The 57671-nt window shown below is 49.8% G+C and carries 46 protein-coding genes (2 of these 46 running past the window's edge); 21 read left to right on the plus strand and 25 right to left on the minus strand.

Translation table 11 applies throughout. The features are described from left to right. The 3 genes from IC617_RS01520 to IC617_RS19020 form a co-directional block, all read left to right on the plus strand. Nucleotides 1-28, plus strand: partial view of a Gfo/Idh/MocA family protein gene (locus IC617_RS01520; RefSeq protein WP_191143212.1) — the end only. Its footprint begins 869 nt before the window's first position; 28 of the gene's 897 nt are visible here — the last part of the coding sequence; its start codon lies beyond the left edge, outside the window; the stop codon is at nucleotides 26-28. A gap of 135 nt (nucleotides 29-163) precedes the next feature. After that, nucleotides 164-1195, plus strand: a complete 1032-nt coding sequence (locus IC617_RS01525; RefSeq protein ID WP_191143213.1) for a polyamine ABC transporter substrate-binding protein — start codon at nucleotides 164-166, stop codon at nucleotides 1193-1195. A gap of 4 nt (nucleotides 1196-1199) precedes the next feature. Next, nucleotides 1200-3581, plus strand: a complete 2382-nt coding sequence (locus IC617_RS19020; protein WP_191143214.1) for a putative bifunctional diguanylate cyclase/phosphodiesterase — start codon at nucleotides 1200-1202, stop codon at nucleotides 3579-3581. 58 nt (nucleotides 3582-3639) lie between these two features. Here the strand turns inward: IC617_RS19020 and IC617_RS01535 are convergent, their stop codons facing one another. Continuing rightward, nucleotides 3640-5334 carry a glycoside hydrolase family 30 protein gene (locus IC617_RS01535; protein ID WP_369410348.1) on the minus strand — a complete coding sequence of 565 codons (1695 nt, stop codon included), beginning with the start codon at nucleotides 5332-5334 and terminating at the stop codon, nucleotides 3640-3642. Between the two features lie 296 nt (nucleotides 5335-5630). After that, nucleotides 5631-6929: an MFS transporter gene (locus IC617_RS01540; protein ID WP_191143215.1), complete on the minus strand. Its 1299-nt coding sequence runs from the start codon at nucleotides 6927-6929 to the stop codon at nucleotides 5631-5633. Nucleotides 6930-7173: 244 nt separating this feature from the next. On the opposite strand from IC617_RS01540, the gene IC617_RS01545 reads away from it, so the two are divergent. Further along, complete coding sequence (locus IC617_RS01545) at nucleotides 7174-8343, plus strand: helix-turn-helix domain-containing protein (RefSeq protein WP_191143216.1); 1170 nt, start codon at nucleotides 7174-7176, stop codon at nucleotides 8341-8343. 143 nt (nucleotides 8344-8486) lie between these two features. Continuing rightward, on the plus strand, nucleotides 8487-9347 hold the full coding sequence (locus IC617_RS01550) for a glycoside hydrolase family 16 protein (protein ID WP_191143217.1): 861 nt from the start codon (nucleotides 8487-8489) through the stop codon (nucleotides 9345-9347). 988 nt (nucleotides 9348-10335) lie between these two features. On the opposite strand, the gene IC617_RS01555 is transcribed toward IC617_RS01550, so the two are convergent. Beyond that, entirely contained in the window at nucleotides 10336-10716 is a 381-nt protein-coding gene (locus IC617_RS01555) for a hypothetical protein (protein WP_191143218.1), read from the minus strand. A gap of 158 nt (nucleotides 10717-10874) precedes the next feature. On the opposite strand from IC617_RS01555, the gene IC617_RS01560 reads away from it, so the two are divergent. The 9 genes from IC617_RS01560 (at nucleotide 10875) to glmU (ending at nucleotide 22046) form a co-directional block, all read left to right on the plus strand. Continuing rightward, nucleotides 10875-12701 (plus strand): ABC transporter ATP-binding protein, encoded by a 1827-nt coding sequence (locus IC617_RS01560; protein WP_191143219.1) that lies wholly within the window; start codon nucleotides 10875-10877, stop codon nucleotides 12699-12701. Nucleotides 12702-13465: 764 nt separating this feature from the next. Further along, on the plus strand, nucleotides 13466-14749 hold the full coding sequence (locus IC617_RS01565) for a pepsin-like aspartic protease (protein ID WP_191143220.1): 1284 nt from the start codon (nucleotides 13466-13468) through the stop codon (nucleotides 14747-14749). Between the two features lie 128 nt (nucleotides 14750-14877). Further along, nucleotides 14878-15072 carry a hypothetical protein gene (locus IC617_RS01570; RefSeq protein ID WP_191143221.1) on the plus strand — a complete coding sequence of 65 codons (195 nt, stop codon included), beginning with the start codon at nucleotides 14878-14880 and terminating at the stop codon, nucleotides 15070-15072. 9 nt (nucleotides 15073-15081) lie between these two features. Then, nucleotides 15082-15636: a GNAT family N-acetyltransferase gene (locus tag IC617_RS01575; RefSeq protein ID WP_224745703.1), complete on the plus strand. Its 555-nt coding sequence runs from the start codon at nucleotides 15082-15084 to the stop codon at nucleotides 15634-15636. A 161-nt stretch (nucleotides 15637-15797) separates the two neighbouring features. Then, a complete protein-coding gene (locus IC617_RS01580) occupies nucleotides 15798-16595 on the plus strand; it encodes an SAM-dependent methyltransferase (RefSeq protein ID WP_191143223.1) in 798 nt (265 codons plus the stop codon). Nucleotides 16596-16609: 14 nt separating this feature from the next. Then, nucleotides 16610-16912: a hypothetical protein gene (locus tag IC617_RS01585; protein WP_191143224.1), complete on the plus strand. Its 303-nt coding sequence runs from the start codon at nucleotides 16610-16612 to the stop codon at nucleotides 16910-16912. Nucleotides 16913-16927: 15 nt separating this feature from the next. Further along, nucleotides 16928-18712, plus strand: a complete 1785-nt coding sequence (locus IC617_RS01590; protein WP_191143225.1) for a GGDEF domain-containing protein — start codon at nucleotides 16928-16930, stop codon at nucleotides 18710-18712. Between the two features lie 138 nt (nucleotides 18713-18850). Then, nucleotides 18851-20599: a tetratricopeptide repeat-containing diguanylate cyclase gene (locus tag IC617_RS01595; RefSeq protein WP_191143226.1), complete on the plus strand. Its 1749-nt coding sequence runs from the start codon at nucleotides 18851-18853 to the stop codon at nucleotides 20597-20599. Between the two features lie 82 nt (nucleotides 20600-20681). Next, nucleotides 20682-22046, plus strand: coding sequence for a bifunctional UDP-N-acetylglucosamine diphosphorylase/glucosamine-1-phosphate N-acetyltransferase GlmU (glmU, locus tag IC617_RS01600; protein ID WP_191143227.1), 1365 nt, complete (start codon nucleotides 20682-20684; stop codon nucleotides 22044-22046). Nucleotide 22047: 1 nt separating this feature from the next. On the opposite strand, the gene IC617_RS01605 is transcribed toward glmU, so the two are convergent. Further along, nucleotides 22048-23391, minus strand: a complete 1344-nt coding sequence (locus tag IC617_RS01605; protein WP_191143228.1) for a sensor domain-containing diguanylate cyclase — start codon at nucleotides 23389-23391, stop codon at nucleotides 22048-22050. A gap of 260 nt (nucleotides 23392-23651) precedes the next feature. On the opposite strand from IC617_RS01605, the gene IC617_RS01610 reads away from it, so the two are divergent. Both IC617_RS01610 and IC617_RS01615 read left to right on the plus strand, forming a co-directional pair. Next, nucleotides 23652-26039, plus strand: coding sequence for a M1 family metallopeptidase (locus IC617_RS01610; RefSeq protein WP_369410349.1), 2388 nt, complete (start codon nucleotides 23652-23654; stop codon nucleotides 26037-26039). Then, nucleotides 26039-26584: a DUF6702 family protein gene (locus IC617_RS01615; protein WP_191143229.1), complete on the plus strand. Its 546-nt coding sequence runs from the start codon at nucleotides 26039-26041 to the stop codon at nucleotides 26582-26584. Before IC617_RS01610 ends, IC617_RS01615 begins: the two co-directional genes overlap by 1 nt. Here the strand turns inward: IC617_RS01615 and IC617_RS01620 are convergent. Then, nucleotides 26581-30501: an EAL domain-containing protein gene (locus IC617_RS01620; protein WP_191143230.1), complete on the minus strand. Its 3921-nt coding sequence runs from the start codon at nucleotides 30499-30501 to the stop codon at nucleotides 26581-26583. The genes IC617_RS01615 and IC617_RS01620 overlap by 4 nt on opposite strands. Before the next feature lie 231 nt (nucleotides 30502-30732). Here IC617_RS01620 and IC617_RS01625 point away from each other — a divergent pair, with 231 nt between their 5' ends. Together IC617_RS01625 and IC617_RS01630 are read left to right on the plus strand one after the other, a co-directional pair. After that, nucleotides 30733-31632, plus strand: a complete 900-nt coding sequence (locus tag IC617_RS01625; RefSeq protein WP_191143231.1) for an SPFH domain-containing protein — start codon at nucleotides 30733-30735, stop codon at nucleotides 31630-31632. Between the two features lie 9 nt (nucleotides 31633-31641). Then, nucleotides 31642-32043: a cell envelope integrity TolA family protein gene (locus tag IC617_RS01630; RefSeq protein ID WP_191143232.1), complete on the plus strand. Its 402-nt coding sequence runs from the start codon at nucleotides 31642-31644 to the stop codon at nucleotides 32041-32043. Nucleotides 32044-32662: 619 nt separating this feature from the next. Here the strand turns inward: IC617_RS01630 and IC617_RS01635 are convergent. The 14 genes from IC617_RS01635 to mioC form a co-directional block, all read right to left on the minus strand. Further along, on the minus strand, nucleotides 32663-33085 hold the full coding sequence (locus IC617_RS01635) for a F0F1 ATP synthase subunit epsilon (protein WP_191143233.1): 423 nt from the start codon (nucleotides 33083-33085) through the stop codon (nucleotides 32663-32665). A 26-nt stretch (nucleotides 33086-33111) separates the two neighbouring features. Beyond that, nucleotides 33112-34509 carry a F0F1 ATP synthase subunit beta gene (gene atpD, locus IC617_RS01640; protein ID WP_191143234.1) on the minus strand — a complete coding sequence of 466 codons (1398 nt, stop codon included), beginning with the start codon at nucleotides 34507-34509 and terminating at the stop codon, nucleotides 33112-33114. A 33-nt stretch (nucleotides 34510-34542) separates the two neighbouring features. Further along, on the minus strand, nucleotides 34543-35403 hold the full coding sequence (atpG, locus tag IC617_RS01645) for a F0F1 ATP synthase subunit gamma (protein ID WP_087504337.1): 861 nt from the start codon (nucleotides 35401-35403) through the stop codon (nucleotides 34543-34545). A 42-nt stretch (nucleotides 35404-35445) separates the two neighbouring features. After that, nucleotides 35446-36987 (minus strand): F0F1 ATP synthase subunit alpha, encoded by a 1542-nt coding sequence (gene atpA, locus IC617_RS01650; RefSeq protein WP_191143235.1) that lies wholly within the window; start codon nucleotides 36985-36987, stop codon nucleotides 35446-35448. 15 nt (nucleotides 36988-37002) lie between these two features. Next, the gene (gene atpH / locus IC617_RS01655; protein ID WP_191143236.1) at nucleotides 37003-37536 is read right to left on the minus strand and encodes a F0F1 ATP synthase subunit delta; all 534 of its coding nucleotides are present in this window, start codon (nucleotides 37534-37536) and stop codon (nucleotides 37003-37005) included. 14 nt (nucleotides 37537-37550) lie between these two features. Next, nucleotides 37551-38021: a F0F1 ATP synthase subunit B gene (atpF, locus tag IC617_RS01660; RefSeq protein ID WP_191143237.1), complete on the minus strand. Its 471-nt coding sequence runs from the start codon at nucleotides 38019-38021 to the stop codon at nucleotides 37551-37553. 69 nt (nucleotides 38022-38090) lie between these two features. Then, the gene (atpE, locus tag IC617_RS01665; RefSeq protein WP_087504341.1) at nucleotides 38091-38324 is read right to left on the minus strand and encodes a F0F1 ATP synthase subunit C; all 234 of its coding nucleotides are present in this window, start codon (nucleotides 38322-38324) and stop codon (nucleotides 38091-38093) included. A 51-nt stretch (nucleotides 38325-38375) separates the two neighbouring features. Further along, nucleotides 38376-39218 (minus strand): F0F1 ATP synthase subunit A, encoded by an 843-nt coding sequence (gene atpB / locus IC617_RS01670; RefSeq protein ID WP_191143238.1) that lies wholly within the window; start codon nucleotides 39216-39218, stop codon nucleotides 38376-38378. Between the two features lie 16 nt (nucleotides 39219-39234). Next, a complete protein-coding gene (locus IC617_RS01675) occupies nucleotides 39235-39663 on the minus strand; it encodes an ATP synthase subunit I (RefSeq protein WP_191143239.1) in 429 nt (142 codons plus the stop codon). 146 nt (nucleotides 39664-39809) lie between these two features. After that, nucleotides 39810-40706 (minus strand): ParB/RepB/Spo0J family partition protein, encoded by an 897-nt coding sequence (locus IC617_RS01680; protein WP_191143240.1) that lies wholly within the window; start codon nucleotides 40704-40706, stop codon nucleotides 39810-39812. 20 nt (nucleotides 40707-40726) lie between these two features. Further along, complete coding sequence (locus IC617_RS01685; RefSeq protein WP_191143241.1) at nucleotides 40727-41524, minus strand: ParA family protein; 798 nt, start codon at nucleotides 41522-41524, stop codon at nucleotides 40727-40729. An 18-nt stretch (nucleotides 41525-41542) separates the two neighbouring features. After that, nucleotides 41543-42169, minus strand: a complete 627-nt coding sequence (gene rsmG / locus IC617_RS01690; protein WP_191143242.1) for a 16S rRNA (guanine(527)-N(7))-methyltransferase RsmG — start codon at nucleotides 42167-42169, stop codon at nucleotides 41543-41545. Nucleotide 42170: 1 nt separating this feature from the next. Then, nucleotides 42171-44060, minus strand: coding sequence for a tRNA uridine-5-carboxymethylaminomethyl(34) synthesis enzyme MnmG (gene mnmG / locus IC617_RS01695; protein ID WP_191143243.1), 1890 nt, complete (start codon nucleotides 44058-44060; stop codon nucleotides 42171-42173). A gap of 347 nt (nucleotides 44061-44407) precedes the next feature. Next, nucleotides 44408-44857, minus strand: coding sequence for an FMN-binding protein MioC (gene mioC, locus IC617_RS01700; RefSeq protein ID WP_191143244.1), 450 nt, complete (start codon nucleotides 44855-44857; stop codon nucleotides 44408-44410). A 212-nt stretch (nucleotides 44858-45069) separates the two neighbouring features. On the opposite strand from mioC, the gene IC617_RS01705 reads away from it, so the two are divergent. Continuing rightward, nucleotides 45070-45840 carry a DUF481 domain-containing protein gene (locus IC617_RS01705; RefSeq protein WP_191143245.1) on the plus strand — a complete coding sequence of 257 codons (771 nt, stop codon included), beginning with the start codon at nucleotides 45070-45072 and terminating at the stop codon, nucleotides 45838-45840. A gap of 64 nt (nucleotides 45841-45904) precedes the next feature. Here IC617_RS01705 and IC617_RS01710 read toward each other — a convergent pair whose 3' ends face one another. Then, nucleotides 45905-46831 (minus strand): cation diffusion facilitator family transporter, encoded by a 927-nt coding sequence (locus IC617_RS01710; RefSeq protein WP_191143246.1) that lies wholly within the window; start codon nucleotides 46829-46831, stop codon nucleotides 45905-45907. 245 nt (nucleotides 46832-47076) lie between these two features. On the opposite strand from IC617_RS01710, the gene IC617_RS01715 reads away from it, so the two are divergent. Together IC617_RS01715 and IC617_RS01720 are read left to right on the plus strand one after the other, a co-directional pair. Beyond that, nucleotides 47077-48786 (plus strand): sulfatase-like hydrolase/transferase, encoded by a 1710-nt coding sequence (locus IC617_RS01715; protein ID WP_224745704.1) that lies wholly within the window; start codon nucleotides 47077-47079, stop codon nucleotides 48784-48786. A gap of 117 nt (nucleotides 48787-48903) precedes the next feature. Further along, on the plus strand, nucleotides 48904-51273 hold the full coding sequence (locus IC617_RS01720) for a CRTAC1 family protein (RefSeq protein WP_224745705.1): 2370 nt from the start codon (nucleotides 48904-48906) through the stop codon (nucleotides 51271-51273). Nucleotides 51274-51321: 48 nt separating this feature from the next. Here IC617_RS01720 and IC617_RS01725 read toward each other — a convergent pair whose 3' ends face one another. The 5 genes from IC617_RS01725 to IC617_RS01745 form a co-directional block, all read right to left on the minus strand. Then, nucleotides 51322-52965, minus strand: a complete 1644-nt coding sequence (locus IC617_RS01725; protein WP_191143247.1) for a VWA domain-containing protein — start codon at nucleotides 52963-52965, stop codon at nucleotides 51322-51324. Between the two features lie 7 nt (nucleotides 52966-52972). Further along, nucleotides 52973-54940: an AAA family ATPase gene (locus IC617_RS01730; RefSeq protein WP_191143248.1), complete on the minus strand. Its 1968-nt coding sequence runs from the start codon at nucleotides 54938-54940 to the stop codon at nucleotides 52973-52975. 39 nt (nucleotides 54941-54979) lie between these two features. Further along, complete coding sequence (locus IC617_RS01735) at nucleotides 54980-55633, minus strand: HEPN domain-containing protein (RefSeq protein WP_191143249.1); 654 nt, start codon at nucleotides 55631-55633, stop codon at nucleotides 54980-54982. 144 nt (nucleotides 55634-55777) lie between these two features. Next, complete coding sequence (gene mnmE, locus IC617_RS01740; protein ID WP_191143250.1) at nucleotides 55778-57142, minus strand: tRNA uridine-5-carboxymethylaminomethyl(34) synthesis GTPase MnmE; 1365 nt, start codon at nucleotides 57140-57142, stop codon at nucleotides 55778-55780. Between the two features lie 43 nt (nucleotides 57143-57185). Next, a protein-coding gene (locus IC617_RS01745; protein WP_191143251.1) for a DUF2955 domain-containing protein crosses the window boundary here: on the minus strand, nucleotides 57186-57671 show its 3' portion. 561 nt of this gene lie beyond the right edge of the window; only the last 486 of its 1047 coding nucleotides appear in the window; its start codon lies off the right edge, out of view; the stop codon is at nucleotides 57186-57188.

Genomic DNA, 57671 nt, shown 5'->3' on the forward strand with positions numbered 1-57671 from the left:
GGCTATCGAAGGCTTATTTGAATCATAAGAGCGAAACCACCAACTAACACCAATGTAGGCTTTATCCTTTGATCAACAACGCATAACGACTCGCCGACCTTACTCAGCAAAGTGACTTAGCACTATACTTATCCAGACCAACAGCTTATTAGAGCGATCTAATATGAAGGTCTCACCCTATCTCGCCATGCTAGCCTGCGGCATCAACTTTTACGCTGCTGCAGCGACTGTCGAATTGTACATTTGGGAGGAATACTTAGCGCCCGAGGTCATCGAAGCTTTCACCGAAGAAAGCGGTCACACCGTTCATCAAACTTATTTTAATGATGAAGACGTACGCGACGGCGTCATTACCAGTGGTCGAGCGAAGGCCTATGATCTCATCATGATTAATGGTGCCAGTCTGCGCCAACTGGCCTCCCATAACTACCTAAAATCGCTCGCCACCACCACTGCAAACTACCAAGGTCATTATGACCAGCGCTGGCTTGAACTGTGCTCAACCCATGGCCTGCCATACAGCTGGGGCACGCTGGGCATTGTCTATCGGGAGTCGGTGTCTGCAACCCCAATTACCTCATGGCGGCAACTGTTTGAGCCACCGCCAGAGCACAGCGGCCATATCGCCATGTACATGGACACCATTGACACCGTCGGCAGCGCCTTGCTGGCACTGCAGCAAGATCCATTAACCGGCGATCAACAAGCGCTCAAACAGGCCTATGAGCTACTCATCGCCCAGCGGACCCACGTCAAAGCCTATCAATATGGCTATGACTACACCCTTCAACATAAACAAGACAGCGATATCACCATGTCGCTGGGCTATTCCGACGACCAGTACGTCATGGCAGAAGCAACAGGCCAGCAAGACTGGGTTTACACGGTTCCTAAAGAGGGCACTTTGTTATGGGCTGAGTGTCTCGCCGCGCCAGCTGAAAAACCGTTGAGTGAGGCAACCATCGCCTTTCTCGAATTTATATCGCGTCCGGATATAGCCGCGCTCAACGCCGAGTCCCTGTGGTTTTCAACGCCGAATAAAGCTGCGCTGGCGTTGACCTCTGCAGAGTACCAGCAGGATACCAATTTGTTTCCGGCCGCCGCCCTGATGAAAAACAGCCGAACTTACCGATCTCTGGAGCCAGACGCCATGAATACACGCTCGCGCATCATGGCATTTTTGGAGAACCAATAAGCTCGTGAAACTAATCCAACGGGTTAACGTCATTTTAGTGCCAATCATCCTCGGGCTATTAATGCTCGCAGGGGCGCTTGCCTACTTGTTGTTTATCCGTCACAGCGACACTTTCTTGCAAGAAGCGGTGAAGCAAGATCTGTTGTTTCTCGACGAAGAGATGGCACAAGCCAGCGAACAGCAACATGCCGCCGCCCGCGAGATCCTTAACAGTGCCGAGTTGCTGCGTTTTCTCAATGAGTCCAATCTTGATTTTCAGGCGTTTGCCCATGCCACAGCGGTGCGGCAAGTCCTTCAGCGCGTCACCAACGCCGCCCAATCTTCCATCGAAGTCCAGCTGGTCACCAACCAGTTGAGCATTTTAATCTCGCAAACAAGCAAGGATGACCCGTTTAGCGAGCCACAGTTGCTCAAGTTTCCGCAGCCGGCTTATCACGACTATTTACTCGAGTTACAACAACCAGAGCCTCGATTAAACGAGCGCCAATTTGTCTATCGGGATGACCAATCCACTATTTACCTCGGTTTGCTGATGCCGTTTTCCAGTCATTTATTACTCGAAGATTCAGTCAACATTCCTGCCGATCGGCATCATGTCCTGCTGTTGCAAACTAAACTGGTCGAATTTGACCGCTTACAACAGAAGCTAGCGCGCCGTTACCAGCTCGCAGCAACCGATGTTGTCATTGATCTTGCTCCGCATGCTGTTGCTGCCACACCGCTGGCACAACCTGTGTCATGGCGCCGCAACCAACAAGGCGGGTTTGAAGCAACCCTCCATCATCCGCAATTTAACCTGTCAGTCACGCTACCCAAGCGGGCCAGAGACGCCATCATGGGCGACATTTTGCTGGGCATCTGCGTGATGATTTTGGTGCTGACGTTGCTGGCATTTTTAGTCATTCGAGGGCTGATTAATCGGCAAATTATTAAGCCGATTAACAAACTGGTTGGCGAGATCCGGCTGTCACAACAAAACAACACCATGACGCTGGAGCACAAATTGGCGTGCGACGAGGTATCCGAGCTCAATAACGCGTATGTCCAGTTGTTAAATGACGTCCACCATCTGGCAACCAATGATTCGCTGACAGGCCTTGCCAACCGTTACAGTTTTCACTTGTGGCTTGAGCGGCAAGCGCAAAGGGCTGCCAAGACCGGCGAGAAAATGGCGCTGCTATTTATCGATTTGGATAATTTTAAGCGGGTTAATGACAATTATGGCCACGCCACCGGCGACCGGCTGCTGCAAACATTTAGCGCCAAATTGATCAGCTCCATTCGCCCCTCAGATGTCGCCGTATCGATGCGCCAGCACGCACTGGCGCGGTTAGCAGGGGATGAGTTTGCCGTGCTGTTGACTCAGGTCAATAACTCGCAAAGTGCTGAAATTGTTGCCAAACGGATTCTCAAGTTATTCGACAACGGGCTCGAAGTCGACGGTGTGAGCTACAATGTTCAAGCCAGCATCGGCATTGCCATGATGCCCGAAGATGGCACTCACTCCCAAGACATTCTGAAGCATGCCGACGCCGCCATGTACAAAGCCAAGGCGCTCGGCAAAAACCGCTATCAATTCTGCACCGAAGACATCGCCAGAGCACTGGATCTGCGCAATCAAATCGAACAAGCATTGGAGCAGGCGCTTGATCATAACGGCTTTCACTTGGTCTTCATGCCGATATATGACCTCACCATCATGCAGCCAACCGGCGCAGAAGTGCTCATTCGCTGCCCAGCGCTGGCCGAGATGGGTATTTCTCCAGAACAGTTTATTCCCATCGCCGAAGCCACCGGTCAAATCAAGCGAATTGATTTGTGGGTACTTGAGCGCGCTTTGCAAATACTACAAGAAATGAACGCGGTACCCGCTTTCGAACATTTTTATCTGGCCATCAACATTTCAGCCGTTGAACTTCACAACAAGCAGTTCACCCGCCAAGTCAGTGAGTTGCTCTCTAAATATCAAACAAACCCTGCTCAATTAGAGCTTGAGCTGACCGAAACCAGCCTAGCGAATGATGACCCCGATAGCCTCCACACCCTGACGCAACTCACCGAGTTAGGCTTAACCCTATCGTTGGACGATTTCGGCACCGGTTATACCGCGTTTACCCAGCTGGCTTCATATCCAGTGTCAGCCTTGAAAATTGACCGCTCGTTTACTGCGGTGATTGGCGATCGTTCCGCGACTAAACAACCCATGGTCGACATCATTCTGTCGCTCGCCAAGTTGTATCAACTCGATGTGGTCGCAGAAGGGGTGGAATCACAACAACAGTTAGATTACTTGCAACAGCGAGGCTGTCATCGAGCGCAAGGCTATTTCCTCTGCCAGCCGATTGACAAAGACGCGCTGCTGCAAACTCTGAGTACCACCGCATAAAAAAGCCCGACGGTTGGTTGCCGGGCAAAACTTACAGCGATACAAATTGGGGGCGCTGTTAAAGTTGCACTCGCACGGTCTGCACAGCATTGGCATCAATGGTGATGTTGGCCATCTGCTCGCCAATTTTTAACGCGTAATCAATTGGCTTTTTAGTGGTATTCAGCAACTGCACGCTCAGCAAGTTGTCGGCAGAGAGGGTCGCGCTGGTATGCAAGTCATCGTCACCCAACTGGCCACGGTCGATGCTGGTTTGAACCGCCACATCGCCCGGACGAATGGTGCGGCTAAACTGGCTTAACACATGGAACACTGGCGTGTAGTAAATCTCACCGGTGTTGGTGTCGATCATGATCGGTGCGCCACAGAAGTTGCCGACATGGTTCGGGCCACCGTTGTGGTCAAGCACAATGTTCCAGTCAACCCAGCCTTCCATCCAGTGATCGAGACTAACGATAATGTTGCGGGCATAGCGGTGGACCGGTGTGTAAATGGGGTGATCTTCAGCATTCGGCGCCCATTCAGCGGAATACGCCCAGTCAGTGGCGGTGTCGTTCCACCAGAATGCATCGTTGCCGAACCAGTCACTTTCTTGGAAGTTTTCCGGATCGGAGACACCACCCGGCGCAGGCTTGCCCAAGTCATCAATGGTCGCTTCGGTGTTGATGATGCCGTAGCCTGGGAATTTAGTCGCCACCCGCTCCAACGCATCTTCATAAACCTTGTAAGTGCTGCTGTACCAGTGAACGGCGGTGCCATAGACATATTGCGCGGTATCTGGATCGCCCAGAATGGTATCGGTCCAGTCTTCGAGGTGATCGCGGTTCTGGTCGTAAATCAACACATTGACATCTTTGTGGCTACTTGCCGCCAGTGTTGGGCCAAGGTGAGCTTTAATAAAGTCGCGCTGGGTTTCTGGGGTAAAGTGCATGCTTTCCCACTGGCCACTGTTGCCCGCCGGCTCATTCACTGGGGTGAGCGCCCAAATATCCACACCTTCGGCTTGGTATGCATCAAGATACTTCAGCAGGTAATCGGTATAGGTGCTGACGTACTCAGGCTTTAATTCGCCGCCTGTGCCTTGATAGCCATTTTCTGGCGTTGGCCGGATATACCAAGTATCGATGTCTTTCATCCACGAAGGTGCGGTCCAAGCCGAAGAAATGATCCGTAAATCGGAATCGTCCTGCTTGGCTTTAATCGCCAAAGCTTCATGGATCATCGGCAGCACATCAAAGCTTTCATCTTTGATGTTGGGATATTTGGCTTTGCTAAAGCCGTTTTTGTCCTCTTCGATGGAGAAGTGCTTGAGGCTGACATCGCCTGCAACATCGGCATAGGACCACTGACCTTCAACCGAGAAATCGGTGGCTCCGATTGGCGTTCGGGTCAGGCTAAAGTTAGCGCCCTCAGCGCCATAGACATTATTCATCACCTCGGCGCGAACTTCCGGCTCTAAGTGGGCCAGTATAAACGCCGATGACTCAGTAAACGAGGAGCCAATACCAACAATGGTTTGCTTTTTGATATCCGGGCTAATGGTGATCACGGCTTGCGCTTGTTGCGCCTGATCGACAAAAGCAACATTCGGTTTAAGCGCCTGCACATCACCGGCTTCATTGGTGACGATAATTTCACTGGTCTTGGTCAATGCATAATCATTGCTCGTCGTTTGACTGCAGGCACTGAGCAGACCAACAGTCAGAGCAGCAGAAATGGCAGCGACAAGCTTCTTGGGGGCAACTGTTTTCACAATTCGTCCTCTACATTGGGATAAGTCATGGGATTCGTTGCGGCCAATAGTGGCGACAACTGAAATAATGGTCGTCTGAGTACGAGTCGGGTAGCCAAATTGCGGGTTCGATTGTTTGTCGTACAGTCGAACACCCCTTATCTGACAAGGGCTACAGCAAGATTTGCTACTTTTTCAGTTCGTGATCTTGATCGCGAGCAGGGGGCAATATCATCACCGCAAAACAAGTTGGTTTGAGAGTAACGAAGGCGCCAGAACCAGCTTCTGGCGCCTTGAGATGAGTGAATTGAGGCGAGTTAGTTTTTCGGTTTCAGTGGCTCAATCTTCGGACACAGTAGCCATATCGCCAACAGCGCAGTGATCGCCAAACCTGCGCCAAAGATAAAGGCGGGGGCAAAGTTACCACCGGCGGTAATCGCCGGAATAATAAAGGTCACGCCCGCTGCGGCAAACTTAGCCGCCATGCCAGCAAAGCCCGCTAACGTACCCACGGTTTTGCCGCCAAACATATCGGCCGGCAAGGTTTGCACGCTGCTAATGGCAATCTGAAAGCCAAACAACACGCCCGCCATGATCAGCACCGCAACCAAAGGCGATGCTGGTTTTGCCAGTGCCAACAAACACGCCAGCATGATCAGACCGCCAAAGGTGATCACCAACTTGCGTACGGCATTGACGCTCCAATCGCGCTTCATCAAGCTTTGCGAGACAAAGCCGCCGAACAGGGCGCCAACCATAGCGCCAACAAATGGCACCCAGCCAAAGCGAGCAATTTCGCCAACATCCATACCAAAACTGGTGCTGAGGTAAATGGGGATCCACACTACAAACAGCCACCAAATGGGGTCAATCGCTGCCGAGGCAATGATCACGCCCCAGCTTTGTTTACGGCTAAGCAGCTCGGCAGTAGAAGGGTTGTAAGCATCAACCGGCTTATCTTGCGGATCACTGCTCGATAACTGGCCCGAGAGAATAAACTCACGCTCCTCTTTGGTGATCCACGGGTGTTTTTCCGGCGGCGCTTTGACCAAGACCAGCCAAGGCACCAGCCACAAAAAGCCAATCAGACCGACCACAATAAAGATCATTTGCCAGCTCATGACGAGCGCCAAATAACCAATAATAGGGATCGACACCAAGCCACCGAGCGACGCACCGGCATTAAAGATGCCCTGTGCCAATGCGCGCTGCTTGGCCGGAAACCACTCCGCATTGCCTTTTGCTGCGCCAGGCCAGTTACCGGCTTCGGCAACCCCGAGCACAACCCGCAGAATGCTGAATGAGGTGACGCCTTTGGCAAAGGCATGCAGGACAGTGGCTAACGACCAAAAACCAATGGATAAAGCAAAGCCGATACGGGTACCAACCCAATCGAGAATTTTGCCGAAAATCGCTTGGCCAAAGGCGTAAGCCAAAATGAAGATGGTGCTAATCAGACCATAGATCTCATTGCGCTCATCAATGCTTTTGTCGGGATACAAATCGGCAGCAATGGTTGGCCACAACACCGCCAACGTTTGCCTATCGATATAGTTGATGACAGCGGCTACGGCGATAAGGCCGACCACCCACCAGCGTAATCCTTTCATTTTCATTTATTTTCTCGCTTATATGTTTGATTTAATGCCATCCCAACAGCACATGGGTATGGCTCTCTCCAGTTTTATAATTTGCGAGTGATTTGGTTGTGGGGGAGCTTGGTTCGCTCTATGTCTTACTCAAGCCCGCCACCCTAAAATATACAAACAGCGGCGTTTACAACAGTTTTTTCTGCGGCGGATCGCGATTGCTTTTGAAAGCTTGGAATCGCCAATAAACATCAAGTACCATCTCCAGCCAATGGATAAAGTCCTTTTCAATTTACACGATCTGACCCTAGCGATGACGGCGCTGCTGTGCGCGGTATTGGCGGGTTTGTTTTATTTGGCACAACGCCAAAAACACCCCAGCACGCCCTTTCTGGTCGGTTTTTTGTTGGCTCATACGCTGATTGCTTGGCATGAACTGAGCTACTACGGCCTGCAGTTTCGCTACACCATTCTTGACGCTTCCAGCAATTTGTTTTTTATCGGTAGCTTTGGCTATTTAGTCGATGGTGTATTGCTGTTTTTGTTCGCCAAAACGCTGATCTATCGCGACTTCAATGTCGGTAAGGCGCAGCTGTTACACGCCTTGCCGTTGCTTGCTTACCTCATCTACATGATGGCGGTGTATTACGGCCAAAGCGCCGCCGCCAAGCAGACCATGATTCAACACTTTAGCCTGACCACGTCATGGCATTACGTGGTGCTCGATTTGCTGATCAAACTCGGCCGAGTCGCTTACGCCGTGGGCTGCTTGGTGCTGATCGCCCGCTACCGCGAGCAACAAAAAGAAACCAAGGCCGATTTAACGGCGGTCAATTTAACGTGGCTGCATACTCTGGTAGTTGGCTTTGTGGTGGTGTTTGCTGGCGATTCGGTGTTGGCGGCAGTGAAGATCTTCAACCTGTTTGAACCCATCGAAATTAGCGTGCTTAGCGACATTGGCGTGTCGATCTACCACCTGACTTTTGTCCTGCTATTGGCGCTGCTCACTTACACCATTGCGCGCGGCCCTTGGGTTGAACAAATTCAACTGCCAGAAACTGAGGCGGCGAGCCATCAGCCAGAAGTCGGCAATGAAAAGAGTGGCGAGGTGGAGCGGATCAAGCACTACATGCGCACCGAGCAACCTTACTTGGACTCAGAAATCACCATCGACAGTCTGGCAACGGCATTGGCGATTAGCCCGAAAGTGCTGTCAGTGACGTTGAATCACCACTTCCAAATGAATTTTTACGAGTTCATTAATCACTATCGCATTGAGGACGCTAAGCGCACCTTGGTTGAACAACCGAATAAGGCCATCACCGATATTTTTTATGAAGTTGGCTTTAACAGTAAGTCGGTGTTCTACAGCTTTTTCCGCAAAAGCGAGGGCATGACGCCATCGGCCTATCGCAAAAAGCAGTTGTCGGCCGATCGTTAAAATCGGCCAGATCAGCAGACCTAGCTCACAGTTTTCCTCAAGTTCGGCTTAAAAACCTGTAAACAGACGCCGAGAAACCGGCGAAAACCTAGTATTTGCGCAACTTTTCCCGGTAACAACGAAATCAACATCCTGGAGTTTGTATGAAGCAACTACTTTCTTTGGCGCTTATCCCCACCGCCATTTTCGCCGCCAATGTCTGTGCCGCTGAGGCCAGCCAAGCCACCAGCAGCGATCAGCAAGTCGAATGGAAAGTGGATTTTTTTGATGACTTTGACCGCTTTGATCCGGCCAACTGGCAGGACCAAATCCTCTGGGTTAACAATGAAGATCAGTGTTACGTTCGCGACGGCGCCCACAATACCCGCGAAGTGAGCAATGGCACGTTGAAGCTCCGCGTTGTCGATTTAGGCGTGAAACAGCCTTGCGACAATATGAGCAAAGATGGCAAACAGCACCCAGACACACAATATGTCGCGGGTCGCATTGCGTCGAAAAACCTGAAAGAGTTTGTTGGCGGCAAGTGGACTGCACGACTGCGGGTGCCAAACAGTGGCCAGAACGGTATGTTCCCAGCATGGTGGTTACTTGGCGCACAGAACAATGAGCCGCCGGTGCAAGAAGCTGACGAGACGGTGTGCTGGCCAATGGTTGGCTCTGGTGAGTTGGACATTTTTGAGCACCACAGCGACGGTGGCCCAAATCACTACGCGGCCCGCACCATCAAGAGCTTAGGTCACTGTGATGGTGGAGATTGGCAGGCTCAAATGTTGGTGCAAGAGTCGAATTTGGACGAGTTCCATGATTATTCGGTTGAGTGGCTTGGCGGCGATATTATCTTCCGTCTCGATGACGTGGAAGTGTATCGCCTCAAAGGTGAAGCCAGCGCTCTGCCGGAGCCGTTCTTTGCCATTCTTAATTTTGCCAAAATCAACGATGGCAAAATGAACGTGCCCTACTGGGAGATGGAAGTCGACTGGGTGAAGCACGAATACTTGCCGTAAGAGCGGCGAAACCAAACAGCCCACGGAGTTTCAAAGAGGTAGTAAGTTTCAGCGAAGTCGTGCTTCAACAAGCAGGGATGCTTGTTGCAGAGCGTTCCATGGATGGACTTGAGCGTCACTACTTCGCTGAAACTTGCTGCCGATTACATGCCGAAATAAAGAAAGTCAGGAGTCGGTAACGCAAGAGGAGCAATAGTTCCTTTAGCAAGACGCCGTAAAATCTTCCATGATGGCTCTACTGCCGCATCCCTGCGGCAGAAGCTTGCTGCAGAAACTATTACTCCCCTTACTTCAGTCCGGCGTTAACTCCGTACCTAGATTGGTGGAGCACTCAGTTTGAACGAAAACCTTCCGCAGCAGGGAAGCTGCGGCAGAGTCTACAGGGGACAACTTTATAAAGTTGTCGCGTAGGCAGGAAGCCGGAGCGGGGCTTTGCAAAGGGCAGGAGCCCGTCAGCAAAGTATTCACGACGTGTCTGAGTTTGAACTGAGCGCTTCACCAATCGGCAATGCTTCGCTGAAACTTGCTGCCGATTACATGCCGAAATAAAGAAAGTCAGGAGTCGGTAACGCAAGAGGAGCAATAGTTCCTTTAGCAAGACGCCGTAAAATCTTCCATGATGGCTCTACTGCCGCATCCCTGCGGCAGAAGCTTGCTGCAGAAACTATCGCACCTCTTACTTCAGTCCGGCGTTAACTCCATACCTAGATTGGTGGAGCACTCAGTTTGAACGAAGACCTTCCGCAGCAGGGAAGCTGCGGCAGAGTCTACAGGGGACAACTTTATAAAGTTGTCGCGTAGGCAGGAAGCCGGAGCGGGGCTTTGCAAAGGGCAGGAGCCCGTCAGCAAAGTATTCACGACGTGTCTGAGTTTGAACTGAGTGCTTCACCAATCGGCAATGCTTCACTGAAATTTGCTGCCGATTACATACCGAAGATAAAAAGCTAGAAGTTGATAACCCAACTTCTCCGGTGTTTCATGTGAAACATCAATCTTGCTGCAGCCAGGCCAAAGCGTCCTTGTCATCTCGGAAATAACCTCGCTGCACTCCCGGCACATGTTGCCAAAGCGGCTCCAAAACAAACTCACCATAAGCACAATGAGCCGCGCAGCAGTAAGCCGCCTTGCGCACCCCAATCGCCGCCATAGCAGAATGTAACTCTCGGATATCTTGATAAGCTTCAGGAATGGCAATGGCACTATCGCGAATGTCTGTCAGTGCCAATTGTGGCATTTCCGCACCACTGTTGATGGCGCGTTTTAACGCCTGTCGTAACTGCCGGATCCCCTCCTCATTAAAGGCATCCAGCAAAACTAATCGAATAAGCGGCCCATTGAGCTCAATATGCCACTGACCGTGCGCGCGCATGTTGTCCGTTCCTTTGTCAACGTCGCTATTACTGCTAGCAGCTTACTTATCACAAGTTTGCGCCGGTTGCTGCCGCCCAGTATTGATTTCCGCCAATTTTAATACCTTCTGGTATGATGAACGCCCCTTATTCGACAACCAGCCTCGAGTCACCCTGCATGTTTCGTTTTTTTGAGCGCCTGATTGAGCCATTTCCCAATCAGCCCGACACACCACCACCGACTGGGCTATGGCAGTTCTGCCGTTACTACACCCGCGGAGCAGGGCGCTTTTTACTCTTGATGTCGTTTTTCACCGCCATCATTGCCATTATCGAAGCCAGCTTATTTGGCCTCGTCGGCGTCCTTGTTGACTGGCTCACCACACTCGAACCAGACACCATTATTGAGCAACACGGCTGGTCGCTAGTCATTATTGGGGTGCTGGTGGCCATTGGAATACCGCTGCTTGAACTACTCGGCTCAACCATTAAGCACCAAACCCTGCTGGGTAACTACCCCATGCGGATCCGGTGGTTAGCGCATAACTTTTTGCTGCAACAAAGCATGGAATTTTACCAGAACGACTTGGCCGGCCGGTTATCGACCAAAGTCATGCAAACCGCATTGGCCGTACGTGAAACCGTCATGAAAGTGCTCGACGTGATGCTCTACGTCGGCGTGTATTTTTTCTCTATGGTCGGATTAGTCGCCGCTGCTGATCTGCGCTTGGCCGCGCCATTGCTGCTCTGGCTGCTGGCTTATATTCTAGTGTTACGTTACTTCCTGCCTCGGCTCAAACTGGTATCAGAGCAACAGGCCGATGCCCGCGCCACCATGACCGGCGCTGTGGTGGACAGCTATACCAACATCAACACCGTCAAACTGTTCTCCCACGCTCGCCGCGAATCGGACTATGCCAAAGGCACCATGAAAACCTTTCTCGGCACCGTCTACCCGCAAATGCGCTTGGTCACCAAGCTCGACTTTGCCGTGGCCCTGATTAACTACAGCTTGCTGGTGATGATTGCCGCTGTGGCCATTTACCTTTGGTCTAAAGGCGACATCACTACCGGCGCGATTGCTGTTGCGCTGGCTTTATCGCTGCGTTTGCAGGGCATGTCGGTGTGGATCATGTGGGAAGTGGCGTCACTGTTCGAGAACATCGGCACAGTGCAAGATGGCATGAATACTCTATCGCAGCCGGTGACGATTAAAGACCAAGCCAATGCTAAACGACTGACGGTGCCACAGGGCAAAATTGAGTTTCGTGATATCCATTTCAGCTATGGCGATAAAACAATTTTCAACAACTTAAACCTGACGATTAAGCCCGGCGAGAAAATCGGGTTAGTCGGTCGTTCTGGCGCAGGCAAGTCAACCTTGGTCAACTTGCTGCTGCGGTTTTATGACCCCAACTCGGGCCAAATACTGATTGACGATCAGGCTATTCAACAGGTTGAACAAGACAGTTTGCGCAGCAAAATTGGCATGGTGACGCAGGATACATCGCTGCTGCACCGCTCAGTGCGCGACAATATTTTGTTTGGTCGCCCAGATGCGAGTGATGCGGAACTGAAACAAGCCGCTCGCCGTGCCGAGGCCGATGAGTTTATTCAATCGCTGGAAGACAACAAGGGCCGCCACGGTTACGACGCCATGGTTGGAGAGCGCGGCGTAAAGCTATCCGGCGGCCAACGTCAACGCATTGCAATTGCTCGGGTATTACTCAAAGATGCGCCGATTTTGGTGCTTGATGAGGCAACGTCGGCGTTGGATTCGGAAGTGGAAATGGCGATTCAGCGGAGTTTGAATGAACTGATGGCTGGTAAGACGGTGATTGCAATTGCTCACCGGCTATCAACCATCGCCGCTTTGGATCGACTGATCGTGCTCGACGAGGGCCGCATCATCGAGCAGGGCAGCCACCAGCAACTGCTGGCTCAAAATGGCACTTACGCTCGTTTGTGGCAGCACCAATCCGGCGGCTTCTTGGGATTGGAGTAGTTGGCAACGTCAAGAGCAGGCTCCGCAAGGGAACCAATAGTTCCTTTAGCAAGACGCCGTAAAATCTTCCTTGATGGCTCTACTGCCGCATCCCTGCGGCAGAAGCTTGCTGCAGAAACTATCGCTCCCCTTACTTCAGTCCGGTGCTAGCGCCATACCTAGATTGGTGGAGCATTCAGTTTGAACGAAGACCTTCCGCAGCAGGGAAGCTGCGGCAGAGTCTACAGGGAAGTATTCACGACGTGTCTGAGTTTGAACTGAGTACTTCACCAATCGGCAATGCTTCGCTGAAACTTGCTGCCGATTATATGCCGAAGATAAAAAGCTTGAAGTTGATAACGCAAGGGAACCAATAGTTCCTTTAGCAAGACGCCGTAAAATCTTCCATGATGGCTCTACTGCCGCATCCCTGCGGCAGAAGCTTGCTGCAGAAACTATCGCACCCCATACTTCAGTCCGGTGCTAGCGCCATACCTAGATTGGTGTAGCCTTAGTTTGAACGAAGACCTTCCGAACTTTTCGAAAGATTCAGAGCAATCAAACAGCCCACAGAGCTTCGAAGAGGCAGCGAGTTGCAGCGAAGTCGTGCTTCAACAAGCAGGGATGCTTGTTGTAGAGCGCTCCATGGATGGACTTGAGCGTCACTACTTCGCTGTAACTTGCTGCCGATAACGCTCGGAGAGAGCAAGGAGTTTGTACTGCCAGCTCAGTCAAAGTAGGATGTTTCCCAGCCAGCGCCGAGTAGAGGACAAGGAAGCAACAACATGGCCCAGCCGAAAACCATCAAACTGCCGATCACCAATATTTACGCCTACGGCGACTACACCGCCACACTGCATATTGGCAGCGAACAAAGCCCCGTCAACCTGATCCTCGACAGCGGCAGCTCAACCTTAGTCATGAACCAAACTTGCTACCACGCCACCGGCGATACCCTGCTCGAACCAACCACATTAGCGCAAGAAATCACCTACGGCATCGGCGGCTGGGACGGCCCGGTCATCAATACTCAAGTCACCGTTGAGCATGCCCATGACGCCATCACCATGGACAATTGCCCCGTTGCGCTGATCTCCAATGAAAACCAAAACAAAACCTTCGGCAAAGCCAACGGCATTCTCGGTTTAGCGTATCGTCACCTCAACAAAAGTTATGATTTAGCCCACTACCTCGATCATCATAATATTGAGCCGCCACACACCTATCCGTGGCCATTTGGTACACCAGATTGTGTTGAAATGGGCAACGCACATTTTAATAGTGACGATCTCAAGCAGTTCAAAAAATTCCTCTGGCAACAACCAGAAAAAGACTTGCTGCCATATTTCACCCAAATGGAAGAACTCGGGCTAACCGCCAACAAATGGTCGTTTTACAGCAAGCGATCCAGCGTTCACGTTACCGATGCCAAAGCCGATGACGAAGCGCTGAAAGCCGATCCGCTCAACCAAGGTTACTTAATCCTTGGCGGCGGCGAAGAGCATACCGAACTGTATCAGGGTGAGTTTCAAACCATCGACGTTAAGCATGATTGCTACTACAACGTGGTGCTGAATAAGTTTCAGGTGGGTAGCGGAGCACCGGTGGCGGCTGCGCCAATCGATCAAGCTCATGAACACAATTACTTTACCAATGCCATTGTCGACACCGGCTGTTCGGTGCTGGCACTGACCCATGATTTGTTTGAGCACATGAAGCAAGGGTTTACCGCCATTTCGCAAGAATTTAATGCCTTAATCGAACCATTTAAAGACACCAATTTTATGGCAACCGGCATTGATGCCAGCAAAATCAATCTTAATGATTGGCCCGATTTACACTTTCATTTTGATAGTGAAACCGGCGAGCAAGTCTTAACCTGCAAACCCAGCGATTACTGGCAATTTAACAGCCCCGCGCCCGGTAAAGCAGTGTTTAAAATCATTAGCCAGCTACCGAATTGGCCAAACCAAAGTCTAATAGGCCTGCCGCTACTCAATGATTACTATGTGGTATTCGACCGAGCCGAGCATGAATTAGGTGTGATTCGTTTTGCACCCGCCAGTTAGCGCTTACTTTGAGCAAGAGCAATAAACAATCGCAATCAGCACTTGATAAATTTTTGTTAATCACTAACATGAAACGCTCACTTTTTGACCACCACTAACACAATTTAGTAAGTAGTAAGGGAAGTATTATGTCTAGTTGGGTAGCCACTCTTGAACAACTCGGTGCAAACGCATCAAACCAAAACGCAGAAACTCTGGCAGCAATGAAAGAACAATTCATGGCCACTTGTCAGAACCTTGTTAAGCCAATGAACATGATTATTTTAGCGCCAGATGAAGATGGCACTGGCGAGACGGGTATTAGCCAAACCGAAACATTTTAAAAAAACGGTATGACTGCCAGCTGCAACCAGCAACAGCCATTAGCCGAGAAAGAAGTGCCCCAGCAGGCTCTCTTTCCTCGGCTAACTACCCAGCGCTTAGAGTTGGCCCCACTTACTGAGCATGAGCGATGGCTTTATCAGCGCTTATACACAGACCCCAAAATAATGCGCAATACCGCCCCACCTTTCTCAAAGGAGAAAGTGGATGCTATGTTCGAGCACACACTAAAAGTTATAGCGTCTCCGCCACCCAAAGCTCTGGTTTGGGTTATCAAACAACAAATCGATGGGCTACCCATTGGGATCATCTGCTTTTACGAAATAGAAGCAGATTTAAGTAATGCCAAAATTGGCATCATGTTGCTGACAGAAGCCAATGGCAAACTATTCCCAGAAGAAGCCATGCAAGTAGTCATGGACTTTGGTATTCAACAATGGGGATTAAAACGAATCACCGCTGAGTTTATGTCTCGGAATTTAGCGACGGCGAGATTTGTGAAAAAACTTGGTTTCGAGTTTTTACCATCGGATTCCGATACCCAAATTTGTTGCTACACACCATAGCGACGGTTGACATAGGTTTGAAACCAAACAGAGCGGCACCATCGTGAATCAGCGTTTAGGCCAAAATAATTGCCAACTACCAGCATATTGGTGTGATCTAAAGGTTCCAACATTGCTCAATTATTGTTAGTTTTGTGTTTTTGCTAAAGGGAGTCAAAAAAATGTCAGGGAGTCTTGTTTGTGTCGGCACGGGAATGATGCTGGGCGCTCATATCTGCCCCCTTAGCCGCAGTTATATTGAACAAGCTGACAAAGTCTTTGTACTAGTCTCTAACAGTCTGGTCGAAGCTTGGATTGGTGAAATGAACGCCAATTGCCAAAGTCTCCAACCCTTCTACTCAGAAGGTAAAAACCGTAATAAAACTTACAATGAAATGGCCGAAGCCATGATGGCTGAAGTACGCGCCGGCAACAAAGTGGTGGGTGCTTTTTATGGTCACCCCGGCGTTTTTGCCTTGGTACCCCACAAAGCCATTGATTGGGCCAGAAAAGAAGGTTTTGAAGCCCGCATGTTACCCGGTATTTCGGCCGAAGACTGTTTAGTGGCGGACCTTGGCTTAGACCCAGGTAAAACCGGCTGCATTCAATATGAAACCAGCCAGTTTATGTTTTATAAACGCCAGCTCGATCCAGCGGCGCTACTTATACTCTGGCAGGTGGGTCTTACCGGTGATCGCAGCCTCAGTAAATTCTCAACCGATAGCGGCAAACTTCAAATTCTGGTGGACATGCTGGCACAGTACTACCCGCTTGATCATGAAGTGATTCTTTACGAAGCGCCGGTATTACCTATTGATGATACCCGCATTGACCGAATTCCATTACGCGACTTGCCGCAGGCCGAGTTATCTCAGCACACCACCATGGTAGTGCCCGCCTGTCAGCCAATGCAGCGTAATGAACCCATTTTGGCCAAGCTGGCCAAATTAGAAGAAGAAACTCAATTAAACCCAGCATAATAAGGATTAAATTTATGCCGTCTATTATCGATATGTTAGAAAAACTGGGGCAAGACGCTAGTTTGCAAACGCCAAAAGCTATGCAGTCAGCAAAAGCAGATTTGGCTGAGCAGGTCCGTATTCAAAATCAACCAATGAATGTCGTTGTTGTCGTTGCAGATGAAGACAACGACGATCTTACCCAAGCATCCTTGGAAAAAGCGGCGGGTATGAAAGTTGGAGTGCCAACCAATGTAATTATCTTGCCGGCAGATGATGATGAAGGTGGAGATGAAAAAGAATCAGATGATACTCCATCTAACTCGAAAGCTGCTTAATAGAGATATAAGCAAGTGAGCAATTGGAAGCACATATTTGTTTATGCATGGGCGTTATGTGCTTTCTTTTCCCCTTTTTGCTTTTCAGAAAACAAATTTGAAAACACAATAAATAATCTTTATGAAATAAAAAGCACCAACCAAATTGAGTATAACCATGGAATTGCATTACTTGAGAGAAATTCAGAACAGTTAACACCCCACCAATTAAACGAACTTGAATATTTTAAAGCTTATAGAGAATTTTCATCAGGTAACGTCCCTCGGTCGCTAGATATTGGCCAAAAAATAATCAACAACTCTGAAGATCTGAACTTATTAATGAGAACCCATGTACTTATGGGAACAGCTTCACTTTACTCCAGAAATTGGCAAGTTGGATTGGATAGCTTGATGTTTGTAACATCAAATATTGAAAAGATTTCCGATTCCAGCTTAGCTCAAAACGCCGGTTTATTTGTTCCTTTCTTTTACGTCCAAGCCCAGAATTATGAAATGGCAAGAATATCGCTGTCTAATTTGGATGTAGGCTCACTTAACACTAGAAATAAGTGTATGTGGTATCAGCTTTCAGTTGAGTCATTCGATAAAAACTTGGCCTTGGAAAAAGGAACGGGACTAGTTGAGAGAGCTATCGATGCCTGCGATTCGGCGAATGAAGTTTATGTATCTAATATTATTAGACTCCTCTACTTCGAGTCCCTTGTCGATGTTAAACCATTACAAGTCATAAAAGAGTCGGAAGCTATTGTCTATGAACTTAACGACTTAGGCAAAGAGATACTTTTGCCAGGTTATTACGCATTACTAGCTAAAGCATACTTAAATATAGGAAAAAATTTAGAATCAGAGTCATACGCAAAAGAGGCTTTGATTTTTGATAATTCTCCGGGAGCAACAAAAAGCACCATAACTGCATACTGGGTCTTGTACAGGATTTACTATATTCAAGGTTTGTATGAGTCATCCCTGAATTACTATGTTAAGTACTCAGAGAGGAACAGCATTTATTTGAATGATTTGGAAGCTCGCAACTACTCTGTCAGGCTTGCGGAGCATAAAATTAAAGAAATAGAGCGAGAAAACAAATCTCTTGCCGATCAAAATGATCTATTAAAATTAGAACAACAACTAACCCAATCAGAAAAAGAAAACCAACAGCTATTTATTGTTTTATTAGCGACCTGTTTAGTATTGCTCGCAGCTTATTTATACAAAGCCCGCCAAAACCAATTACGGTTAAAACAATTGGCCGAATTTGATGCTCTTACCGGTGTTTATAATCGTGGCCACTTTACTCAGCTTGCCAAAAGCGCACTGACCTTTGCTAAAGACAGCAAACAATCGGCCAGTGTGGTGTTATTTGACCTCGATTTATTTAAGAAGATTAACGACACCTACGGTCATGCCTGTGGTGACTGGGTGCTCAAGCAAGTCGCCGCAGCTTGTCAGGAGTTAACCCGCAAAAATGACGTCTTTGCCCGAGTTGGTGGCGAAGAATTTTGCTTCTTACTCCTTGGTTGTGACAGCCATACCGCGCTGGACGTGGCAGAGAAATGCCGCAGAGCCATCAATAACATCGACACCAAAGAATCAGGTTTTGATTTTAAAGTCAGCGGCAGTTTTGGTGTCAGCGACAACGCCCTGTCTGGCTACGAGCTGGATCGCATTCTCGCCGATGCCGACGAAGCCCTGTATTGCTCTAAGTCGAGTGGCCGCAATACCGTCTCCTTATATGACCCTTCCGCCGAACACACCTCATTACTTAAACCAGATGACTCGCCAGCCCCGCTTGGGTAACGGCTAATTCGACACTGATCATAAGTTGCATACAATCTATTTCATTCGTCGTTTTTTGTTGCTAGTTTGATCCGCCGACAAAGAATCGTTCAACGTAAACGATTACGATGGCGCTAGGCCCGTCAAAAAGGCACTCATTTGATTAGTAAACTTGCAAAACGCTGGTGCTTGTTAGCGCTGTTATTCAGCAGTTCGGTTATCGCAACACCGGAGCAGCAAGATTACAGCCACATCGCGACGCCCGATCTGATTGATTCAGCGGTCGCCTTACGCTCGTCCAATATTGAGCAACTAACAGCCATGATTGCTGAGTTGGAATCACGTCAGCTAAACGGCGCAGAAGTAAGCTATTTATCTTATTTACAAAGCTATTACCTAACGTTGCAAGGCCGTTTCGCAGAGGCTGAGTCGAGTTTGACTGCACTTGCGGATGAGACTCGCTCAATCAACGTCGCAGTCTTAGTCAATATTTCACTTGTCAACGTTTACACTGCAACCGCAAACTGGTCAAAAGGCTTATCAGCAGCTAACAAGCTAACTAAGCTCATCACCCGGTTGCCCGAATCGGACAACCTTCATCATTACTCAACAGCTATTCTCGCCCAATTTTTCAACAATATTGAACAATATGAACTAGGTTATAAAAACGCTCAAAAGATTGTCGAGCTAGATCTCAAAGGTCGCCTAGGTTGCGCAGCCGGTATTTTGTCGATGAACGCCGCTAACAATCTAGAAATACCGTTAAATGATAAATCCATTATCGACACCACGCTAAGTTCTTGCTCGGGTATGGAGTTACTATATCTCCCTTCTAAGCTCATCGTCTCAGAACGTTATTTGTTGACCAAACAACCGCAACTGATTGTTGATTTGTTAGAACCTCATCTCGTTGAGTTTGAAGGTTCAGACACGGTACTCAACTTTGTTGAAATACATTACTTACTTGCTAGCGCGTATTTGCAACTAAACCAAGTCGCTCAAGCTGAAGCCATGCTTGAGCGTTTAACGACTCTCACCGAAGCCGATGTCAATCTGGCTAAACTTGCTGACGGCTATTTGCTATTGGCCGATATTCGCCAAAACCAAGGCCGTACCGAGCAAGCGCTCAGCTTAATGCGGCAGCATTTACAATTGCGCGAACAATACCTCAATAAAGCCACGTCAAAGCGTTTGGCTTATCAATTGGCGCAACAGCAAATTTCGGAAAAAGAGAGCGAAATTCAGGCGCTTCACGATAAAAACGAACTGCTAAAAACGCAGGAAGATTTACTTGAAGCGCAGCGCACCAATGATCGCCAGTTTATTGTCGCCTTGTGTATCACCGTTTTTCTGCTTGGCATGTTTTTGTATCGCAGCCGTTCGATTCAGCAAAAACTCAAGCAACTATCAGCCTTTGATGGCCTCACCGCTATTCACAACCGCAGCCAGTTTATGCGTCTTGCTGAGCGGGCGCTGAGTTATGCCGAAGACAACAAGCAAGCGGTTAGCTTGGTGCTGTTTGACCTTGACCAGTTTCAAAAGGTCAACGATACCTACGGCCATGCCCGCGGCGACTGGGTGTTGCAACAAGTGGCCAAAGCCTGCCAGCAACACACGCGCCGCAATGACCTGCTGGCCCGCACCGGCGGCGAAGAGTTCTGTTTATTGCTGCTCGGCTGCAATGACAAGCGCGCGATAGAGGTTACCGAGAAATTTCAGCAAGTTATTCATACCATTGATGCGGGCTCGCCAGGCTTTGAAGCCACCATGACCGCCAGCTTTGGTATTACCGACAACCGGCTGTCTGGCTACGGTCTCGATCGCCTGCTCGGCGACGCTGGCGCAGCGGTAAAAATGGCTAAGGCCAATGGTCGTGACCAATTGGCGGTATTTGCGCCGGATAAATAACGTTGCATCCTGCCGACGATGCATTACCATTTTCATCACACCCGCTTTCGGCGTTTATCACCCTAATCTACAAGGAATTCCCATGGCTCTGAGTGTTGTCATTCTGGCTGCCGGTAAAGGCACCCGCATGCGTTCCCGTCTGCCTAAAGTACTGCATACCCTGGCTCACCAATCGTTAGTTGAACATGTGATTGATGCCGCCAGCGAGGTCGGAGCCAACAATATCCATCTGGTTTACGGTCATGGTGGAGAGCTAGTGAAACAAGCACTGGCTGAGCGCGATTTGCAGTGGGCGGAGCAGGCACAACAGCTCGGAACCGGCCATGCGGTTGATCAGGCGCTACCAGCGATTGCTGATAACGACAAAGTCTTGGTGCTGTACGGCGATGTGCCACTGACCAGCACCGACACCCTCAAAGCACTGGTCGAATCTCAGCCCGAAGGAGGCATTGGCTTGCTCACGGTGAAGCTGGCCAATCCAACGGGGTATGGTCGAATTATTCGTGATGATAACGATCAGGTCGTTGGCATTATCGAACAAAAAGACGCCTCTGCAGAGCAGTTGCTGATCAACGAATGTAACACCGGCATTTTGTGTGCCGATGCCGCCAACCTCAAACGCTGGCTGAGCAATCTCGACAATAACAACGCCCAGGGCGAATACTACCTGACGGACATTATTGCCATGGCCGCATCAGAAGGGTGTAGCATTATTGCCGCGCATCCAGCCACCGAGGCCGAAGTGGAAGGGGTCAACGACAAGGTACAGCTGGCGAACCTAGAGCGTGAATACCAGCGTTTGCAAGCTGAACAGCTGATGCGCGCCGGTGCGCTACTGCGCGATCCTGCAAGAATTGACGTCCGCGGTGAACTCACCGTGGGTCAGGATGTAGAAATTGATGTCAACGTGGTGTTTGAAGGCAAAGTAACACTGGCTGATGGCGTTAAAGTGGGTGCCAATTGTGTGCTAACCGATTGCACCATTGGTGAAGATACCTTGATCCGCCCCAACTCGATTGTTGAATCAGCCACTGTCGGCAGCAAGTGTACCTTGGGGCCGTTTGTTCGATTGCGTCCCGGTGCGGTGCTGGCTGACGATGCCCATGTTGGCAATTTCGTTGAAATGAAAAATGCTCGTCTGGGCAATGGCTCAAAAGCCAATCATCTGACTTATCTGGGCGATAGCGAAATTGGCAATGGCGTCAACATTGGTGCTGGCACCATCACCTGTAACTATGATGGCGCTAATAAACACAAAACCATTATTGAAGATGACGTTTTTGTTGGCTCCGATTCGCAGCTTGTGGCGCCAGTCACTATCGGTAAAGGTGCCACCATTGGTGCGGGAACAACCGTGACTACAGATGTCTCAGAAGGTGAGTTAGTAATCACTAGGGCACGTTCAAGAACCATTAGTCAGTGGCGTCGCCCCGAGAAAAAGAAATAATTTAAAGCATTAGTTCTTCGTGCTGGACTTGGTTTCGACCGGCACTTTTTGCTTTATACAATGCCAAATCGGCCTGCTTGAGTAGCGCGTTAATCCGCTCTTTAGCAGGCTGAGCTGCCATTGATGTCAGCTGACTAGCACTGACAAAGGTGGTGCCAATACTAATGGTCACTTGAGGGAGGTGATCGGAAACCCCCATTTCAATGTTCTGCCGATAGCGCTCCGCAATGGGCGCAATGTGGTGGATTTTAGAATTGGGCAGCACCACCACAAACTCCTCGCCACCTAAGCGCGCCACCATATCCAAACCACGGGTGTTGAGCTTGAGCATGTCGGCAACTTCCATCAGCACCTTGTCGCCGGTGTCGTGACCGTGAGTGTCATTGATTTGCTTAAAGTGGTCGATGTCGATCATCAACAGGCCCAAACCACCGTCCATCATTTTCATGGAGTCGAGCAGTTGTGCCATTTCGGTAAAAAACGCCCGCCGATTAGCAATACCGGTCAAGTTGTCGGTATTGGCCTGATGCTCTAACTGAATGGTGGTTTGCATCAGGGTTTGGTTGCGATGTTCAAGCTGCTGCTGAATTAATTTGTATTCCGTAACGTCCTGAAAAACCCCAAACAGAGCCACCACGTCGCCTTCGGAGTTCACTTCAACATCGCCTTTACTGCGAACATAACGCACCTGACTGTGTTTGTTCAGCAGACGCAGCTCAAATTCAAAACTGCTTTTTTGTTCGATTGCTTGCGAAATAAAGCGAGTCACTTTATCGCGGTCATCCGGGTGGTAGAAGTTCACCGCATCTTCAACATTGGGCTGGTAAAGGCTTCTGTCGACACCGTGAATACGATAAACCTGATCGGACCAAGACAGCTGATTGCTGATCAGATCCACACTCCAATAACCAATGCCTGCCATTTGCTCAGTCATGGTGAGCATGTGCAAGCGCTCGCGGGCCGTTGATTCAGCCTGAACCCGCAACGACATGTCTCGCACCACGCCAACATAAGCAGGCGCGCCAGCAATGGTTTGCTTGGCAATGGCAATTTCAATGGGAAACAAGGAGCCGTCGCGGCGCTTAGCCAGCACCTGGCGACTTTGACCGACGTTGTGAATGGTGCTGCCGTGGCTGTTCATCATGACATCATGATTATCGGCAATCGATTTCGGCATCAGGGTTTTGACATCAAGACCAACCAACTCGCCGATGTCGTAACCAAACATCTTGTCGGCTGCTTCATTGGCGATTTGAATCACGCTGTCGGTGCCAATCACAATGACACTGTCGGCCAGCATGTTGAACGATTGATGAAGTGTGTTTTGCGATTGTGTGTCTGTCATTTGGTATCCACTTCGGCGCCATCTTTATATTTTTGTAACAGGCTGTTTGCTGTTACTGCCGCACGATAAAGCATAATCACTAGAGTTTAGCGGCAGATCCGTTGATAGCAGGTTGGGCCATTGACGGCAAGCGTACGTACTGCAAGCTGACATCAATGTAGCAAGACTGTAAGATGCAGAACGTTAAATTGTATACAAAATGAGAGCGCGATTCTGAAAATCGCCGAATTACTACCTACAAATTGTCAGGAAATCCGTTCGTGAATAAATTATGCGCAGTGCTTGCCAGCTCACTTGTGTTGCTGCTTGCTCACTCTGTTGAGGCCAAAGAATGGCCGAAAAACCAGCCGGAAGACAAATTCCGTCAGCTCGAAGAAATTCTCCCAACGCCTAACAGTTACCGTACCGGTTCAGGCGCGCCAGGTCATGAATACTGGCAGCAACAGGCCGATTATCACATTAAGGTGAAGCTCGATGACGATAACCAGCGTCTCGAAGCCCATGAGCGGATCACCTATACCAACAACAGCCCCGATACCCTCAGCTACCTGTGGGTTCAGCTCGACCAAAACCGCTTCAAACCAGACTCAGATTACAACCTGAGCATGCCGGGTGTGACTCGCTATGAAGTGAAACCACGCACTGAAGTGGGCGATAAGCTGTCGTTGAAAGATTTCCGTGGCCGCGTCGCGAGACAAGCTTTTGATGGCGGGTACAAAATCACTCAGGTGGCCGATGGCAGTGGCACACCGCTACCGCACATTATCAACAAAACCATGATGCGGATTGATTTGCCCACCGCACTGGCGCCGGGCGCTCAGACGCAAGTGCAAATCAGCTGGTCCCATAATATTGTTGAAGCCAAGAAGCACGGCGGTCGCGGTGGCTACGAATACTTTGAACGTGACGACAACTACCTCTACGAGATTGCTCAGTGGTTCCCACGGATGGCGGTTTACGATGATGTTAATGGCTGGCAGAACAAACAATTCTTGGGGCGCGGTGAATTTGCCTTGGAGTTTGGCGACTACACCGTTGAGATCGATGCACCGGCCGATCACATTGTTGCGTCCACCGGCACTCTGGAAAATCCAGAGCAAGTGCTGAGCAAGGTTCAGCAACAACGTTTGGCTGATGCCAAAGGCGCCAAAACACCGGTGATGATTGTCACTGAACAAGAAGCGCTAGCGAATGAAAAATCGCGCAGCAAAGCGCGTAAAACCTGGGTGTTCAAAGCGGAAAATGTTCGCGACTTTGCTTGGGCTTCATCACGGAAGTTCCTGTGGGATGCAATGACAGTGAAAAGCGGCGAGCAAGACGTACTGGCGATGTCTTACTACCCAGAAGAAGGTCTGCCGCTGTGGCCAACCTATTCAACCCAGTCGATTGTTCACACCATTGAGCAATACAACAAGTATTCCTTTGACTACCCATATCCAGTGGCGATCTCGGTCAATGGTCCGGTCGGTGGTATGGAATACCCGATGATCACCTTCAACGGCCCACGCCCCGAAATTGACGAAGACGACCGCAGCAAGCGGACTTATTCTCGCCGCACCAAATACGGATTAATTTCGGTGATCATTCACGAAATTGGGCACATTTACTTCCCAATGATCGTGAACTCCGATGAACGTCAATGGACTTGGATGGACGAAGGCTTAAACACTTACCTGCAGTTCTTAGCGGAACAAGCTTGGGAAGAAAACTATCCAAGCCGCCGCGGTGAGCCACGCAATATTGTTGATTACATGGCATCGCCAAATCAGGTGCCAATCATGACCAATTCCGAGAGCATTCTGCAGTTCGGTAACAATGCCTATGGTAAACCAGCCACCGCGCTGAATATTCTGCGTGAAACCATTGTTGGCCGCGAGCTGTTTGACCATGCGTTCCGCGAATACGGCAAGCGCTGGAAGTTCAAGCGGCCAATGCCTGCTGACTTCTTCCGCACCATCGAAGATGCCTCAGCGGTCGATTTAGATTGGTTCTGGCGCGGCTGGTTCTACAGCACCGATCATGTTGATATCAGCATCGACAGCGTGCGAGTGATGTCGCCAGACACCCTGATCCCAGAAGTGGAGCAACCGTTCAAGCGCGCCCAGAAACAAGCGGAGCCGGAATCGATCACGGTGATCCGCAATGAGGGTATGGCTCGTCGGGTTGAGCAATTCCCTGAACTGAAAGATTTCTACAATGAAAATGACGAGTTCACGGTCACCAACACCGACAAAAACAACTACGCCAAAGCCAAAAAGAAGTTTGAGGACTGGGAGCAAGATCTGCGCAACGACCATGGTTTTGCTTACGTCATCGACTTCTCCAATATTGGCGGTTTGGTGATGCCGCTGATCATTCAGCTCGACTATCAGGACGGTAGCTCGGAGATTGTCCATATTCCGGCTGAGATTTGGCGTCACAACCCGAAGAAAACCTCGAAGTTGCTGTGGCGTGATAAGAAGCTGGCGAGCGTGACACTGGATCCCCATTGGCAAACCGCGGATGTTGACTTGAGCAACAACCATTATCCGCGCCAAATCATTCCGTCTCGTTTAGAGCTGTATAAGTCGAAGCCGCGCAAAAACCTGATGAAAGACGCTCAGGCTGAGCTCAAAACAGACGACAAAGACAGCAAAGAAGGCGAATAATGCAGCGGCCAACAACGATATTAAAGGCGTGGATTGGATCGCTGTTGGTGCTGTGGTTGATGAGCTGTGGCACGGCCATGGCTCATACCTATCACGCCATTCGCACCACCATGACGTTGAATGAGCAAACGGGCTCGGTGGAGATCATTCACCGAGTATTTGCCAACGATTTGGCCGCAGTGCTAGGCAAAGCGAAAAATCAGCGGGTTGAACTGTCTGACTCAGCCGAGCACCAGCAATGGACTGCGCAATATTGGCAGCGCTACTTTGCCGTGCTTGATCATCATGAGCAGCCACTTGAGCTGAGTTGGGTGGGAATGGAAATTGATGACCACTACGTCTGGGTCTATCAGGAATACCAAGGTGATGTTGCCAAGCTGATAGCAAGCGACATTCACAACGGTTTATTGATGGGCCAGTTCGATCACCAAATCAATACTGTTGATGTGGTGTTGGCCGATCATCAATCGGCATTGGTGTTTTCAGAAGCCAAATTGCGCCAACCCATTCAGCACGATTCAGCGCCAACAGAACACCATCACTAACTAAGCGGCCGAATGTGCTGCACTGGCGACTGATGTTTGTCGAGGTTATCGAGTAAATAGGCAGTCGCTTGTTCATGCCACATGGGCTTAGCAAACAGGTAGCCCTGACCGAAATCACAGTGGTAACTGTGCAAAGTTCGCCACTGATCTTCGTTTTCGATGCCCTCTGCCACCACTTTGACTTTCAGGCTATGGGCCAGTGAAATCGTTGCTTTGACAATTTCCTGAGTACCTTCTTGTTCTTCCCCGCGATTAATCAGGGAATTGATAAAACTTCGGTCGATTTTCAGCACCTGCACCGGCAGTTGATCAAGGTAAGACAAAGACGAATAACCGGTGCCAAAATCATCAATCGCCAGTTCAATGTGGCGCTCGCGCAATGAGCCAAGGATGTCATTGACCGCCTGCGTGTTTTCCATCAGCGCGGTTTCGGTGATCTCAAGCTTGAGGTGACGGCCATTGGTGCCGGTGCGCTGGAGGATGACATCCAGCTTTTCGATTAAGTTGGGTTGGTTCAATTGCACCGCCGATAGATTGACCGCAATGGTCGGTAGCCGGTCTTCGTCAACCAACTCACGCCACCGCTGCAACTGCTGACACGCCTGCTCAAACACCCACAAGCCCATGTCGTAAATTTGCCCGGTTTCTTCTGCCAGCGGAATGAATTTATCCGGCGGCACCATGCCTAATTCGGGATGCTGCCAGCGCATCAGCAATTCAAAGCTGACCAAGCGTTCGGTTTTGAGGCACACAATCGGCTGGTAAGCGGCTTTGAACTGGCCTTTATCAAGTGCCTGATACAAATCCACTTCCAGTGCAGCCATCGCCACTTCGTGTTCACGCATGTGACTATCGAATACCTGATAGGTGCCGCGGCCCTTGTCCTTGGCTTTGTACATGGCGATATCGGCATCACGCAGCACTTCTTCTGGCTTGGCATATTGGCGTTTGCAGTGAACCATGCCGACACTGACGCGGAAGAACACCTGCAATTGGTCAATGGCAAAGGGCTCTTCAAATTTGCGCACAATCAGCTCGGCAATGTCGATTAATTGCTGCTCGGACTCGACCGCACGCACCAAAACGGTAAATTCATCGCCACCTAAACGCACCGCCGTACAGTGCTCAGGCAACAGCGATTGGAGCCGGATAGCGGCGTCCAGCAACAGGCTGTCGCCGAGCAGATGACCATGGGTGTCATTGACCTTTTTAAAGCGGTCACCATCAAGGAACAGTAAACCAAAGGCATAATGGCTGCGCTGAGCATGGTCGATGGCATGCTCTAACTGTTGCAACAGCCAAGGCCGGTTGGGCAATCCGGTCAGTGGATCATGAAACGCCATATGGAACAATTTGGCTTCGGCAGAGCGCCGTTCTTCAACTTCTACCGATAGCTCCTGAGTACGCTGGATCACCCGCTGTTCCAGTTCGGCGTTGAGCTGCCGGACCGACTCGTTGGCGCCAGCCAGTTCAACCGTTTTATTACGCACCAGTTGTTGCAGCTCTTGCTGACGCTGGTTGTTTTGCCGCACTTTCCAATAAACGATGGCGTAAATCGTCAGCGCAACAGCAACCAGTTGCAGTAATCGAGCCCACAGCGTTTGCCACCAGGCCGGCAAGATAGTCAGCTGCAAGCGTTTCGGCTGCTGGCTCCATAAGTCGTCATTATTGCTGCCATACACCTCAAACACATACTTGCCCGGACTCAGGTTGGTGTAGCGGACAAACCTACGGCTGCTATCAACATTGTTCCAGTTGTCTTCCAGACCGATCAGTCGGTAACGGTATAAGTTCTTTTGCGGCGATATAAAATTCAACGCGGCAAATTCAAAAGCAACGTCGCGCTGGTGATACGGCAAGACTAAATGCTCGAGCTGATTGATATCCGCCGCTAAATATTCTGAATTACGAGGGGTAGCAACTTGCTGGGCCAACTCGATACGAGTCAAGGCGATGCGCGGCTGGGTGGTATTGGTTGGCAGCTGTTTGGGGTCAAACAGGGTCAAGCCATCCGAGCCGCCGAAATACATTAGCCCATCGCGGGTTTGCAAATGGCTAAAACGATTGAGTTGCGAGCCCGCTAAGCCATCTCTGACGTCATAAGTGGTAAAGGTTTCTTTGCTTGGATTAAAGCGGTTGAGGCCATTGCGGGTCCCCAGCCAAAGGTAACCCAGCTGATCTTGCTCGATGGACGTGACAAAGTTATCAGCCAGCCCATCGGCGTCGGTGTAGACCTGATGCTGCTGTTGTTGCGGTAAATAGCGGATCAGACCGGCAGAGCTGGCAACCCATAGTTGGCCATTATCATCGAGGTGCAGATCAAAAATCCCTTCAAAATAGGGCAGTTCAATGCGTTCGAAAGTGCCTTTGTCGGGGTCAAAAAGCTCAAGACCGCTGTGGCCACCAACCCAATAACGGCCATCGCCAGTGGCCTCAAAGTCGTTAATAGAGTAGTTGTTAATGCCAGATTCTTTGCCAATGCCACCGGGGAAGAAGGAGCGAAAACGGTGGTTCACTGGGTCATAAATCTGCAAGCCTTTGCGCCATAAACTCAGCATCATGTGGCCATTGGGCATGAACTCGATACGAAAGATATTGTTGTTTTCTAACCCTTCACCTTCGTCATGACCAGCTTGGCGCTTGATATGGCTAAAGGTTTCGGTATTGGGATCAAAGCGGTTCAGGCCACCAGCCCATGTACCAAACCACAAATAACCCTGTTGGTCTTCGCCAATGGCAATGACCGAGTCGCTGCTCAGGCTGGTGTCGTCTTTGTCACTAAAGCGGTAATGCTTGAATTTGCCGGTGTCCGGCGAATAGCGATCAAGACCGCCGCCGTCAGTGGCAATCCAGATATTGCCGTGCTGGTCTTCGTGCAAGTCGAGCACATTGTCAAAACCAAGGGAGTCGATTGAGCTTGAGTTGTGGCGCAGTGCAATAAATTTTTCTAAGTGCTCACTGATGCGATAAATGCCAAAGTCCGAGACACTAAACCAGATTGAGCCAGTTTCATCTTCGTAAATATCAGAGACCGCACCGGGTGGGAACGAAAACTCGTCATTGGGGTTGGCCGGCACATGGAGAAAGTTGTCGGTTTCGGGCAGATAACGATGCACGCCTTGTTTGTCGGTGCCAATCCAAATCTGGCCACGCGAATCCTCAAAGATACTCCAGATGGTGTTGCTTTTGAGCGCCCCAGGTTGGTCTTGTTTGGCGCTGTAGCGTCGCACTTTCTCGGTCGTCGGATCGAGTACCACAATGCCATCTTGGGTCCCCACCCAAACCAAGCCGTTTCGGTCTTCGACAACCGCCCGAATGGTATCGATACCGGCATCTAAATCGGCTGGAATGACGTATTTGCGCGCGCTGTGGTCCTGAGTATCAAATAAATACAAGCCATTGCTGGAGGCAACCCAAATGGAATGGCTGTTGCGCTGGGGCACGATGGCGTTGATGAATCGCTCATTCGGATCGATAAAGTATTGGTAGGTCAGCTGTTCAGTGGCAAGGTCAAAACCACGCAGACCAAAGCCTTCTCCACCAACCCAGAGAATGTTTTTCTGATCGCGATACATGGCCCAAATGGTGGCGCCATCGGAAATCGGAAAGACATCAAAATTGTCCAACTTGGCGTTATAGCGGCTGAGCTTGTTGCCTCCGACCCAGAGCGTGCCGTCCGGCTCCATTAATAAGGTTGGAATGGCATTGGCGCCAAGGCTATTGGGGTCTTGTGGATCATTGACGTAATTGGTGTAGTTGTAGCCGTCGTAGCGCTTGAGGCCATTGTCCGTGGCAATCCACAGAAAGCCCTGCTGGTCTTTGACCACCGCGTAGTTGTAGTCAGCCTTACCTTCATGTTCGAGGTAAATCTGATGAACATTGATTCTGGCCTGACTAGTACTTGCCGTCAGCAGCAATAGCCAAAAAGCTAAAACATTTCGCAATGTACGGATGAACGGGTTGTGCAACGAAAAGGCCCCACGGGTAGTTGAAATAACGTGCTACGCTAATCCCGCTAAGAAATATAACAGGTTGAACAAGGCGGCACAGAGAGCAACAGCGATAACTGGAGGTAGGTCATATCGCAAGCTTAGTTCAGCTGTTAACCTACACGCGCTTTTTTTGTTTTATTGATAAGGAAATTATTCATGCAACTGTTACGGATGACGGTAACAGCGTTGCTATTGGCAACGCTTTCTGGCTGCTCACTATTCGGTGAAAAAGTTGAAGTGCCGCCGGCCTATGTCGGCAAAATTCTGACCAAGAACGGTTATAAACCCGACACGGTAACGCCCTCCAAATTTCGTCTCGATTCATGCTTCGCTTATTGCGATCGGCTGGTCCTGCTAGAGGCATCTGATAGCGGCAAAACCGAGAAATTTGCTCTGTTTATGCCCAAAGATCAGCTCAACATGGCATTCGATGTGCGGATGACCATCTCGGTCGATGACAGCAAAATTGATAACGTATTTGACCGTATACCACCTCAACAAGGGGTGATTGCCTCGAACATGATTTACATTACCTACGCGCAACCGGTGATCCGCGATGTGGTGCGTCAGGTGATGGCGAAATACACCATCAACGAAGTCGCCTCAAGCCGTGAGCGGATTAGTCAGGAGTTATTTGATTCGGTGACGCAGGCACTTGAAGGCACACCAATGAAGGTGAAACGCTTTGGCTTGGCCGATGTCCAGTTCCCTGCGGTGATCACTAAGGCAAAAGAGGCAGCGGCTGAGCGTCGTGAGCAAATCGCCCGAGAACAAGCTCAATTTGAGATTCAGAAGATTCAGCTGGAGCGGGAGCTTGAGCAGGCCAAAATGATGCGTGCGATTGACCGCGAAAAGGCTGAGGCGACCAAAGAGGTAAATGCCATTCTGGCGAAATCGGTGACCGACAAGTATCTAGCTTACCGTTCACTCGAAGTACTCGACAAGATGGCCGACAGCGACAACAAAGTATTTGTGCCGGTAGAAGCGTTAGGCACCGTAGGATTGCAGCAAGCTGTTTTTGCTGATCAGGTATCGAAAACAGCAAAAAGCAAATAGGTGGCAGCAATGACGTGGCAAACAAGTAATTGGTTAGTCGGCATATTTGGTAGTTTCGCGACGCTGGTGGCGGTGATAACTGTGCTGGCGATGATCGGCTGGATTGGCGCTTATTGTTACTGGCATTGGCCGAACCGCCACGTCAGCTTGCCTACTTTGTATTTCGGCGTGTTGTGGCGTTTAGCAGTTGGTTTGGTCATGGTGATGGCGCTGTTCACCTTTAGCAGCAACTCACCAAAGGTCACGCTTGAGCCAGACTACTCGGCTGAGCAACAAGCGACCCAGCAACAACTGAACAAGCCCACTCAACCAATTAATGACTTATCTCCCGAGCAGCTGACCCCAGAGCAACGTAGCGCCAAATTAGAAGCGCTGAGGGAGCAGCAAAAGCAGCAATCAGAAGCAGAGTAGGGCAGAACAGCCAAGTACCACTAGTAGTCGAAAAGCTTGCTCTATATCTAGATTGGTGGAGTACTCAGTTTGAACGAAGACCTTCCGCAGCATGGAAGCTGCGGCAGAGTCTACAGGGAAGTATTCAAGACGTGTCTAAGTTTGAACTGAGTACTTCACCAATCGGCAATGCTTCTCAGAAACTTACTGCCGATTACATGCCGAAACAAAGAAAGTCAGGAGTCGGTAACGCAAGGGAACCAATAGTTCCTTTAGCAAGACGCCGTAAAATCTTCCCTGATGGCTCTACTGCCGCATCCCTGCGGCAGAAGCTTGCTGCAGAAACTATCGCTCCCCTTACTTCAGTCCGGCGCTAGCTCCATACCTAGATTGGTGGAGTACTTAGTTTGAACGAAGACCTTCCGCGCTGAAGTGCAGCCAAACAGCCCACGGATCTTCCAAGAGGCAGCGAGTTGCAACGAAGTCGTGCTTCAACAAGCAGGGATGCTTGTTGCAGAGCGCTCCATGGATGGACTTGAGCGTCACTACTTCGTTGTAACTTGCTGCCGATTTAACTCCGACCAGCAAATTCAGGCAAAAAAAAAGCTCCCGAAGGAGCTTTTTCGTACCTGAACTGGTATTAACCAAAACGTTGCTTGGTGTATTCGATAACACGTAGCTGGGCAATTGCCTTAGAAAGCTCTTGCGCTGCTTTTGCGTAATCGAAGTCTGCACTGTGCTCAGCGATTTGCTGCTCTGCGCGACGTTTTGCTTCGGCCGCTTCGGCCGCATCAATGTCAGTGGCTCGAATCGCAACGTCAGCCAACACGGTGACGTTACCAGGTTGAACCTCAAGCACACCGCCGGAGAGGTAGAAAACTTCCTCATGGCCGTGCTGCTTGACAATGCGAACCATGCCAGGCTTGAGTTGAGTCAGCAGTGGTGCGTGACCGGCGTTAATACCGAGTTCACCTTCACTACCAGCAACTTGCAGGCTCTCAACGCGGCCACTGAAAATTTCGCTTTCAGCGCTTACCACATCAAGGTGTACCGTCATTGCCATAGCTTGCTCCTAATGGTCGTTGATGCTTAAACGTTTTGCGCTTTCTCAACCGCTTCGTCAATGCTACCAACCATGTAGAAGGCCTGCTCTGGCAAGTGGTCATATTCACCGGCCAAGATGCCTTTAAAGCCATGGATAGTATCTTTCAAGCTCACGTACTTACCAGGAGAACCGGTGAATACTTCCGCTACGAAGAATGGCTGAGACAAGAAACGCTGAACTTTACGAGCACGGGCGACGATGAGTTTGTCTTCTTCAGACAATTCGTCCATACCCAAGATCGCAATGATGTCTTTCAGCTCTTTATAACGTTGCAGCTGAGACTGAACTTCACGCGCGACTTCGTAGTGCTCTTGACCGATAACCAGTGGGTCCAACTGACGAGAAGTTGAATCCAGTGGGTCAATCGCAGGGTAAATACCCAAAGCAGCAATGTCACGGCTCAGTACCACGGTCGCATCCAAGTGGGCGAAAGTGGTTGCTGGTGACGGGTCAGTCAAGTCATCCGCAGGTACGTATACCGCCTGAATCGACGTAATCGAACCAGTCTTAGTCGAAGTAATACGCTCCTGAAGAACACCCATCTCTTCAGCCAGAGTCGGCTGGTAACCTACCGCCGATGGCATACGACCCAACAGTGCAGATACCTCAGTACCAGCCAGGGTGTAACGATAGATGTTATCGATGAACAGCAGTACGTCACGGCCTTCATCACGGAATTTCTCAGCCATTGTCAGACCGGTCAAAGCAACGCGCAAACGGTTACCCGGTGGCTCGTTCATCTGACCATATACCATGGCTACTTTAGATTCGGTGAAGTTCTCAACGTTAACAACGCCAGCTTCCTGCATTTCGTGGTAGAAGTCGTTACCCTCACGAGTACGCTCACCTACACCAGCAAACACTGACAAACCCGAGTGTTGCAGGGCGATGTTGTTAATCAGCTCCATCATGTTTACGGTTTTACCTACACCGGCACCACCGAACAGACCAACTTTACCACCCTTGGCGAACGGACATACTAGGTCAATAACCTTAATGCCGGTTTCGAGCAGCTCAGTTGAGCTTGATTGATCTTCATAGCTTGGCGCTTCACGGTGAATTACGTAACGCTCTTCTTCACCGATTGGGCCACATTCGTCAACAGGCTCACCCAAGACGTTCATGATACGACCAAGTGTCGCAGCACCAACAGGAACCTGAATACCTTTACCTGTGTTACTTACTGGTTCGCCGCGGCGAAGGCCGTCAGAAGCACCCATGGCAATGGTACGAACGACACCACCACCGAGCTGCTGCTGAACTTCCAGTACCAGACCTTTGTCGTCTACAGTCAACGCATCGTAGACCTGTGGTACGGCTTCTTGTGGGAACTCTACGTCCACTACCGCGCCGATAATCTGGACGATTTTACCGTTACTCATTGTATTTCCTCTGAATCTCGTTTGATTCCCTACCTACACAGCAGCCGCACCGGAGACGATTTCAGTCAACTCTTGGGTAATACCGGCCTGACGGGCCTTGTTGTATACCAGAGTTAAATCGTCAATCAGGTTGCCTGCGTTGTCAGTTGCGGCTTTCATCGCAACCATACGTGCAGCTTGTTCACATGCTAGGTTTTCTACCACGCCCTGATATACCTGCGATTCGGTGTAACGAATCAAAAGCTGGTCAAGCAGCTCTTTGGCATCTGGCTCGTAGATGTAATCCCAACGATGCTTCAAATCGTCGTCATCTGACTTAGGTAGAGGCAGCAACTGATCAATGGTCGGATCCTGCTTCATGGTGTTGACAAACTTGTTGCTCACCACGTAGAGGCGGTCAATTTCACCATTATCATATTTTTCCAGCATCACCTTCACAGTACCAATCAGGTCCTGTACCGATGGGCTGTCACCCAGACCGGATGCTTGCGCAACAACATTGCCACCTAAGTGAGCAAAGAATGCGGTTGCCTTGGCACCGACAAGGGCCAGATCGACTTCAACATCTTTGTCTTGCCACTGTTTCATATCTGTAATCACAGATTTGAACAGGTTGATGTTCAAGCCGCCACACAGGCCGCGGTCTGTAGAAATAATAATGTAGCCGACACGCTTGGCTTCTCGTTCTTCCAAATAGGAATGACGATACTCCAAACTACCAAGCGCAATATGACCAATCACTTTGCGCATATTCTTGGCATATGGTCTAGATGCAGCCATTTGTTCCTGCGCTTTGCGCATTTTACTGGCTGCGACCATTTCCATCGCGCTGGTGATCTTCTGAGTGTTTTTAACACTCGCGATCTTCGTTTTAATCTCTTTTGCGCCGGACATCTTCTACTCCAAACATTGAAGGCAGGCCTCGCGGCCTACCTCTTAATAGGTTTGTGTTGCGACGAACTTATCGAGTGCTTCTTTCAAAGAAGCCGCGATGTCGTCGTTGTAGTTGCCCGATTCGTTGATGGTGTTCATCAACTCAGCGTACTCACTGCTGACATAAGAGTGCAGAGCGGCTTCAAAATCGTTGATTTTGGCCAGCTCAACATTGTCGAGGTAGTTGTTCTCTGCAGCATACAGAGTAACCGCCATTTCAGCAGTAGACAGCGGCGCGTATTGCGCCTGCTTCATCAGCTCGGTAACACGCTGACCGTGCTCCAACTGACGACGAGTCGCTTCATCCAGATCCGATGCAAACTGAGCAAACGCCTGTACTTCACGGTACTGGGCCAGTGCGGTACGAATACCACCACCGAGCTTCTTGATGATCTTAGTCTGAGCAGCACCACCTACCCGAGATACCGAAATACCTGGGTTCACCGCAGGACGAAGGCCAGCGTTGAACATGTCAGATTCCAAGAAGATCTGACCGTCGGTAATCGAAATTACGTTGGTTGGTACGAATGCTGAAACGTCACCCGCTTGGGTTTCAATGATTGGCAACGCAGTCAATGAACCGGTCTTGCCTTTCACTTCACCGTTGGTGAACTTCTCAACGTACTCAGCGTTAACACGAGCAGCACGCTCTAGCAGACGCGAGTGGAGGTAGAATACGTCACCTGGGAATGCTTCACGGCCTGGTGGACGCTTAAGCAACAATGAGATTTGACGATAGGCAACAGCCTGCTTCGACAAGTCATCATAGATGATCAGCGAGTCTTCACCGCGGTCACGGAAGTATTCACCCATGGCACAACCAGAATATGGGGCCAAGTATTGCAGCGCTGCTGCTTCAGAAGCAGATGCAACCACAACAATGGTGTTTTCCAGAGCGCCGTGCTCTTCAAGCTTACGAACCACGTTAGCGATGGTCGATGCTTTCTGACCAATTGCGACGTAGATGCTGAAGATGCCAGAGTTTTTCTGGTTGATGATGGCATCAATTGCAATCGCCGTTTTACCCGTTTGGCGGTCACCAATGATCAGCTCACGCTGACCACGACCGATTGGGATCATCGAGTCAATTGCTTTAATACCAGTCTCTACCGGCTGAGATACGGATTGACGGTCAATTACGCCCGGTGCAATCACTTCAACAGGAGAGAAGCCGTCGTTGTCAATTGGGCCTTTACCATCAATTGGCTCACCCAAGGTGTTAACAACACGACCTAACAGGCCACGGCCCACTGGAACTTCCAGAATACGGCCAGTGGATTTAACTTTTACGCCTTCCGCTAGGTCAGCATATGGACCCATTACAACCGCACCAACCGAGTCACGCTCAAGGTTCAGTGCAATTGCGTAGCGGTTGCCAGGCAATTCAATCATTTCGCCTTGCATGACATCAGCAAGACCATGAATACGGATAATACCGTCGGAAACCGAAACGATCGTACCTTCGTTTCGCGCTTCACTTACTACATCGAACTTCTCAATACGTTGTTTGATCAGTTCACTGATTTCTGTGGAATTCAGTTGCATGCTCTAATTCCCCGATTAGGATTGCAGCGCTTCTGCCAGGCGCTCCAGTTTGCCACGCACTGTGTTGTCGATGACCAGGTCGTCGACCTTGATGATCATGCCGCCAACTAACTCAGTGTCGACAGTGCAGTGGAGACGAACTTCACGCGCGAGGCGTTTGGTCATAGCTTCGGTGACTTGCTTTTGCTGAGCATCAGTCAGCTCGGTGGCCGATGTCACGTAAACATCAGCTTGCTTTTGATGCTCGGTCACCAGTTCAGCGTAGATACCCTGAACTTCTGGCAACGCAGCCAGACGACCATTCTCAGCCATTACTTTAATCAAGTTCTGACCGTGTTCATCAATTTCGTCACCGCACACCTGAATGAACAGATTGGCGATACGCTCAGGCGATTCGCCGCTTGCCAGCAAAGTGGCAACTGTTTCATTCTTGGCGACTTCCGCCGCAAAGGACAGCATGGTGGACCAGTTGTCTAACGCCTTTTGCTCAACAGCAAAATCAAATGCTGCTTTCGCATATGGACGGGCGACAGTTGTCAGTTCAGACATTCGTCAACCCTCCGTTATAGCTCAGACGCCAATTTGTCCAAGATGTCGCTATGCGCGGCAGGATCGATGGAACGCTCCAAGATTTTCTCAGCACCGGCAATCGCCAGGGCAGAAACTTGGGCACGCAGCTCTTCACGAGCGCGATTGCGTTCAGACTCAATTTCAGCTTGCGCTTGAGCTAGGATTTTCTCCCGCTCAGCTTGGGCTTCAACCTTCGCTTCATCAACGATCTGGTTCTTGCGCTTGTTTGCCTGTTCAACAATTTCGCTGGCTTCTGATTTAGCCTGCTTGAGTTGGTCCTTAGCTTTCACTTCGGCCAGTTCAAGACGCTTCTCAGCTTTTTCTGCATCCGCGAGACCGTCAGCAATTTTCTTCTGACGCTCTTCAATGGCTGCCAATAATGGCGGCCAAACAAACTTCATACAGAACCAAACGAAAATAAAAAAGGCGATGGTTTGGCCGATAAGGGTAGCATTAATACTCACGACCGCTCCTCCTTCGTTGGTTCGATTCGCTGGTTAATATTCAAGTAGAAAAACAATGTTTTTCAGATATTAAAGAGCGAACAGCATGTACAGACCGATACCTACACCGATCATGGTTACAGCATCAAGCAGACCAGCAACAATGAACATTCTAACTTGCAGTTGCGGGGCTAATTCAGGTTGACGAGCTGAGCTTTCCAGGAATTTGCCACCCAGCAAACCGAAGCCGATACCGGTACCCAAGGCACCAAAACCGATCAGAAGTGCTACGGCGATAAATTTAAGACCCAGTACAGTTTCCATTGGTGTCTCCAATCAAATGGTTGTTATGTGTTAGTAAAAAAGTAAAGTCTATTAATGGTCTTCACTGGCCATGCTTAGATAAACAATGGTCAGCATCATGAAGATAAAGGCCTGCAACGTAATCACCAGAATGTGGAAGATAGCCCAGCCAAGCTGAAGCACACCCGCCAAGCCGCCTAGCAAAATGCCAGCGCCGTACATAATAGCGATCAAGATGAAGATCAATTCGCCTGCGTACATGTTGCCGAACAAACGCAAGGCAAGCGATACAGGCTTCGCAATCAGGGTGACACTTTCCAGCAGTAAGTTAACTGGAATGAATAACGCCTGAACGAATTTGTTTGGCGAGCTGAACGGATGAAGCGTCAGCTCTTTCACTAACCCAGAAACACCTTTCACACGGATGGTGTAGAACAAGATCAGGAAGAACACACTGATACTCAGGGCAAATGTGATGTTTAAGTCAGTTGAAGGCACCACTTTCATGTAAGGAATGCCAGCAGCCATGGCCGCTTCAGGGAGCCAGTCGACAGGCACCAAATCCATCAGGTTCATCAGGAAAACCCAGACAAAAATGGTCAGCGCCAACGGCGCAATCAAGCGACTACGACCGTGGAAAGTATCTTTGACGTTTTGGTCAACGAACTCAACGATCATTTCAACAAAGCACTGGAGTTTGCCAGGAACGCCGGTATCGGCTTTTTTAGCAACAGAGCGGAAGAGGAACAGGAAAGCAACACCAAGGATTGCAGCCCAGAACAGCGAGTCAACGTTAAGTGTCCAGAATCCTGAACAGTGACCGTCAACCATATTCTCGGCAGCACAAACCTGAAGGTTTGTAAGGTGGTGCTTGATGTACCCTGCGGAGGTCAGAGTTTCACCTGAGGCAGCCATAAATCATCCCGATTTTCTATTTAGTTTTTAAAAACAACGGCCCGAGCCAAACCGGTACCATGGTTGCACCATATGCAAGCATGACCCATTCAGCCTGAGGCCTGAATAGTAGCAGTGCGACAACCAGAATTATCACACTGGAAAAAATTTTTACCGCTTCGCCAAGATAAAAGGCTCGCACCGTGGCTTGCGCCATGCGCGCCCCTGAAAAAGCAAAAGCAAGATAAACGAACAAGGTATACGGGATCAAGGCTGCAGCGCCCCCTAATCCTGCGGCAATTGCTTGCTGAACACCAAATCCAAGGCCCAGTGCAGTTATTGCAACTGCAACGACCAGTTGGGTTCGTACCAAAGTTCTCGCCAGATTCAATCCAGCCGCTTGTATCGGTCGCTGAGAATTCCCCGGACCTGTATGACCATCTCGTAAAAAAACGAAACTAAACATGACCTATCTCAATTTTCGCGACAAAGCTGGCGGATTCTAAGACTTTTTGTCGTTAAAAAGCAACCAATTCCAGTCACCATTAACAAATGCCACAACCAACCAACAAATACGTAACAATCTTAACCTGTAATAAACCGCTCATAACCTTAGTTTATTCGGCTTAAAATGCCATCTAACTCATCAAGGCTACTGTAATTAATCACCAATTTACCTTTGCCTTTGTCATTGCAGGAAATAGCGACATTTGCTCCCAAGCGTTCACCAAGTGCCGTCTGCAACGCTTCAACGTTGGGATCGATGGTTTTCGTCTTGGCTGGCTTCGCTGGCGTTAACAATTTCTTCACTAACTTTTCAGTTTCTCGCACCGATAACGCTTTTGCGGTGACGGTACGGCCTGCTTCGACCTGAACTTCGCCTTCCAGTGCCAACAGCGCACGCGCATGGCCCATATCAAGGTCACCATGCTCCAACATGGTCTTGACCGGCTCACAGAGGCTGTTTAAGCGCAATAGGTTGGTCACCGTGGTGCGCGACTTACCAACCGCCTCTGCAACCTGCTGATGGGTCAATTCGAATTCGTTCATCAACCGGTCGAGGGCAATGGCCTCTTCCATGGCGTTGAGATCTTCACGCTGAATGTTCTCAATCAGCGCGATGGCAACCGCAGCATTGTCTTCAACTTCTTTGACCAGACAGGGCACTACGTCGAGGCCCGATTGCTGCGCGGCACGCCACCGGCGCTCACCGGCAATAATTTCATAATCGCCATCGCTAACGGGGCGAACCACGATGGGCTGAATAATCCCTTGCGCTTGGATAGAACTCGCGAGCTCTTCCAGTGCTTCGGCTGACATGTCTTTACGAGGTTGATATTTACCCGGCCGCAGCAGCTCAATCGGCAGTTTTTTCAACTCATTGGTCGATTCCGGTGATGGCGGTGTGCCATCTGGCTCTTGGTGATCAACGGTTTTATCGCGAGCGGCCTGGCTATTGGAAAGCAGCGCTTCCAGCCCCATTCCTAAGCCTCGTTTTTTAGCAGACATGAATTGCAGCGTCTCCCCACCTAAGCGGCGGTCTCGTTATTATCGTCAGAAGGTTGTTCGGCTCGACGCAAAATCTCGCCAGCCAGAGACAAGTAAGCTTTCGAGCCAGTCGAGCCCTTGTCGTAATACATCACAGGCGCACCAAAGCTGGGGGCTTCAGCGAGGCGGACATTGCGAGGGATCACGGTGCGATACACTTTATCGCCAAAATGGGCCCGCAGCTGATCCGACACATCATTGGCCAAACGGTTGCGCGGATCGAACATAGTCCGCAAGATCCCCTCGATGTGCAAATCAGGGTTAACCACAGACACCAGTTGATTGATGGTCTCAAGCAGCGCGGTTAAGCCCTCTAAGGCATAGTATTCACACTGCATCGGCACCAAGATGGAGTTGGCGGCCGACATGGCATTAACGGTCAGTAAGTTGAGTGACGGCGGACAATCGATAAAGATGTAATGGTAGTGCTCGAGAAAAGGTTTCAGTGCATTGCGCAGCCGAACTTCTCGGGCAAACACTTCCATCAACTTAATTTCAGCGGCGGTGACATCCGAATTGGCCGCCACAAGGTCATAGCCACCAGAGGTGTTTTTCACAGCGACCTGCTCAAGCGGCATTTCATCCACCAGCAGTTCGTAAGCGGTGTGCTCAACGTCGTATTTATCGACGCCGCTGCCCATGGTGGCATTACCTTGCGGATCGAGGTCGATCAATAACACCTTGCGTTTGGTTGCAGCCATGGAGGCTGCCAGATTTACCGCCGTAGTCGTCTTACCTACGCCGCCTTTCTGATTGGCAATTGCAATTACCTTGCCCACGGGAACTCCGGCTTTCACTTAAGTGGATGCTTTATCAATGACGATTAAATGCCGCTCTTCCGGGAGCTGAAAAACATCCAACTGATGACTCACCGAAACCGAAAAATTATCAGGTAATTCAGCAAGTTCTTCAGTAGGGTATTGACCTTTCATGGCCAAAAATTGAGTTCCCAGATGACCGCACCAGCTGAGCATATCATTGATTGAGGCAAACGCGCGACTGAGAATTGCATCGAACGCTAGCTCGCCATCATAGCTTTCCACTCGACTTTGAACTGGCTCAATATTCGCGAGTTTCAGCAAGTGCTTGACCTGAGTCATAAAGCGCACGCGCTTGCCGAGACTATCGAGTAACACAAAATTCGCTTCGGGCAGGGCAATGGCCAGTGGGATCCCCGGCAAGCCAGGCCCAGTACCGACATCAATGTAGCGCCCTGTTGGGTTCAGATGCGGCACTAACGCCAGACTATCGAGAATGTGACGAACCATCATGTCCGCGGGGTTACGCACGGATGTCAGGTTGTAAGCCTTGTTCCATTTATCGAGCTGCTCAACGTAGGCGACCAGTTGTTGTTGTTGCTCAGCGGATAATTCAAGCTGCTGATGAGCAAGACCAGTGGCAAGTAATTCGGCAAGTTGACTCATATCAGGCTGATTTCCTTAGCAAACCCATTTTCTTCAAGTGAACCAGCAACACGCTGATCGCCGCCGGAGTGATCCCTGAAATGCGCGATGCCTGACCGACACTTTGCGGCTTGGCGTCGTTGAGCTTAGCAACAACCTCGTTTGATAAACCCGGCACTTGAGCAAAATCGAGCTCGGTCGGCAGCAAGGTGTCTTCATGGCGTTTTTGCTTAGCAATTTCATCGAGTTGGCGCTCAATGTAACCGGCGTATTTGATTTGCACTTCAACCTGCTCCGCCGCCTCAAGGTCATCAAGACCTGGACCAATGCCGTCGATCGACATCAGATCCTGATAGTTCATTTCAGGGCGACGCAGCAATGTTTCTAAGCTGTGCTCTCGGCTTAACGGCGTTTTGAGCAACGGGTTGAGTTGCTCGGCAGCGGCATGACTGGGGTGAACCCAATTGTCTTTTAAGCGCTGCTTTTCTTGCTCAACGGCTTCCATTTTGTCACTAAAGCGTTGCCAGCGGGCATCATCAACCAAGCCTAACTCACGACCTTGTTCGGTTAAGCGAATATCGGCGTTGTCTTCGCGCAGTAACAAACGATATTCGGCGCGGCTGGTGAACATACGATAAGGCTCTTTGGTGCCTAAGGTCGCCAGATCATCGATCAGCACACCAAGGTAAGCTTGATCGCGAGTTGGCGACCATGGCTCTAATTCAGCGGCTTGCCGTGCGGCATTAAGACCGGCAATTAAGCCTTGCGCACCGGCTTCTTCGTAGCCTGTGGTGCCGTTGATTTGGCCAGCAAAGAACAAACCATTGATGATTTTGCTTTCCAGCGAAGCTTTCAGATCACGCGGATCAAAGAAATCGTACTCAATGGCATAACCAGGGCGAGTGATGTGGGCTTGCTCAAAGCCCTTCATTGAGCGCACTAAGTTGACCTGAACATCAAATGGCAAGCTGGTTGAAATACCGTTGGGATACAGTTCGTGAGTCGTCAGGCCTTCTGGCTCAACAAAGATCTGGTGCGAATTTTTATCGGCAAAGCGGGTGACTTTGTCTTCAATGGATGGGCAGTAACGCGGCCCAACGCCTTCGATCACGCCTGTGAACATGGGACTGCGATCTAATCCGGCACGAATAATATCGTGGGTTTCGCTATTGGTGTGGGTGATGTAGCACGGGATCTGCTGAGGATGCAGATCGCGCGATCCCATAAACGAAAATACCGGCGTTGGGGTATCGCCTGGTTGTGCCTGCATCACCGAAAAATCAACGGTTCTGGCGTCGATGCGAGGTGGGGTGCCGGTTTTCAACCGATCGATTCGTAACGGTAATTCCCGAAGTCGCTGAGCTAATGCGATCGCCGGTGGATCGCCAGCTCGGCCACCTGAGTAATTTTGCAAACCAATATGGATCTGGCCTGCGAGGAAAGTACCTGTGGTCAATACGACGGTGGTTGCAGATAAACGCAGCCCCATTTGGGTGACGACGCCTTTGACCTGATCGCCTTGCACAATCAGATCATCACAAGCTTGTTGAAATACTTGAAGGTTCGGTTGGTTTTCAATGACTTCACGGATTGCTGCGCGATATAACGCGCGATCCGCCTGCGCGCGAGTGGCACGAACTGCAGGGCCTTTACTGGCATTTAAAATGCGAAATTGGATCCCAGCACGATCGGTTGCCAAAGCCATTGCGCCACCAAGGGCATCGATCTCTTTGACTAAATGGCCTTTGCCGATACCACCTATCGCTGGGTTACACGACATCTGGCCAAGCGTTTCAATGTTGTGGGTGAGTAGTAGGGTTTTGCTACCCGTGCGCGCTGCTGCTAGAGCGGCTTCGGTGCCAGCATGACCACCACCAATCACGATCACATCAAAGTGTTGGGCGAGATCCATGAATTATTCCTCAAGTAAAACGTAGCCGCGTATTTTAACTGTGAAGTGGCAGAAGAGAAAGCAAAGGATCAAATTGGATCTGAGTTCCGATCATTTAAGATCATTAAAAAGATCTTTATATGATCTTATTTTTATTTCTATTAAAGGCGCTGATCTTTGTGGGTAAGTGGTTTTTGTCTATTAAAATCAATAAATAATAAGAGTGTTTTACTGTGATCTAATTGGGATCTGTTGTTGTGTATCCGGTGATCAAAAGACTTGGTTATCCACAGCTCTAGTTGGTTTTGATCTTGTCCAGTGGATAGCCAAGTTTGGATCAATGGATATTAATAGGTTTATCCACAGGATTAATCGGTTAAGTATTGTTCAATCCAACCTTTTAACCATTGTTGAGCCGGTTCTTCGGGTAGTTCATCGGCTTGGACATCAATATGAAGTGGCTGGCCAAGGCGAATGGCTCCGGCCTGTTGAAGCAATTGATCGAGGGTGATTGATGCTTGATTAAAGGTGTCGTAACTGGTGTCGCCAATGCCGATGACTCCATAACGAAGATGATGGAGATCAGGCTTAGTGGCGAGGTAGTCTGCCAGCGGCTCAATATTATCCGGTAGATCGCCAGCGCCATGAGTTGATGAACAAACCAGCCAAATGGCGTTGTCGGTTAACGCACCGATATCAGCAAAATCGATATGAACCTGACTGGTGTAGCCGGCGGCATTAAGATCATCAGCTAAACAATCGGCGACGTATTCGGTCCCACCGAGCATGGAGCCGACTAAAATATGAATGTTGGTCATGGAAGATTAATAATTGTCTAAGTAAAGCAATACCATAGCTTGATTATCGCTTATTTACTCGGTTTACGCAGGTGATCGCGTACAATTGCCTGCTTGAATCGACCATCATCAGTTGCTTTAATAGCCTCCTCGGCAACACTTCCCCACTTGCCGGTTATTCTTCTGGATCGTAGCGATCCGTTTTATCTGTGACTTTCACAAGGAGAGCGAGGATGTCCCTTGCCAAAAAATCTATTATCGCCAGTGCATTGCTCGGCGTTTCGTTCGCTTCTCATGCGATTACCCCGATTGATACTTCCGCTGATCCAAAAGAAGGTTTCAGTGGCTCAGTTGGCTTGGGCTTGAAGGGTAAGTCTGGTGGTAAAGATCAGCAGGAATACAACATCAGTCTGCTTGGCCGCCACGTTGCTGGTGAGCGCACATTACTATTAGTGACCGATTACAACTACGGCGAAACCAATGACAAGAAAGATGAAGACGATCTGTTCTTGCACACTCGCTGGATCCAGAACAATTTCTTTGCTCCGAGCTTGGATCTGGAAATGTTCGCCCAGTATCAGTACGACAAATTTGATGACTTAGAGAGTCGCAAATTGGCAGGCTCAGGCGTGCGCTGGCGCTTTAAGAGCGAAGATGAAGCCGGTGTATTGAATACCACTTTTGGTGCTGGCGGCTTTGTTGAAGAAGAAGAGTCAGAAAGCACTGGCGAGACCGAGTCCAACTGGCGCGGTAACTTCTACGGCAAATGGGTTTGGGATCGCAAGGGCGACTTTCCGTTCAAACTTTATGGCCGTTTGTACGTGCAGCCAGTGCTGGATGATCTCGGCGACGTCCGTGCCACCGGTAATGGCGGTATTCAATTTAGTATCACGGATACCTTGGCGCTAAGTTTTGATGCTGAGATTGAATATGATTCAGAACCGTTTGAAGAAGCGGATAGCACCAATACCGAATACGGCGTTAAGTTAAGCTACGCCTTCTAAGTGGGTTGGCGGCGTTGGTAGCTGATGGCCGCCAACGCTCGCTGATATTCTGTTACACCTAGTATTAGCTGTGTTTTTTACTGTGCATAAACGACACCGTTAGCCACAGTTTTAGCGGAATGTTGGCCGACAGCTGACCATCGAGCTCATCGCGAATCGCGTCCAACTGGCCTAAATTAAGCGCAAACTGCGGATCATGGCCAATAAAGCTCAGCTCCAAACTTAATTCTCTGCCGGTTTTGGCAATGCGACTGACCACCTCATCAAAGCCATATTTTTGTCGGATCTGCTGACAGATCCGCTCGACTTCAATGCTGACTTTGGCATCCGGCTCGGGCGCCATCAACATCAACTCCTTTAAGCTATTTTTCAGTGCTTCGATGGGCATTTTGAAGAAATAACTGGTGGCAAGGATCACCATCGCCGAGTCGACATATTTAACCAGGTAGCTGTATTCGGTGCTTTTAAGTAAATAACCGATGACAAAGCCGACCAAAACCGCCGAGCTGAGTAAGGTGTCCATCAACCACTGCTGTTTTTCGACCATTAACAAGCCCGATGCTTTGACTCGTTTGGTCTGCCAACTGATATAAAGCCAACTAGCTAAACAGGCGAGGGTGGCAACCACCGAATAGACGATGGCCGATTCGATGTTTGTATTGCTGCCGCCATTGAGCATATCGATGATGGCGGTAATAAACGCATATAAACAGATCGAAAAAATAGCCAGTGATTTGAAAAAGATCGCCAGTGGTTCAATCTGTGCGCGGCCAAATTGGAACTGATCATCATCTTCTTTGCGCAATAGATCCGACACGTACAGCGAGATGGCCGAGAGGATCACGCTAATAAAGGAATAAATGCCGTCAAAAATCAGCATTTGCGAGTCAATTAAGAAACCCCAGATAAAACCAAGGAAGGCGAAGCCCACCGCTGCGACAACAGAAAACAGCAAAATGTGTTTTTCAGCTTGTAGTTTGCTAACCGTCATGTTCACACCGCCCGACAAGGCGCTGGCAAGTCATTAAGGCAATCGTTATACAACCAAACTCTGCTGTGATGATAGCTATTTATTGTTGTTTTTTTGTTCCTTTTAATTGCGGCTCGGCAAGGTAAAGGTTTCATGAGCTACATCATGTATTTGCCATTTGCTGCCGCGGATCGTCGAGCTAGCGGTTGTCAGCTGAGGCTGACTTATCCATAATAAAAAATCAACTTTGTTAACAATAAACAAAAATGAAAAAGCTTAAATTGACCCTGTTGTTGGTACTTACCGCACTGATACCTATGTTCGGTGCTGCTGAAGATAAGCGACCCAATATTATTGTCATCTTGTCTGATGATGCCGGTTTTACCGATCTCAATAGCTTTGGTGGTGAGATTGATACGCCGAACTTGACTGAGTTAGCCAATCAAGGGGTTCGATTTAGCTCCTTTTATACCAATGCCCGATGCAGTCCGACACGGGCGACGTTGCTCAGCGGCGTCGATGCCGCCCACGTTGGCTTTGGTGGTGGCGTTGTTGGCGACTGGGTTCGTGAGCTGCCGTTTGAAGCCCACCGCGCCAGACTGCCTTATCATCAGCCACTGATCTCAGAATTATTGGCTGGCAATGGCTACCAAACCATGATGGTGGGTAAGTGGCATTTGGGGGGCAGCTACATTAAGCAGCATCCAGAGATGCAGCAGTGGTGGCGCAACAGTCACCCGCCAAGTATGAAATTAACCGAATATGAGATGGAGCAAGATTACCTAGCGCTGCCGCCGCAGCGTGGTTTCCAACAGAGTTTTGTGTTCCATGGCGCCCAAGGCAACTTATTTTATACCCCAGATGATCGGCACGACTACTACGAAGGCAATGCCAAAGCCACACTCAAGTACGATTACGATTATCAAATGCATTGTTATGCCGACAATGACTTCAGTAAAAAGCACTATGGCGGTTGCCACGGTAAGTCGGGGAAAAATTTCTACGCCACTGACAGCATGACCGACCGTGCCGTTGAGATGATTGAGCAGGCCGCCAAACACGATCAGCCATTCTTTATGTATGTGGCGTATCGCGCGCCCCATAAACCCCTGCAGGCACCCGAGCATTTGGTGCAGAAATACCTCAAGCGCTACGCCGATTTACAAAAGATTGCTGATGATCGTCATGCCGGATTGGTTGCCCAAGGGCTATTTCCTGCCAGCGCAAAAACGCGCAACGCCAATTACATGTGGACCGAACAATCACCTGAAAAAATAGAAAAGTTCCGCCTACAGTCGGCGGTTCACGCTGCCATGATGGAAAAGTTGGATGACAATATCGGCAAGTTGCTCGATGGCTTGAAAAAAAGCGGCGAGTACGACAACACCTTGGTGTTGTATTTTTCTGACAATGGCTCGGCATCGCACATTGGTGATTTGATGAACGCGCCATACACAGGTGTCAAAGCGTTGCTTTGGGAAGGTGGCGCGCGCGCCCACAGTATTGCCGCTTGGCCGGGCGTGATTAAGCCGGGCACCATCAACGACGATGTCATTTGGGTAGGCGACTTAGTGCCTACTTTTCTGGAGATCAGCGGCACCGAATTCCCCGATCAATTCCGTGGCGTGACGCCAAGAAAACCCGATGGTCGCAGCGTACTGGCGAGTTTAAAAGGGCAGTCAATGGCGCCGCCAGAAGCCTTGTTCTTCAATGACAAGGGCCAGCAAAGTGTGATCTATCAGGGCCGCTGGAAACTATTGATTGAGCCAGGCTGGTATCTGCAAACCCTTGCTGTACCGGGAACGGCTTACGAACTCTACGATTTGAGTAAGGATCCCGGAGAGACCCATAATCTGGCCGACGAAATGCCGGAAATGGTAACGATGTTGGAGAAAATGTGTGAGGTCTGGAAAACACAAAACAACATCGTCGATTACGCCGAGATTATCAAAATTAAGCCCAATGACCCGTATTAAAAGCGCTTAAGGCGCGCTCGGCGTTCCGGTTTTCGTTGTAACCGCAATCTGGCAGCAGATCGCGGTTTTTTATTCATAGAATTATTTTTGTTAACAGTTTTCGATAGATGGATTTGTATGTTTTCAAGCACTCGCGTCACCAGTCAGTTCGTTCCGCTCGGTTTGTTTGCCGTTCTATTGACCGCAATGTCCGGTTGTACCTCACCCCATCAAAATGAGCCGAGTTCGCCCAGTGGCCAGATTGCCGAGCAATCAGCGGCAGGGAAATCATTAGCACCGTGCGCCACCGCTACCCATAGCAAGTCATGCGTTATCGCTGGATTGCCAGCCAAAGTTAGTAATACGCAATCTTTTGAGGCGCCCTATCTGGTTAGCGGCGCTGCGGTCAAACGCGTCAATCTAGTGGTCGATGCTCAAGCTGGCTACGGCAACTTGAGTTTGTACGCCGGTGAGCAGTTATTAATTGATAATCTCGATATTCCCACTCAGGGCAAACAAACCCTGAATGCGCTGGTGGCGTTCGCTCAATCAGGTTTGCAAACGCTTAGAGTAGAAGGTCGCAGCGGTACCTTTGTTGTAGAAGCCATTGAATTTGACGATCGTCCTGATCTTGAAGTCGCGACGTTTGCCGACATCTCGGAGCAAATTGGACTTATTACCGAGAAAACATACAAATATGGCGGGCCGTCGATTGGCGATATTGACCGTGATGGCCACTATGACTTTGTTTTAAATAACCATAATTTCATTTCCACCCAATTGGTGATGAATCAGGGCAATGGTCAGGTTGATATCAAGGCGTTATTTCCCTTTGCGCAGGATTTTCATGGCTCGGCACTGGCTGATTATGACGCTGATGGCGATCTTGATTTAATGGTGGCATTCGGCGGCGCCAACGGCACCAGTCCAACGTCTTACACTTTGCTGCGTAATGATGACGGGATCTTTAACGACGTATCGGCGCAAGCGGGCATTAATGCACCGGCTCGCGGCCGCTCGCCACGCTGGTTAGATATGGATTCTGATGGCGATTTAGATCTGGCGCTGCTTAATGCCAAAACGCCGAACTCTGATGGTCCGCAACAATTGTTTTATCAAAACAATGGCGATGGCACCTTTAGCCAAAAACGAATTGCTGGCATTGAGAACGCATTTGGCGAGCGCGCACTGATCACTGATTTTGATGGTGATGGTCGCGCTGATTTGATGCTGTTTTCGCCAATAGCCTTGTGGCGCAATAACGGCGATTTCACCTTTACCGACATGTCAGCGAAGTGGTTGCCCGAATCGGCATCTGGCGAGTGGGTTGATTTGGCTGCTGCGGAAATGGATGTGAACAATGATGGCCGTTACGACATTTATATTGCACGCGGTAAAACGCTTTATGAGCTATCGAAAAAGTCGATTGATTTTAACCCGTTAAGCCAAAAACTCGATATTCGAGATGATGGCGAAAAAGGCCGCACTGCGATCGATTTCTACGCCCCAAATGCCATCGTTCTCAATGAAATGAATCTGACGTATCGCCAATACAATGGTGACTTTCCTGTCTTTCTGGGCGGCAATAAAAACCGACATGTAGTGAAAGCCACGGGGTTTCAGCCGGTGCAAGTGCCTGAAGAAATGAAAACTGCCGATGATCATCTGGTGATCGACATGGCTATGGCTCAAGGTTGGCCCGAACAGCGGCAGCAAAATGGCCTGTATATTGGGCATTTGGGCAATGGTCAATGGCGCGAAGAATGGGTCCGCAATGAAATTGTGTACTGGAATATTTCCTTTGCGCTATCAGGGCTTACCGATGTCAGTTATGACTGGCAGGCCAACAACCGCAACATTCAGGATCTGTTGTTGATTAACCGTGGTGATCATTTCGAAGACCAGTCGCAAGCCTGGAACCTGCCTCAAGGCGGTAATCATCGAGGCGTGACCCATGGCGACTTTAACAATGATGGTTGGACCGATTTATTCGTTTACCGCTATGGCTTTCTCAAAGAGCGAGTCACCGATTTGCTACTGCTCAATACCGGTAAGGGTAGTTTTGAAACCACCACAGTTCATGGTGCCCATGACATTAATGATCTGGGCCATGGCGACATGGGCCAAGCGTTTGACTGGGATCTTGACGGCCATGTCGATTTGCTTAATGGCAGTGAGGAAGAAGGTTACTGGTACCTGTACCAGAATCAGGGCAAGTCGTCGGGTAACTATCTACTGGTGAATGTCGGCTACAGCCCTCAGCAACCCATTGATTCTCTGGGTGCAGAGGTGACGGTTACCACCAGCGATGGCCGCCAATGGCACAAACGAGTTGGCTCTGCTGGCGAAGTGTTCTCCCAAGGGCAAATCGATATGGTTCATTTTGGTGTTGCAGATGTTCAGCAAGTGGCCTCGATTGCAGTGCGCTGGCGCAACGGAGAAACCGCCGAGCTGGGCAATCAGTTGGTGAACCGTATGTATCGATTGGGCCAGCAACAGCCTGACTGAGCGGATGACTTGCAGAGACTCGATCAAGCGCTGTAATGGCGCTTTGTGTTACAGGCACAAAACTTCATCGCTGAAGCCGTCCGATGTTCGTTGGCCGGCGCAAAGCACGGTGTAGACGCTGCAATCTAGTGCTTGTTTTTGTTCTGAGAGTGTTTGTTGGAAGGGCTCAGACAAGCCACAATCGCCATCGGTGATCATCAGAATATCGGCTTTGCGATAATCTTTTTGTTGCCTGATGAGCTCGCACGCGCGGTGTAGCGGTTGTTCAAAGTTGGTGCCGCCGCCAAAGCCTTGCTGAACAAATGCCAGCAGCGACGGAATACCCGCCGCGCCATCTATTTGCTGCTCTATTAATTGGCCACTATCGCCAAACAAAATCACATGTAAGGCGCGTTGCTCACGCTGCAACATACAACTAATGGCAACGAGCAGCGCTTTGGCTTTATTGATTGGCGAGCCCGCCATGCTACCGGAGGTGTCGAGGCAAGCGACAATTGGCCCCGTTCGGGCGCAGCTTTTATCGAGTTGTTCGATGGTGCTGATGTCGGTACCGGCAAGCTGATAGGTGAGCAAATTCTTTTCGATCAAGCGAGCATAAAACAGCGTCTCGAGGGTGTCGTTTTCGAGGTTTAACAATTCGCTTGGTAGCACCCGCATCAAATCATCACTCAAATGAGTGCCGTGTACTTCACTTTGACTGGCTTTGGGTACCCGACTTTTACGCTTGTTCTGTTGAGAAATATAAAAGCGTCCCATTTTTCGCACTAACGACTGGATTGGCTCGTTATGCTGCAGGTGCGTCGCCAGCGACAGCAAATCTGATTGACAGTGCTTGAGCTGGTGGTAACTAAAACTGCTGCCCGGCAGCAAAGACAATACACCGCGTAATTGTTGGTAAGTTGTGGCGATGTCATTGAGCGTTTGATTTAAGGTGCGCAGTTTTTGATGGATGTGATCGGGGATAGATTCGTCGGCGATTTCCTCTTGATACGCTTGCAGATTAGCTAACTCGGTGCGAATAAAGTCGATGGTTTGCTGATCGAGTGGTAACTGCTCATACGCTCGGGTATGGGCTTGCCAATCAGGCTCATCTGGCGGCGCTTGTTGCTCATTTTGCCAGTCCCAAAGGCGCCATTTGCTGGCGCCTAATTTTCGCTGCGCAGCGTCTTTGAGCGATCGAATGGTTCGTTCCCACGACTCGCCGGCGGGTAATGACATGATGCGATCAACCAGTGAAAGCTGGTTGTCATTGGTGGTGATTGAGTTGACGCATTTTTCCGAGAATTCATGGCAATTACTGAAGACCAAGCCATAAAAAGAACGCTCACCAACGCACGCATGGGACGCTGCGGCCACCTGCGGATGGCCAACGGCTCCATGATTATCACAGGACACATAAATTTTACGGCCCATGGTGCTTTTGGAAGTGAAACTTTTGGCACTACTGAGCCGTACTGCGCTGTCGGCGAATCCTTCAACCACAATGTTGGACATCTGGCCGTCATCGACGTAGATCCCAGAGTGTTCCACGGCGACCCATAAATCGCAGTAGACCACGCTTCCTGGCACCGGCACCACCTTGTCACGAAAGGTGTCGTCGACAAAGTACTTAAGCGCTTTGAAGCCAATCGGTAATGAGGCGTAGGCAGCTGACGCCAAAGGCCCTAACGCCGGAGCAATTAACCCAAACATCGATCTGTTACAGCCAAATGTTTTGCCGCACTTGCAGACTGAGCAAGTCAACCTGATTGCTACCGTCAATGGTCTCTCGCAAGGCGTTGGTTGGCGGCCGCAGCACCGGTTGATTCGTTTCCTCGTGCCACTGCCAGACGGTGTCAAAATCCCATTCTAGGGTGTATTCGAGATAGCTCTGGTTGAATTGCATCGCGGCCACCGTTTTACCATCTTGGCCATTGCCATCGTCAGTGCCGGAATTACTATCGATTGATATATTTAGCGCATTGTTTTGCGGCGCGGAGTCGCTATCTGGTGTTGATTGGAGCGGTGATAGGAAGTCACTGCTTGGTGAACTGCAGATGCGATTTTTCAACTTGGTGTATTCAATGGCTCCGATTGCGCAGCGGCGAATGGTGCTGTTATCGCTGTCGGCTGCAATGCCAACGAATGAACAATTCGACTTCGTTCTGACCTGACCGGCAACGTAGCAGTTACTCACCTGTGTTTGTTCTTTCAGCTCCAGACAAACGCCGGCAACCACCCGCTCATAGCTGTTCGGGCTGAAATAGGTATGGCCAGCCCAGCCATCGGCACAGTCAAACCATTCTTGCGTAATGTGAATACAGCAGTTCTCAATCACGCTGCTGGTGGCTGAGCAAAGCAATGGGGCGATGTTGCTCTGGCAACGTTCAACGTGGCTTTTGAGTAGTTGATTGGCAAGGCGCAAATCAACCAGCACCAGATCGACGATTGTTGAATCGTGTTCAACGATGCCGAATAGCTCGCGCCACAGGTTGTCTTCTTTTTTGTAGCGGATGCTAAAGCCATTGCCATCGTAGTGACCTTTAAAAGCAATGTCGGTCCAATGACTGTGGCCAGACAAATCAATATCTGCTGTCTGTCTGAAGTAATAGCCGGCTCGCCCGACCGCAGGATTGTGCAAAATTCCCAAGTCATTGTAATCAGCAATAAGCAATGGATCGGCAATGGTGCCAGTACCCCGCAGACCTTTGACTTTGGCATGTAATTCGGCAACTCCCACTGCTGTCGTGGCGGCTTGCTGCTTGTCGGATTGATGACTGACCGAGTAACTAAATGGCCTTAATTCTTTGAGGATCAGGTCATTTACCTGAGACGCATTTTCATGGCGATTCCACAGGCAGTCTTTAAGCAGCATTAGGTCCGATAGATCCACTTGCTGCCGATTATTGGTCACAGCGGCGATCCGCAAGAGTTTGGCAACCTTGGTGAAGCGCCGGTCGGAAAGTCGTTCGCTGCGGTCTTCTTTGAATGCGTCGCGGTGCGCTGCCCAGATATTGAGTAAGGCCTGCTGAACCTGTGGAGGAAACACAACCTGTTCGGCGAGCTGCTGGATTTGCGACAGCAGTTGCGCATCAATCATCGAGACTGAGCTGGCGCTGAGTGAGGTGGTGAGTAACTCGCTGAGTTGATCATCGCTGATGTAATCGACAAAGCAGCGCACTAAAAAGCGGTCATAGAGCGCATTTAGCTCTTCTTGCTCTATCGGAAGCTCATTCGAGGCGGCAATTAAACCTTGCAGTGGCACCTGTTCTGCGATGGCTCCGTTATGAAATACGCGTTCGTTGAGAATGGTCAGCAGGGCGTTGAGAATCGACGAGCTGGCTTTGAACACTTCATCTAAAAACGCAACTCGCACTGAAGGTAAGTAACCTGCGGTGTTGCGCTTCAAACGATTTTCTTTTAAATCGGCAATCGATAGCGGGCCAAAGATCTCTTCTGGGGTTGAGAACTTGGTGAGTAAGTACTCAAAGTAACCTGAGCCTGGCTCTGCACTGCCAAGGCTCTGGGCAATTTTTCTGGCAATGAGGCTTTTTCCGGTGCCCGGTGGCCCGACTAAAACGATGTTTTCCCCCGCCAGCATGGTCAGCAGCGTGGTTCGGATTGCTTGTTGGCGCCCAATCAAACCGTGATTAAGTTGCGCCAATAGCGCCTGAAGGTTTTCTTTCATCTTGTTATTTAACCGAAAAATTAGCTGTAAACCGGTGGCTCAATCATTAATGACGGGGTAATAGGGATCGCCCCATACCTGATCGCCATTATCCAACATGATATCGATGACCAGTGGCACCAATTCATTGAGCACGCTGACGCAATCGCGGATTTGATGGCGGTTAACACTGCTATTCCAGGTTGCTCCGCCATGCATGAGTTGGTTTCTGAGGGTATAAAGGCGGGCCAACACAATTGAAATGACTTGGGCGGTATCTTGCCGTCCCATGGCCGCATTGGCGGCAGCTTTGGCTGCTGCAAACGCATCAGTCCAGCTGCGACTGGCTTGCTTGCCGTTTTGGTGATCCCAAAATGGTTGATAGACATAAGGATTGTCGAGCAACACCCGAATTGGCCCAGTGAACTTGCTCCACACCAGCTCATTTAGCCGACCAGCATGATCAAGTTGGCACAAGCGGGTAATGAATTGCGAGGTGGTATCGAGCTCGCAGCTTTTGTAGTGGTGATCAATATCGTTGGCGTAGGCAGCGTTAAAGGCGATCCAGAGAAAAATAAACTGGGCGTCACTGTCATCATCGCTTTGCTCGGCTTTATTTAGCCAGCTCAGCGCGCGATGAACTCGAAGGCTGAGGTTTTCACTAAAGCCAGCGCGCAATTGGCGCTGCTTCTGTTTGAGTTCGATAAACTGCATGAATTATCTTTTTGATTGGCCAATCTGTCCGTATCGCAGGCTACCTGAGATGACCTGAGAAAAATATTCGCCACATCAAAAAATAACGGGTTGGCAGCGCTGGCGTTTAGCTAATCACTGAGTTTAATTTTGGCGATCAGTTGACTATTTACCGATACAGAAACTACCGAAAATTCGGCCCAACAAATCATCGGAGCTAAATTCGCCGGTGATTTCGTTAAGGGCTTGCTGACATTGGCGTAAATCTTCCGCCAGTAGTTCGCCGGCGTGGAAGCCTTGCAATTGCGCTAGGCCTTGCTCTAGATGCTCATGAGCTTGGTTGAGTGCTTCGAGGTGGCGCTGGCGGGCCATGAATTTACCTTCCACCGCGCTTTGATAACCCATGCTGGCTTTTAGGTGGGAGCGTAATTGTTCAACGCCTTCGCCCGACTTTGCCGACAAAGAAATCACCCGAGACTCACCTTCATCATGATGCTCAATAGCTTCGCCGGACAAATCAGCTTTATTGCGGATCACGGTGATTTTAATGGTATCAGGCAGTTTGTCGATAAACTCTGGCCAGATGTCGTGAGGATCAGTGGCGTCGGTTTCGGTGCTGTCGATCAAGAACAGCACTAAATCGGCCTCATCAATTTCTTGCCACGCCCGCTCAATGCCGATTTTCTCGACGGTATCTTCGGTTTCTCGCAGACCGGCGGTATCAATGATGTGTAGCGGCATGCCATCAATGTGAATGTGTTCGCGCAACACATCGCGGGTGGTGCCGGCAATTTCAGTAACAATGGCCGATTCGCGGCCTGCCAAGGCGTTCAGTAGGCTTGATTTACCGGCGTTCGGGCGGCCAGCCAATACCACTTTCATTCCTTCGCGAAGCAGACTGCCTTGTTTGGCTTCTTGTTGTACGGTTTCGAGCTGGCTGATGATGCCCTCAAGCTGCTGTTCAACCTTGCCTTCACTAATGAAATCAACACCTTCTTCATCAGGAAAATCGATTGCCGCCTCAACGTATAAGCGCAGGTTAATGACCTGCTCGACGAGCTGGTGGACTTCGCTGGAAAAAGCTCCTTGCAGTGAGTGCAGGGCGGAGCGGGCAGCTTGTTCCGAGCTGGCATCAATCAAATCGGCAATGGCTTCGGCTTGGGCCAAATCGAGCTTGTCGTTGAGAAAGGCCCGTTCTGAAAACTCACCAGGGCGGGCCATGCGGATACCGGGAATTTTACAAATGGCGCGGATCAGCATGTCGATAACAACTGGGCCACCATGACCTTGCAGCTCTAGTACGTCCTCGCCGGTAAACGAGTTGGGGGCAACAAAGTACAAGGCGATGCCTTGGTCGAGTACCTCACCATCAGCGCGGAAAGGAAGGTAGTCGGCATAGCGGGGTTTTGGCACTTTGCCCAGTAATTGCTCAGCGACCAACGCTGCCTTGTTGCCAGAAACGCGAATAATACCAACGCCACCGCGACCGGGAGGCGTGGCTTGGGCAACGATGGTGTCTTGATCCAGCATGATGAACAATCTCTAAAAGCAATCTCGGCGGCAGTATACCTGCTCAGCTGGCTTTGGTCAGGTTAAGGCGATGGGCAAAACGGACTTTCCAACGGCGGAATAACCAGCGTTCGAGGGAATGGGCAACAATCACGATGTAACTGCAAGCGAATAGTATTTGCACCAGTCGATCCCACGATTTGGCATCAATGCTGTTGTCGTTCGATAGCGCCAAGCCACTGAATAGCACCAAATAGCCAGTAATGGCGCCAGCATAGACTTTGCCTAGCTTGGAGCCGATAAATATTTCCCGCCCGAAGTACATGCCAATGGTGGCCATAAACAGCAGCAAGTAGACCAAGCTTGGGATCATGACGAAAAACTCATAGGTGGCAATGGCCAATAATGCCGACACGATATTCACGATAAAGTACAACTTGATGGCTTTGAGTGACTCTTTGGTTGAGACCTGCATGAGGAACATGGCCGAAAACACAAGCACCAGCAAGGCGTGTGACGGCAGCACGTATAGGTAGTAAACCAGCAGCGG

This window comes from Neiella litorisoli (genome assembly GCF_014773395.1).
In the GTDB taxonomy this organism is placed as follows: Bacteria; Pseudomonadota; Gammaproteobacteria; order Enterobacterales; family Neiellaceae; genus Neiella; species Neiella litorisoli.

What these genes read in the sequence shown, in the direction of transcription:
- IC617_RS01675 (WP_191143239.1), bottom strand. Translation starts at nt 39,663, where the DNA reads ATGTTTAGTTTCGTTTTTTTACGAGATGGTCATACAGGTCCGGGGAAT.
- IC617_RS01585 (WP_191143224.1), top strand. Translation starts at nt 16,610, where the DNA reads ATGCCGTCTATTATCGATATGTTAGAAAAACTGGGGCAAGACGCTAGT.
- atpE (WP_087504341.1), bottom strand. Translation starts at nt 38,324, where the DNA reads ATGGAAACTGTACTGGGTCTTAAATTTATCGCCGTAGCACTTCTGATC.
- IC617_RS01565 (WP_191143220.1), top strand. Translation starts at nt 13,466, where the DNA reads ATGGCCCAGCCGAAAACCATCAAACTGCCGATCACCAATATTTACGCC.
- IC617_RS01605 (WP_191143228.1), bottom strand. Translation starts at nt 23,391, where the DNA reads ATGACAGACACACAATCGCAAAACACACTTCATCAATCGTTCAACATG.
- mnmE (WP_191143250.1), bottom strand. Translation starts at nt 57,142, where the DNA reads ATGCTGGATCAAGACACCATCGTTGCCCAAGCCACGCCTCCCGGTCGC.
- IC617_RS01570 (WP_191143221.1), top strand. Translation starts at nt 14,878, where the DNA reads ATGTCTAGTTGGGTAGCCACTCTTGAACAACTCGGTGCAAACGCATCA.
- IC617_RS01710 (WP_191143246.1), bottom strand. Translation starts at nt 46,831, where the DNA reads ATGACGGTTAGCAAACTACAAGCTGAAAAACACATTTTGCTGTTTTCT.
- atpB (WP_191143238.1), bottom strand. Translation starts at nt 39,218, where the DNA reads ATGGCTGCCTCAGGTGAAACTCTGACCTCCGCAGGGTACATCAAGCAC.
- IC617_RS01560 (WP_191143219.1), top strand. Translation starts at nt 10,875, where the DNA reads ATGTTTCGTTTTTTTGAGCGCCTGATTGAGCCATTTCCCAATCAGCCC.
- IC617_RS01705 (WP_191143245.1), top strand. Translation starts at nt 45,070, where the DNA reads ATGTCCCTTGCCAAAAAATCTATTATCGCCAGTGCATTGCTCGGCGTT.
- IC617_RS01580 (WP_191143223.1), top strand. Translation starts at nt 15,798, where the DNA reads ATGTCAGGGAGTCTTGTTTGTGTCGGCACGGGAATGATGCTGGGCGCT.
- IC617_RS01615 (WP_191143229.1), top strand. Translation starts at nt 26,039, where the DNA reads ATGCAGCGGCCAACAACGATATTAAAGGCGTGGATTGGATCGCTGTTG.
- IC617_RS01575 (WP_224745703.1), top strand. Translation starts at nt 15,082, where the DNA reads ATGACTGCCAGCTGCAACCAGCAACAGCCATTAGCCGAGAAAGAAGTG.
- IC617_RS01555 (WP_191143218.1), bottom strand. Translation starts at nt 10,716, where the DNA reads ATGCGCGCGCACGGTCAGTGGCATATTGAGCTCAATGGGCCGCTTATT.
- IC617_RS01635 (WP_191143233.1), bottom strand. Translation starts at nt 33,085, where the DNA reads ATGGCAATGACGGTACACCTTGATGTGGTAAGCGCTGAAAGCGAAATT.
- IC617_RS01735 (WP_191143249.1), bottom strand. Translation starts at nt 55,633, where the DNA reads ATGCAGTTTATCGAACTCAAACAGAAGCAGCGCCAATTGCGCGCTGGC.
- IC617_RS01715 (WP_224745704.1), top strand. Translation starts at nt 47,077, where the DNA reads ATGAAAAAGCTTAAATTGACCCTGTTGTTGGTACTTACCGCACTGATA.
- IC617_RS01540 (WP_191143215.1), bottom strand. Translation starts at nt 6,929, where the DNA reads ATGAAAATGAAAGGATTACGCTGGTGGGTGGTCGGCCTTATCGCCGTA.
- IC617_RS01720 (WP_224745705.1), top strand. Translation starts at nt 48,904, where the DNA reads ATGTTTTCAAGCACTCGCGTCACCAGTCAGTTCGTTCCGCTCGGTTTG.
- atpD (WP_191143234.1), bottom strand. Translation starts at nt 34,509, where the DNA reads ATGAGTAACGGTAAAATCGTCCAGATTATCGGCGCGGTAGTGGACGTA.
- IC617_RS01680 (WP_191143240.1), bottom strand. Translation starts at nt 40,706, where the DNA reads ATGTCTGCTAAAAAACGAGGCTTAGGAATGGGGCTGGAAGCGCTGCTT.
- IC617_RS01550 (WP_191143217.1), top strand. Translation starts at nt 8,487, where the DNA reads ATGAAGCAACTACTTTCTTTGGCGCTTATCCCCACCGCCATTTTCGCC.
- mnmG (WP_191143243.1), bottom strand. Translation starts at nt 44,060, where the DNA reads ATGGATCTCGCCCAACACTTTGATGTGATCGTGATTGGTGGTGGTCAT.
- IC617_RS01625 (WP_191143231.1), top strand. Translation starts at nt 30,733, where the DNA reads ATGCAACTGTTACGGATGACGGTAACAGCGTTGCTATTGGCAACGCTT.
- glmU (WP_191143227.1), top strand. Translation starts at nt 20,682, where the DNA reads ATGGCTCTGAGTGTTGTCATTCTGGCTGCCGGTAAAGGCACCCGCATG.
- IC617_RS01725 (WP_191143247.1), bottom strand. Translation starts at nt 52,965, where the DNA reads ATGTTTGGGTTAATTGCTCCGGCGTTAGGGCCTTTGGCGTCAGCTGCC.
- atpH (WP_191143236.1), bottom strand. Translation starts at nt 37,536, where the DNA reads ATGTCTGAACTGACAACTGTCGCCCGTCCATATGCGAAAGCAGCATTT.
- IC617_RS01525 (WP_191143213.1), top strand. Translation starts at nt 164, where the DNA reads ATGAAGGTCTCACCCTATCTCGCCATGCTAGCCTGCGGCATCAACTTT.
- rsmG (WP_191143242.1), bottom strand. Translation starts at nt 42,169, where the DNA reads ATGAGTCAACTTGCCGAATTACTTGCCACTGGTCTTGCTCATCAGCAG.
- atpA (WP_191143235.1), bottom strand. Translation starts at nt 36,987, where the DNA reads ATGCAACTGAATTCCACAGAAATCAGTGAACTGATCAAACAACGTATT.
- mioC (WP_191143244.1), bottom strand. Translation starts at nt 44,857, where the DNA reads ATGACCAACATTCATATTTTAGTCGGCTCCATGCTCGGTGGGACCGAA.
- IC617_RS01630 (WP_191143232.1), top strand. Translation starts at nt 31,642, where the DNA reads ATGACGTGGCAAACAAGTAATTGGTTAGTCGGCATATTTGGTAGTTTC.
- IC617_RS01545 (WP_191143216.1), top strand. Translation starts at nt 7,174, where the DNA reads ATGGATAAAGTCCTTTTCAATTTACACGATCTGACCCTAGCGATGACG.
- atpG (WP_087504337.1), bottom strand. Translation starts at nt 35,403, where the DNA reads ATGTCCGGCGCAAAAGAGATTAAAACGAAGATCGCGAGTGTTAAAAAC.
- IC617_RS01730 (WP_191143248.1), bottom strand. Translation starts at nt 54,940, where the DNA reads ATGAAAGAAAACCTTCAGGCGCTATTGGCGCAACTTAATCACGGTTTG.